General features: G+C 66.2%; 41 protein-coding genes (2 of these 41 cut by a window edge). 15 read left to right on the top strand and 26 right to left on the bottom strand.

The annotated features are described in order from the left end of the window. The 3 genes from tssC to BLU54_RS04675 all read right to left on the bottom strand — a co-directional run. On the bottom strand, window positions 1-160 hold the 5' end (the start) of the coding sequence (tssC, locus tag BLU54_RS04685; protein WP_170845020.1) for a type VI secretion system contractile sheath large subunit. 1,334 nt of this gene lie to the left of the window's left edge; 160 of the gene's 1,494 nt are visible here — the first part of the coding sequence; the start codon lies at window positions 158-160; its stop codon lies beyond the left edge, outside the window. A gap of 94 nt (window positions 161-254) precedes the next feature. After that, window positions 255-749 (bottom strand): type VI secretion system contractile sheath small subunit, encoded by a 495-nt coding sequence (gene tssB / locus BLU54_RS04680; protein WP_091905336.1) that lies wholly within the window; start codon window positions 747-749, stop codon window positions 255-257. A 401-nt stretch (window positions 750-1,150) separates the two neighbouring features. Continuing rightward, window positions 1,151-1,639 carry an Hcp family type VI secretion system effector gene (locus BLU54_RS04675; RefSeq protein ID WP_091905333.1) on the bottom strand — a complete coding sequence of 163 codons (489 nt, stop codon included), beginning with the start codon at window positions 1,637-1,639 and terminating at the stop codon, window positions 1,151-1,153. A gap of 479 nt (window positions 1,640-2,118) precedes the next feature. Between BLU54_RS04675 and BLU54_RS04670 the strand changes: the two genes are divergently transcribed. From BLU54_RS04670 to tssA, 3 genes are read left to right on the top strand one after another with little or no spacing between them, the layout of a single operon-like run. Continuing rightward, window positions 2,119-4,485 carry an ATP-binding protein gene (locus BLU54_RS04670; protein WP_091905330.1) on the top strand — a complete coding sequence of 789 codons (2,367 nt, stop codon included), beginning with the start codon at window positions 2,119-2,121 and terminating at the stop codon, window positions 4,483-4,485. A gap of 6 nt (window positions 4,486-4,491) precedes the next feature. Then, window positions 4,492-5,226 (top strand): response regulator transcription factor, encoded by a 735-nt coding sequence (locus BLU54_RS04665; protein ID WP_091905327.1) that lies wholly within the window; start codon window positions 4,492-4,494, stop codon window positions 5,224-5,226. A gap of 44 nt (window positions 5,227-5,270) precedes the next feature. Further along, the gene (gene tssA, locus BLU54_RS04660) at window positions 5,271-6,866 is read left to right on the top strand and encodes a type VI secretion system protein TssA (RefSeq protein ID WP_091905324.1); all 1,596 of its coding nucleotides are present in this window, start codon (window positions 5,271-5,273) and stop codon (window positions 6,864-6,866) included. 213 nt (window positions 6,867-7,079) lie between these two features. On the opposite strand, the gene BLU54_RS04655 is transcribed toward tssA, so the two are convergent. Beyond that, a complete protein-coding gene (locus BLU54_RS04655) occupies window positions 7,080-7,682 on the bottom strand; it encodes a short chain dehydrogenase (protein ID WP_091905321.1) in 603 nt (200 codons plus the stop codon). 101 nt (window positions 7,683-7,783) lie between these two features. On the opposite strand from BLU54_RS04655, the gene BLU54_RS04650 reads away from it, so the two are divergent. Continuing rightward, window positions 7,784-8,731: a LysR family transcriptional regulator gene (locus BLU54_RS04650; RefSeq protein WP_091905318.1), complete on the top strand. Its 948-nt coding sequence runs from the start codon at window positions 7,784-7,786 to the stop codon at window positions 8,729-8,731. 126 nt (window positions 8,732-8,857) lie between these two features. On the opposite strand, the gene BLU54_RS04645 is transcribed toward BLU54_RS04650, so the two are convergent. From BLU54_RS04645 to BLU54_RS04630, 4 genes are read right to left on the bottom strand one after another with little or no spacing between them, the layout of a single operon-like run. Further along, window positions 8,858-12,937, bottom strand: a complete 4,080-nt coding sequence (locus tag BLU54_RS04645; RefSeq protein WP_091905314.1) for a type VI secretion protein IcmF/TssM N-terminal domain-containing protein — start codon at window positions 12,935-12,937, stop codon at window positions 8,858-8,860. Then, window positions 12,934-14,022 (bottom strand): DotU family type IV/VI secretion system protein, encoded by a 1,089-nt coding sequence (locus BLU54_RS23605; RefSeq protein WP_091905311.1) that lies wholly within the window; start codon window positions 14,020-14,022, stop codon window positions 12,934-12,936. Before BLU54_RS23605 ends, BLU54_RS04645 begins: the two co-directional genes overlap by 4 nt. 1 nt (window position 14,023) lies before the next feature. After that, window positions 14,024-15,412: a type VI secretion system baseplate subunit TssK gene (tssK, locus tag BLU54_RS04635; RefSeq protein WP_091905308.1), complete on the bottom strand. Its 1,389-nt coding sequence runs from the start codon at window positions 15,410-15,412 to the stop codon at window positions 14,024-14,026. A 10-nt stretch (window positions 15,413-15,422) separates the two neighbouring features. Next, window positions 15,423-16,166 (bottom strand): type VI secretion lipoprotein TssJ, encoded by a 744-nt coding sequence (locus BLU54_RS04630; protein WP_170845019.1) that lies wholly within the window; start codon window positions 16,164-16,166, stop codon window positions 15,423-15,425. Window positions 16,167-16,389: 223 nt separating this feature from the next. On the opposite strand from BLU54_RS04630, the gene BLU54_RS04625 reads away from it, so the two are divergent. Then, the gene (locus tag BLU54_RS04625; RefSeq protein ID WP_091905302.1) at window positions 16,390-17,043 is read left to right on the top strand and encodes a hypothetical protein; all 654 of its coding nucleotides are present in this window, start codon (window positions 16,390-16,392) and stop codon (window positions 17,041-17,043) included. Between the two features lie 671 nt (window positions 17,044-17,714). On the opposite strand, the gene BLU54_RS04620 is transcribed toward BLU54_RS04625, so the two are convergent. Next, entirely contained in the window at window positions 17,715-18,203 is a 489-nt protein-coding gene (locus BLU54_RS04620; RefSeq protein WP_091905299.1) for an Hcp family type VI secretion system effector, read from the bottom strand. Between the two features lie 616 nt (window positions 18,204-18,819). Between BLU54_RS04620 and BLU54_RS04615 the strand changes: the two genes are divergently transcribed. Next, window positions 18,820-20,160 (top strand): serine hydrolase domain-containing protein, encoded by a 1,341-nt coding sequence (locus BLU54_RS04615; protein WP_091905296.1) that lies wholly within the window; start codon window positions 18,820-18,822, stop codon window positions 20,158-20,160. A 114-nt stretch (window positions 20,161-20,274) separates the two neighbouring features. Here BLU54_RS04615 and BLU54_RS04610 read toward each other — a convergent pair whose 3' ends face one another. The 7 genes from BLU54_RS04610 to BLU54_RS04575 form a co-directional block, all read right to left on the bottom strand. Beyond that, window positions 20,275-21,135: a sulfurtransferase gene (locus BLU54_RS04610; protein ID WP_235837790.1), complete on the bottom strand. Its 861-nt coding sequence runs from the start codon at window positions 21,133-21,135 to the stop codon at window positions 20,275-20,277. A gap of 796 nt (window positions 21,136-21,931) precedes the next feature. Continuing rightward, entirely contained in the window at window positions 21,932-23,818 is a 1,887-nt protein-coding gene (locus tag BLU54_RS04605; protein WP_091905290.1) for a TRAP transporter large permease, read from the bottom strand. Window positions 23,819-23,912: 94 nt separating this feature from the next. Continuing rightward, entirely contained in the window at window positions 23,913-24,923 is a 1,011-nt protein-coding gene (locus BLU54_RS04600) for a TRAP transporter substrate-binding protein (protein WP_091905286.1), read from the bottom strand. A 30-nt stretch (window positions 24,924-24,953) separates the two neighbouring features. Next, on the bottom strand, window positions 24,954-25,751 hold the full coding sequence (locus tag BLU54_RS04595; protein ID WP_091905283.1) for an SDR family NAD(P)-dependent oxidoreductase: 798 nt from the start codon (window positions 25,749-25,751) through the stop codon (window positions 24,954-24,956). A gap of 94 nt (window positions 25,752-25,845) precedes the next feature. Beyond that, a complete protein-coding gene (locus BLU54_RS04590; RefSeq protein WP_091905280.1) occupies window positions 25,846-26,640 on the bottom strand; it encodes a phytanoyl-CoA dioxygenase family protein in 795 nt (264 codons plus the stop codon). Between the two features lie 66 nt (window positions 26,641-26,706). Next, window positions 26,707-27,414 carry a GntR family transcriptional regulator gene (locus tag BLU54_RS04585; protein WP_091905276.1) on the bottom strand — a complete coding sequence of 236 codons (708 nt, stop codon included), beginning with the start codon at window positions 27,412-27,414 and terminating at the stop codon, window positions 26,707-26,709. Between the two features lie 681 nt (window positions 27,415-28,095). Continuing rightward, window positions 28,096-28,461: a winged helix-turn-helix transcriptional regulator gene (locus tag BLU54_RS04575; protein WP_328586101.1), complete on the bottom strand. Its 366-nt coding sequence runs from the start codon at window positions 28,459-28,461 to the stop codon at window positions 28,096-28,098. Between the two features lie 105 nt (window positions 28,462-28,566). Between BLU54_RS04575 and BLU54_RS04570 the strand changes: the two genes are divergently transcribed. The 3 genes from BLU54_RS04570 to bla all read left to right on the top strand — a co-directional run bounded on the left by BLU54_RS04570 (window position 28,567) and on the right by bla (window position 31,198). Further along, window positions 28,567-29,616, top strand: a complete 1,050-nt coding sequence (locus tag BLU54_RS04570) for a zinc-binding alcohol dehydrogenase family protein (protein WP_091905265.1) — start codon at window positions 28,567-28,569, stop codon at window positions 29,614-29,616. Further along, complete coding sequence (locus tag BLU54_RS04565; RefSeq protein ID WP_091905261.1) at window positions 29,613-30,062, top strand: GlcG/HbpS family heme-binding protein; 450 nt, start codon at window positions 29,613-29,615, stop codon at window positions 30,060-30,062. Before BLU54_RS04570 ends, BLU54_RS04565 begins: the two co-directional genes overlap by 4 nt. Window positions 30,063-30,301: 239 nt before the next feature. Beyond that, window positions 30,302-31,198 carry a class A beta-lactamase gene (gene bla / locus BLU54_RS04560; RefSeq protein ID WP_091905258.1) on the top strand — a complete coding sequence of 299 codons (897 nt, stop codon included), beginning with the start codon at window positions 30,302-30,304 and terminating at the stop codon, window positions 31,196-31,198. A 95-nt stretch (window positions 31,199-31,293) separates the two neighbouring features. Here the strand turns inward: bla and BLU54_RS04555 are convergent, their stop codons facing one another. Next, on the bottom strand, window positions 31,294-32,118 hold the full coding sequence (locus tag BLU54_RS04555; RefSeq protein ID WP_091905256.1) for a helix-turn-helix transcriptional regulator: 825 nt from the start codon (window positions 32,116-32,118) through the stop codon (window positions 31,294-31,296). Window positions 32,119-32,212: 94 nt separating this feature from the next. Between BLU54_RS04555 and BLU54_RS04550 the strand changes: the two genes are divergently transcribed. Then, window positions 32,213-33,349, top strand: coding sequence for an MFS transporter (locus BLU54_RS04550; RefSeq protein ID WP_091906001.1), 1,137 nt, complete (start codon window positions 32,213-32,215; stop codon window positions 33,347-33,349). A 981-nt stretch (window positions 33,350-34,330) separates the two neighbouring features. After that, complete coding sequence (locus tag BLU54_RS04540) at window positions 34,331-34,588, top strand: YkgJ family cysteine cluster protein (RefSeq protein WP_091905999.1); 258 nt, start codon at window positions 34,331-34,333, stop codon at window positions 34,586-34,588. Between the two features lie 92 nt (window positions 34,589-34,680). Here the strand turns inward: BLU54_RS04540 and BLU54_RS04535 are convergent, their stop codons facing one another. Next, window positions 34,681-35,526, bottom strand: coding sequence for a LysR family transcriptional regulator (locus tag BLU54_RS04535; protein ID WP_407919393.1), 846 nt, complete (start codon window positions 35,524-35,526; stop codon window positions 34,681-34,683). 156 nt (window positions 35,527-35,682) lie between these two features. On the opposite strand from BLU54_RS04535, the gene BLU54_RS04530 reads away from it, so the two are divergent. Continuing rightward, a complete protein-coding gene (locus BLU54_RS04530; protein ID WP_091905245.1) occupies window positions 35,683-36,156 on the top strand; it encodes a VOC family protein in 474 nt (157 codons plus the stop codon). Between the two features lie 370 nt (window positions 36,157-36,526). Then, entirely contained in the window at window positions 36,527-38,386 is a 1,860-nt protein-coding gene (locus tag BLU54_RS04525; RefSeq protein WP_091905242.1) for an ATP-binding protein, read from the top strand. A gap of 43 nt (window positions 38,387-38,429) precedes the next feature. Here the strand turns inward: BLU54_RS04525 and BLU54_RS04520 are convergent, their stop codons facing one another. The 7 genes from BLU54_RS04520 to BLU54_RS04490 all read right to left on the bottom strand — a co-directional run bounded on the left by BLU54_RS04520 (window position 38,430) and on the right by BLU54_RS04490 (window position 47,171). Continuing rightward, window positions 38,430-40,607: a TonB-dependent copper receptor gene (locus BLU54_RS04520; RefSeq protein ID WP_091905997.1), complete on the bottom strand. Its 2,178-nt coding sequence runs from the start codon at window positions 40,605-40,607 to the stop codon at window positions 38,430-38,432. A 315-nt stretch (window positions 40,608-40,922) separates the two neighbouring features. Then, entirely contained in the window at window positions 40,923-41,312 is a 390-nt protein-coding gene (locus BLU54_RS24510; RefSeq protein WP_091905239.1) for a DUF2946 domain-containing protein, read from the bottom strand. A gap of 461 nt (window positions 41,313-41,773) precedes the next feature. After that, a complete protein-coding gene (locus BLU54_RS04510) occupies window positions 41,774-42,757 on the bottom strand; it encodes a CysB family HTH-type transcriptional regulator (RefSeq protein ID WP_091905236.1) in 984 nt (327 codons plus the stop codon). A gap of 342 nt (window positions 42,758-43,099) precedes the next feature. After that, a complete protein-coding gene (locus BLU54_RS04505) occupies window positions 43,100-44,167 on the bottom strand; it encodes a sulfate/molybdate ABC transporter ATP-binding protein (RefSeq protein ID WP_091905233.1) in 1,068 nt (355 codons plus the stop codon). Beyond that, window positions 44,157-45,185: a sulfate ABC transporter permease subunit CysW gene (gene cysW / locus BLU54_RS04500; RefSeq protein WP_091905231.1), complete on the bottom strand. Its 1,029-nt coding sequence runs from the start codon at window positions 45,183-45,185 to the stop codon at window positions 44,157-44,159. The genes BLU54_RS04505 and cysW overlap by 11 nt, the downstream gene beginning before the upstream one ends. Continuing rightward, window positions 45,182-46,090 (bottom strand): sulfate ABC transporter permease subunit CysT, encoded by a 909-nt coding sequence (gene cysT / locus BLU54_RS04495; RefSeq protein WP_091905229.1) that lies wholly within the window; start codon window positions 46,088-46,090, stop codon window positions 45,182-45,184. The genes cysW and cysT overlap by 4 nt, the downstream gene beginning before the upstream one ends. A gap of 46 nt (window positions 46,091-46,136) precedes the next feature. After that, the gene (locus BLU54_RS04490) at window positions 46,137-47,171 is read right to left on the bottom strand and encodes a sulfate ABC transporter substrate-binding protein (RefSeq protein WP_091905226.1); all 1,035 of its coding nucleotides are present in this window, start codon (window positions 47,169-47,171) and stop codon (window positions 46,137-46,139) included. Between the two features lie 956 nt (window positions 47,172-48,127). On the opposite strand from BLU54_RS04490, the gene BLU54_RS04485 reads away from it, so the two are divergent. Beyond that, window positions 48,128-51,829, top strand: a complete 3,702-nt coding sequence (locus BLU54_RS04485) for a hypothetical protein (protein ID WP_139169491.1) — start codon at window positions 48,128-48,130, stop codon at window positions 51,827-51,829. A 698-nt stretch (window positions 51,830-52,527) separates the two neighbouring features. Beyond that, window positions 52,528-56,271: a hypothetical protein gene (locus tag BLU54_RS04475; RefSeq protein WP_139169488.1), complete on the top strand. Its 3,744-nt coding sequence runs from the start codon at window positions 52,528-52,530 to the stop codon at window positions 56,269-56,271. A gap of 139 nt (window positions 56,272-56,410) precedes the next feature. On the opposite strand, the gene BLU54_RS04470 is transcribed toward BLU54_RS04475, so the two are convergent. Further along, window positions 56,411-57,671, bottom strand: the 3' portion of a protein-coding gene (locus tag BLU54_RS04470; RefSeq protein WP_139169487.1) for a hypothetical protein. It continues 242 nt past the right edge of the window; 1,261 of the gene's 1,503 nt are visible here — the last part of the coding sequence; its start codon lies beyond the right edge, outside the window; its stop codon occupies window positions 56,411-56,413.

Genomic DNA, 57,671 nt, shown 5'->3' with positions numbered 1-57,671 from the left:
GCGCGACGAAGGCCTGGATGCCTTGACGCGTGATCGAATACGCTTCGTCGCCCGGCTTGATGCGCGCTGATTCAACGAGCTGGTCCAGCAGCGACGCTTCGCCTGCTGCCGGCTGACCGGCCGCTTCGGCAGCGCCAGTCTGTTGTTGTTCGTCACTCACCTGAATCTCCTTGCCATCATGAATGTGATGCAATGCGGTCGTGCTCGGGCCCAGGCGGCGCGCCCGGTGAGGCGCGCCGCCTGGGCCACGACGCTCAGTCTTCCTGGGTGCCGAGTTCGCTCAGCAGGCGCGCACGCACGCCCTCGTCCTGGATCAGTTCTTGCAGCCGCTTGCGGAAATCCGGCAGGTTGCCGATCGGGCTCTTGAGTGCCTTGAGCGCGTCGCGCAGCTCGAGCATCTGGCGCAGCTCCGGAATGCGCTCGGCGAGCGCGTCGGGCGTGAAGTCGTTGATGTGATCGAATTTGAGATCGAGGCTGAGCGTCTCGTCCGGCCCGGCCTTGTCGTCGAGCTTGTTCGGGACCGACAGGCTCAAGCCAAGTTTCTGACCCTTCAATACTTCGTTGAAGTTGTCCTTGTCGACATTGATCGGCTTCAGATCTTCGACCGGCGTGTCGTCGTCGCGCAGCGTGAAGTCGCCAAGCACCAGCAATTTGAGCGGCAGTTCGACTTCGGCCTGGGCATCGCCGGTCGCGGGCCGGTAGACGATATTGACACGTTCCTTCGGTGCAACCGAACCATCGTTTGCCATCACTTTCTCCAGATTCGAAGCGTCGCCGCGGCTGTGCGGACGTCGTGTGTAGACCGCTTTTCCCGAAAATCACGGGCGAGTGGCTGGCTGGCTCGTGCAGTGAGGCGCCAGCCAGTTGAGCCAATGGTTCGCGGCATGAGTCAGTGCGACCGGACCGAATGATCGATCCGATCGAAGGAAAATGCCTACCGCGATCGCGGTAGACGTTTCAACCCGCCCGTTTCTAGCACTTCCCCCGACGGGCTGGGTACAGTCTGCTTGGAATTTTGCGACGCCCATTATAAACAGACCTGTACGGCTTTCCCAACTGGATTTGTTCGGAGTAGGAATTGCCGAATCGCCGACTCGGACGCGGCTCGGCCGGGCCGCCGCAGGCGCGGCCGGCGGCCGACCGGGAGGCATCAAGCCTTCGGCGCGAGCCACGAATCCTCGGCTTCGATGCCGTCCGGCTCGTACGTCCAGGTGATCTTCTCGTACGTGAAGGCGAGGTCTTCCATGTGGCCCATCTGCCGGTTGTTCGGATCCAGGCAGTTCGGCGTCCACGACTTCATGTTGGTCAGGATCGCGTTCTCCAGCTTGGCCGTGTAGTACTTCTCTTCGGTGCCCTTCGGCGAGATGCGATAGAACTCGAGCGTCACGTCCTTGAGCTGTTCGCCCGAGGTCAGCGCCTGGTACAGCTTCGGGCTCGACTTGTCGATCTCCTTCGTGACCACCATCGCGCCGTGCACGCGCTTGCCGGTCGGCAGGCCGGTCTGCGGGCTCTTCGGGATTTCGATCGTGTGATTGACAGCCTGGACGTGAATCTTGCCATCGTGGCCCTGGACCTTGGTCGAGCCTTCGATCTTTCCCTGATTTTGACCTTCGACGGTCAGGTAGCATGGCATCGGCATGATGAACTCCTATCTTGTAATTTGGCGTCGTGCCATCGCCTGGCGCCGACTGGATCGGCGCGTCGGGACGAAGCGCCGTTTGTTTCGTTGCGTCGCAGCGGGTTGCTGCAGCGCATGAGTGAAGATTAGGCCCGCTCGGTTACGGCTACATTTCGCCGCGGCTCGCCTGTGTTGCATCTGTAACGAGGCCGTACCGGGTTTTCCCTGCTGACGCGCCCGCGACGGTCCGTCCGCCTGCTTTACGCCTGCTGCGCGCCCGTCCTGTTTATGTCGTCCCGATGACCGCACGCGCAGGTTCGGATCTACCGTGCGAAAGCGCCTACCTTGAACGCGGTAGGCCGCCACCCGCCTTCCAGCCAGGCGAGACGACGCGATGAAAATCAAGTCGTTGTGCCATTTAAACGGGCGCATTACACTCCACGGCATTTAGAGAAACGTTCCGCGGCGCGCCGCCGGAACGACCGGCGTGGGGGCCGCAGTTGAAGAGTGACGCCCGACTCGATTCGACCACCGAGCAGGCGCGGGGACTTGCCGGTGCCGTGCGCGATTCATTGACCGCCGGCTGGCGACGCGCGTTGGTGCTCGGCGCGGTCTATGCGCTGCTGGCCACGCCGCTCGATTCGCTCGGCAGCAGCGAGTCGCTGGCCGCGGTCGTCTGGCCTGCGCCCGCTGTCGCGATCGCATGGCTGTGGCGCGTCCGGCGCGACGAATGGCCCGCGTCGCTGTTGATGATCTTCGCCGTGATGGTGGTGGTGGGGCGCCTGGACGATCTGCCGGCCTGGGTCGACGCCTCCTTCGCTGTGGTCAATGCAGTGGCGGTCGGCGGCAGTCTGGCGCTGGGTCACCGCTTCGTCGGCGCGGATGGTCGCTTCGATACCGCAGCCAAGTTCACCCGCTTCGTATTGCTCCTGCCGGGTCTCGTCGTATTGCTGACGGCCGCGATCGGCGCGGAACTCGCGCATGTCGAGCGCGGTCTGGACTGGCTATCCGAGTGGCGCACGATCATCGGCAGCAATGGCCTGCCCGTGCTGGTGCTCGTACCCGGCATTCTCGAATGGACCCGGCCGCGCGACGCGGACGGTCGCGCCGCGCCGTGGTGGGCTGTGCTTGTACCGGCGATCTGTGGCGGCTTCGTGATGGTGGAAGCGTTCCGGATCCGGCTGAGCAGCGAACTCGAGCATGGCTTGCTCGCGCTGCTGCTGATCTGGGCGGCCGTCGCCGGCTCGATCCGGGCGGCCACGCTCGCCGCGTTTACGCTCGCGGCCACCGGCGTGGCGCTGACCGTGACCGGCAACGGTTCTTATCACCAGGCGGGTGTGGCCGGGGTGCGCCAGTTGCAGATCGACCTCGCGGTGCTCTCGACGCTGGTGTTGTTCGTGGCGATCGCGATTGCCGAGCGTCGCAACTACGAGCTCCGGCTGGAGCGGGCCCGCAAACTCGAATCGCTCGGTCTGCTGGCCAGCGGCGTTGCGCACGACTTCAACAACGTGCTCGCTGCCGTTGGCGGCCACGCCGAGCATGCGGAGGAACTGCTGCCGCCGGATTCACCCGCGCAGCGGCCGCTGAAGCACGTGCAGGCGGCGGTAAGAAACGGCCGCGCGATGACCGAACAGATGTTGTTGTCGGTGGGACGCGGTGCCCCTCGGCGCGAGGATCAGTTGAATGTGGCGGTGGTGCTGGAGGAGGCGGTTGCGCTCACCGACAGTGTCCGGCGCGAAGGGAAGCCGGTCGCACTGGAAATCCAACCCCGTCTGGAAGATTGGCACCTTTGCGGCGATCACGCCCAGCTCGTTCGCGCCGTGCTCAATCTGCTGCGTAACGCGAGCCAGTCGGCGCGCACGCGCGTGGTGGTGAGCGCCGGGCTGCATCAGGCGCGTAAGCGAGTGGCGTTGCGAAAGCCGTCGGTGGGCGTGGTGCCGCCCGTTCCCTATTTCGAAATAGCGGTAAGCGACGACGGTCCGGGCATTTCGGCAGAGACGGCGGCACGCATCTTCGAACCATTCTTTTCGACCAAGCTCGGCAAGAGTGGGCACGGGCTGGGCTTATCCATTACCGCTGGCATCGTCGTCGATCACCACGGTGGCATCGTCTGTTCGAACGGCGCGCTGGGCGGTGCGTCGTTCCGGCTGCTCTTGCCCGCGCGGCGGGGCGCCGCGCGCCAGGCCGACAACGTGCAATCCGCCGCCGGCATTGCACCGCGCGCCGGCGCGGAGATCAGGCGCCAGGGCAGCGAGGTGCGCGGGTCGGTGCATGCCGACGATGCAACGGCTGCCGGCGGTCCTTCCATCAGGGACTCAGCGGCGCGTGGTCCGGGCGACCCCGGCAGCAGCGCGGCCAGGGGCGTCCTCTCGCACGCGCTCGGACACGCAGACGACCAGGCCACCGTGACGGCGGCCGCGCCGATCGCTCCGGCGAGCTCGACGTTGTTGGGTGACGGCGAAACAGTGCTGTTGGTCGAGGACGACGACGCGTTGCGTGCGCTCCTCGAGGATTGGCTGGCCGAGCAGGGCTTCGAGCCACTGTCCTTCGCTTCCGGCGACGATGCCTTTGCGGCGCTGCGTGACGCGCCCGCCGCGGTCGCCGCGCTGGTGACCGATCTCGAAATGCATGGCATGTCTGGACATGCACTTGCTGTGGCGGCGCGAACGCTGGTGCCCGAGCTGCCCGTGCTGCTGATCAGTGGTGCGGCGCGCGGCGCACACGTGGCCGCAAGCGCGGGCGTTCCGTTTCTGGCCAAGCCCTTCGATGCCGATCAGTTCACCGAGGCGCTGGGCGCGCTGCTCGGTCGCGGCGATCGCAGTCACGCGGTCGTGACGCATTCCCTTCTTCCGCAGTCCTCTCTCTGATCCGATATGCAGAGTCCTCCACGCATCCTGATCGTCGACGATGACCACTCGCTGCGCGTGCTGCTCATCGAATACCTGTCCGGGCACGGCATGAAGACCGGCAGCGCGGCGACCGCGGCCGAGGCCGTCGAGGCGCTGGCCAGCGAGACGTATGATCTCGTCCTGCTCGACCTTGGCCTGCCCGATGGCGATGGCCTCGAACTGGCGCGGCGCTGGCGCGCGGAAGGGGAAATGCCGATCATCTGCCTGACCGGCAGGACCGAGGAGGCCGACCGCGTGATGGGCCTTGAACTGGGTGCCGACGACTACGTAACCAAGCCGTTTTCGCCGCGCGAGGTGCTCGCGCGTGTGCGTTCCGTGTTGCGTCGGATGGCGCTGACGCACAAGCCGGACACTGGGCCGTTGCGTCAGGACAAGCTGCCCCGTGCCTACCGCTTCGGTGGCTGGACGTTGAATCTCAATACGCGACGATTGACATCCAGCGATGACCGCAAGGTGCCGCTGACGAATTCCGAGTTCAATGTGCTCGTGGTGCTTCTCGCCGCGCACCAGCGCGTGGTGTCGCGCGAGCACATGATCGAACGCACTCGCGCGTTCGACGATGTCTACGACCGGGCAATCGACGTCCAGATCCTTCGCTTGCGGCGCAAGATCGAAGACGACGCCCGCGCCCCCAGGCTCCTGTGCACCGAACGCGGCGCGGGCTACTTCCTCAACGCCGATATCGAAGAGGTCTGGTAGTCGGCGCCAGCGGTGGATCACCTCCGCCAAGAATTTCCCCATCGATGAGCTTCCAATACGACATCCTCGGTTCCTCGCCGATCCCTGGCGCCGCGCCGGCGGGCGAGGACGTGCGTGACGATCCCGATTTCGAGCGCTTGCAAGGCGAAATCGACAAGCTGAGCAACCCGAGCGCCGCGGCTGGCGCAGACTGGGACATCGTTCAGCGCGCCGCCGCGGTCCTGCTGGCCGAACGCGGCAAGGATCTGCTTGTCGCCTGCTATCTTGCCGGCGCATTGATGCGCCAGTCGGGACTCGACGGACTGGCAACCGGGTTGAAGGTGGTGGCAGACCTGCTGACGACCTACTGGCCGACATTGTTCCCGCCGGTCGCACGGTTGCGCGCGCGTCGCAACGCGCTCGCGTGGTTGCTCGAACGTGCGCAGCAATATGTCGCCGATCGGGTCGACCGCGACGTGCAACAGGCGCCGGAACTGATCGACGCGCTCAATGCCCACTTGGGCGCGATCGAGGCCCTGCTGGGCGAACAGGATCCTGATGCGCCGAGCGTGCGCCCGCTGTTGAGCCAGATCCGCACGCTGCCGGTGAGAGAGCCCGAGCCGGCCGCGGTCGCGGTGCAAATGGTGGCCACGCCGGCGAACGGGGCGTTGGCGGCCCCGGCCGCCGCAAGTGCCGCCACGCCGGCGGCGCGCGCGGGTGGGGCCACGCCGGCGGCCGGACCGCAGCTCGCGCCGCTGTCTCAAAGCGTCATCGTTTCCGAGGCGGATGCCGACCGCGCATTCGAGCAGATCGGCGAACGGCTGGTTGCGCTGGCGGGTTGGCGACGCGGTGCCGATCCCGCCGACGCGCAGGCGTACCGCCTCAATCGCCTGGCCGCCTGGGGTGCGATCGATACCGCGCCGCGGGCCGAACGCGGTCAGACGCGCATTCCTGGACCGATCGCCGAACTCGCGATCGCGCTGGACCGGCTGCAGTCCGGTGACGCGTTCGTGGAGACCGTGCAATTCGCGGAGGCGAACTTGCCGGCGTTTCCGTTCTGGCTCGATCTGAATCGCGCCAGCGCATTGGCACTCGGCAAGCTCGGCGAGCCGTTCGCGCCTGCGCTCGCGGAGGTCGTGCAGGCGACCAGCCATCTTTTGCGACGTGCGCCCGACCTGCCCGGTTTGTCGTTCGCCGACGGCAAGCCATTCGCGGACGGCGCAACGCTTGAGTGGCTGGCGAGCCTGCGCGCCGAGTCGACCGGCGCGGGCGGCGCCAGTACGTCCGACGCATTGGCAGTCGCGCTCGCCGATGCGAAAGCCCTGGCCGCCGACGGCGATCTGGAGGCGGCGGCGCTTGCCTTGCAAGGTGCAATCGCGGGGGCGCCTCCCGAGCAGCGCCTTCGAGCGATGATGCATCTATGCGAACTGCTGCTCGCGCATCGCCCCGGCGTGATGGTGCTGCCATTCTCGAACGTGCTCGTCGCCGAGATCGACCGGCACGGCCTTGAACGGTGGTCGCCGCGGCTTGCACTCGAAGCGCTGTCGATCGCACATTCGGTCGCCTTGCAGGCTGAGCAACGCGAGGACGCCGCACGCCTGCTCGAACGCATTGCACGCCTTGACGCGGCCGCGGCGATCAGACTGATGACCGCCGCCTGAGAGAGGCCGCCGGGGAGGGGGGCAGAAGGCCGTGTGGGCGGACGATTGCGACGGCGAAACCGAAGCCTCGCGCCGTTGCAACGTGCCGCGTTGACGACGATCATCGCACACCGGACCGGACCGGACCGGACCGGACCGGACGGGGGGAGACTCGCCCGATCCGGTGCACGCCGAGGCGGTTGCGCAGCGCCGTGCGCGGATGCCGGGACGGCCTCACTGCCAGACGCGATAGACCCGTCCGGTTTGCGCGCCTTCGATGCTGCGCACATACGCCAGCGCGACGCGGGCCGCCGCCACCGATTCGAAACCCGGGAAGAACGGACCATAGACGTCCTTCGATTCGGTCAGCAGGGTCGGGCTGACGGCGTTGATGCGCAGACCGCGCGGCAGTTCGATTGCGGCGGCGCGTACGAAACCTTCGATCGATGCATTGACCGCCGTGGCGTTCGCGCCTTGCAGGATTGGCTCGTCCGCGACAATGCCGCTGGTGAGCGTGATGGAACCGCCGTCTCGCAATGCGTGCTGGCCGAGCAATGCGAGTCGCACCTGACCGAGCAGCTTGTTCTGCAGGCCGACGTTGAAGTCCGCCGGCTGCATCGTCGCGACTGCGCCGAAAAAGAGATTGCCTGTGGTCGAGACGATCGCATCCAAGGGGCCAACTGCGTCGAACAGGGCGCGCACGCTGTCGTCGTCAGTGATATCGACGCGAAAATCGCCTTGCTGGCGGCTCGCGCTCAGCACTTCGTGCCGTTCGGACAGAGCGCTCGCCACCGCACTTCCCACGGCGCCGCTTGCGCCGATCACGAGAATCTTCATTGCAACACCTTCCAATAAATGGGATGGGTGGATTGTTGCTCCGGCCCGCAATGAGATAAATGGGCGTATGGTTCGGTTATTCGAAACCAGCACTTAGGAATGTGGACAAGCTACGTGCGATGGAGGTGTTCGTGGCGGCCGTCGACGCGGGCAGCTTCGCCTCGGCGGCAACTGCCTTGAATGTATCGGCGGTGATGGTCGGCAAGTACATCCAGGCACTGGAAACGCTACTAGGTGCGCGACTGCTGGAGCGGACGACGCGGCGGCAACGATTGACGGAAATTGGTGCCGTCTACGTGGAGCGTTGCCGGGACGTGCTCGCGAGTGTGCAGACCGCCGACGGCGTTGCCGAAGCGTTGCGTGCCCAGCCGCAGGGTACGCTGAGGGTGACGGCGCCGGTGTCTTTCGGCGCGCATCGGCTGACGCCCGTGATCGGTGACTATCTCGCCGCCCATCCGCAAGTCAGGATCGACTTGAACCTGAACGATCGCATCGTCGACCTTGCCGAGGAGGGCTTCGACTGCGGCATTCGCATGAGCCGGACACTCGACGGGCGGTTGGTCGCGCGTGCGCTGGCCACTTCACGGATGTACGCGGTGGCCAGTCCCGCGTGGGTCGCGCGTCACGGCATGCCGGCTCATCCGTCGGAACTCGAGGCCTTTCCGCTGCTGAATTTCGCGCTGTGGGGGCCGAGCCATGTCTGGCGGTTCACGCGTGACGACGAGACCGTCGACGTCCCGGTGCGCGGGCAGTTCGGCACGAACAACGGGCAGGCACTGCTGAGCGCCGCGATGGCGGGCATTGGCGTGATCATGCAGGCCGACGCGTTGCTGGGTCCGGCGATCGCGGCCGGTCATGTGGTCCCGTTACTGCCCGACTGGCAACTGCCGACGCGTCCGGTGCACATCGTCCGTCTGGCGGAAACTGGACCCAGTGCCAAGGTGCGCAGCTTCGTCGACTACGTCGTGAGCCGATTGGGTCAGCCGTCGCCAGAAGCGTCTCGCCCTTCCGCCGGCGCCGGCATTGACCGGCGACGCCTGCCGCGGTGAGTGCGGTCGCCGTTGGCGACGGCGAGCACGCGACTGCCGGACGACACTCCGCCGACCGCGACCGCGACCGCGACCGCGAGCCGTCCGCGACTGCGAGCCGTCCGCTACGCAGCGGTAGTCCGCCGCCTACGAGCTCGACGGCGCCGCGCTCGGCGACGTGTTCGGTACCGTCGGCATCGGCGGGAGCGGCGGCATGTCCGGCGCGCTTGGCGGTGCGAACGCGGGGAGGGGTTGCGGCGGCGCCGCTGCCGTCACCAGCGGGCCTCGCGTGTCGAGCAGCGAGTCGAACATTTGTTTCAGCGACGGCGGCGCGGTCCCCGGCTGCGCATTCCAGCACATGCCGATACGCTGCGGCAGCGCGACGCGTACCGGCCGCTCTGGGGCGCCGTTCGCGCTGGCCATCTTGATCAGCATGAGCTGCTGTGTCTGCGCGGCCTGCGCGTTGACTGCCGCCTGACGCGCCTGCACCTGCCTTGCTTCCTCGTCCTGCAACTGCGCAACCTGCTGCGCTCCATCGACGATGGCATCGGCGCCATCGAAGTCATAGCGCACGGTGATCTGCGTGATGTTGCGTGCTGCCAGCGCGGGCCGTGAACTCGGGAAGTCGTCGGCGGTGAACAGGTGGTGTCCGTCCCGGAAATCGCGCAGGAAGTTGACCATGCCCATGTCGCCGCGATAACGCTTGCTCAAGGTAACTCCCTCGATGCGAATCACCAACGACACTTCGCCGCACTGGCCCGGTGCCCAGTTCAGGTGATCGCTGACGGGGAAGTTGAAGTTGCTCAACGTGCGTGCGCCGCTCGCGCATTGAATCGTCAATACGGTGGCGAATGGACGTACGCGCGCACCTGGATTGACGTCGGTGGGCTGGCCCGTGATCCCCAGCGGGTAGGCCTTGGCCTGCGCGGCAGCGATCTTCTGCTTGACATCGGTCAATGCCTGTTCCGCGCTCGCCTGTTGCTGCTTGGCGAGGTCCTGCGCCGCCTGTGCCTGCAGTTGTTCTTGCTCGGTCCGCGCCTTCGCGCGCTGCATCTCCAGCAATTGCGCGACGCGCTTGCCGATGGCGGAATTCAGCGTTGGCAAGAAGCCTTCGGTGAACGGCACGCTGTAGCCGGCGGTTTCCACCACTGCGATGGTGTCCGCCGAGCGGCGCAGGAACGGCTTGGCTGGACCGTCGACGAAACCCCAGACCGAGCCTTGCGGGCCGTACAGCTGATCGATGATCTGGTTCAGGCTCGTCGCCGATTGCAGCGGCCAATAGACCTTGCCCTCCCACTCGGTCTGCAGCGCACATGACGTTTGCTGTTCGCTGTAAGCCAGCACGAAGTGCAGCGGTCCGCCGACCAGTCGCCACACCGCCTGTTCGGCCGCCTGCGGCGATTCGAACGTGGTGCGGAAGCGGGCGAGGGCGCGCGCGGCATTCTGCACGGCCGAGGTCTTGATTGCCGGATCGATGCCGAAGCCGTGGAAGGCTGCCGACACTTCGTAGGCTTTGCCTTCTCCTTCGGTGACGGTTGCGGCAATCTGGCTGACCGTGGCGAGGTAGTCGCGCAGCGCGCCGGCCGCTTGCGCATTGACGCGCAATTCCTGCGCGCCGGCGCTCGGGCTGCTGGCGATGGTCTGCTTGAGGGCCTGGCCGCCGAAGGCATTGATCGTCTGCACCAGCTCGCCGGTCTTGCCGGCCAGCAAGGCGCCGGTCGCTTCCCGGCGCAGCTTGCCGACGCGCCGCGCCGTCTTCAGCCAGTCCGGCAATTGCGCGTCTGGCAGTTGCGCGAAGTCGTCGTTGAGGCGGTCGAGCGCGCGCAGATAAGGGCTGGATGCCTGGCCGATACCCGCCAGCTTGGCTTGCCATGCATCGCGCCCGGACAGCAGGCGCTCGCCCTCCGGAACCGCCTGGACGAAGTTCTGCCAGATCTGGAAGCGCTCGGTGACGTAGTTCTGCCAGAACGTGTTCGCTTCGCGGTCCAGACGTGCGTCGTCGTCGAGCGCTTCGTGTGCCTCATCGATGTAGCGCTGGATGTCGCGCAAGCCGTCGCGCGTGTAGGCGGCCGGCACCATGATTTTCGAGAGGCGGAGCTGTTCGGCGTCGGCGTCGCGGGCGACCTGGGCGCCGATCCGCTTTGCGTCTGGCATGCCGCTGCGGGCTTCCGCGCGCGCCGCCGCGCGGGCAGCGGCCGGATCGGACGCACCGAGCACGAGGTCTCGATCGGCTTGCGCGATCACGCTCGCATGGGCTTGCGCCGCCGCCGCGTCGAGCCAGAAATCGGCGAGCCGCACCGGCTGCAACTGCGGATCGACGTGCACCAGATGCGTCAGCCAGTGCATGTTGTCGCGATACATGGCGTCGGTCAGCGTGACTTGCTGGCGATTGACCTGATCGATCAGCGCGGCGGCATTCACCGGCGACCACGCGTAGTAGGACAGACGCAGTTGATTGATCTGATCGAAGAGTGCCGGCGAATACGGCGCGTTGTCCGCATACAGCGGCTGTGGCATCGCCGCCAGCTCATCGCGATCCGCGCCGGCCAGCTTGCGTCGCAGCAGGTTGGTGGTGCGGATCTCCGCGAGGATATACAGCGGCAACGCGCCTTCTGGATCGTTGACCAGCGCGCGCTTCAGGTCGCTGTCGAGATCCTGTTCGACCGCCGGGCGGATGTAGGTCCGGTACTGATCGACGAAGCGGCGCCGTAGCCGCTCTTCCAGGTCGAGCACGTCGGAGGCGGCCATCCAGTGCATGCGCCAGTTGTCGTTGCGGCGGTCGATCTCGCGCAACGCCTCGTTGCTGAGGCTCAAGGTTGCGGCGTCGTCCGCCAGCCGGCCCGTGAATTGTTGCCGGAACGGATAGTGATTCTGGATGTAGTTGAGCGTCTTGACGTTCTGGATGAACGACGCGGTCATCAGGATGCCGATCGCGATCGAGATCAACAGCCACGCCAGCAGGCCCAGGTGCTGCGTCGCCGCGAACCATCGGTTGACGAGCGCCGCCGGCTTCGACAGATTGCGGTCGCCCGGCAGGATGCGGCCGAACAGATCGTGCAGGAACAAGCCGGTGTTGGACGGCGGATGCGCCGGCACCGGCGCGACCGTCTCCGGCATGATGACCGACCGGGCGCCACCCTCCTGCAGGCCACTGGAAAAGAAGATGCCGCGGACGAACGGCGATTCGAGATAAGGGCTCTCGCCCAGACAGGCGTCGACGAAGCCGGTCAAGCCGCGCTGTAGCCGTTCCAGTTCGTTCGGAAACAGCAGCAGTTCCAGGGCCGCGTCCGGATGCTGTCCGACCAACGCGATGCGCAGCGCGCGCAGGCGCGAGACGATGCTCTGGAACGCCGCAGTCATGAAGGTGGCACGCGGCTGCGCATGCTCGTTGTCGCTTGCGAGGTAGCCGATCGCCTGGTCGAGCACCTCCGGCGGCAGCAATGCGCTCCACTTCTCGAAACCATACAGCCGGTCGCACTTGGTCACCAGCAGGTAAACCGGGAAGCGCTTGCCGAACAGACGGATCAGCTGCTCGATGCGCGCGCGGATCACGCGCGCCTCTTCGTCCAGTTCGTCGCGATTCGGGGCCAGCAGGCGGTCGGCGCTGATCGCCAGCACCAGGCCGTTGATGCCTTCGCGGCCGCGATAGCGTGACAGCAGATCCAGCACCACGTCCCATTCGCGACGATCGACATCGTCATTGTCCGAATCGACATAGCGGCCCGCGCAATCCAGTACGACGGACTTGTCGAAGTACCACCAGTCGCAGTTTTCGGTGCTGGCAATCCGGGCGCTGGCACGGGTGTCGCGATCCTGGATCGACGTTGCCAGCCGCGAGCGGGTCAGCGCCGTCGTCTTGCCGGCGCCGGGCCGCCCGATCACGAGGTACCACGGCAGCGCATAGAGCGGGTTGCCGAGCCGCTTCAGGCTCGAACCGCGCAGCAGCATCACCGCATGACGGAATTTGCGCCGCAGTTCCGAGACGGGCGATGCGCGTCGCGCCGCTTCGCGTTCCGAGCGGCGCTGTCGAGCGATGACACTGCGCGAGCGCAGCGCGAGCAATACCCGCCGAACGAATTTGACCAGGAAAAACAGGCCGAGGGCGCCGAAGAACAGCGCGGCGGACGCCCACAGCGGCCACTCCAGATAGAGCGTCACTCCCCAACTGACCAGCGCAAGCAGCACCAGCGCGACCAGCCAGAGCAAGACCGTACGGAAGGCTTTCATTTGATCAACGGGAGGATGGCGTCGATCAACTGCGCGATGATCAGACGATAGGTTCCGTACAGCAGGGCCAACACCACGAGCGGGATGCCGATCGCCAGTGCAGTCTGACGCGTGATCGCGAAGCGCGGTCGGAGGCGGCGCTCGGCGGTTTCGGGCCGATAGCGGTCGGGGTCGCGCGTGTCGGCGCTCGCATAAGCTTGCGGGAACAGCAATGCGCTACTCGCGGTCGGCACGCCGGCGTCGTCCAGTACCCGTTGCAGGGTCGCGCGTCGCGTCTCATCGAGCGCGCGTGTCGAGCGCTCGTAGGCGAAGCGCCCCTTGAAGCCGAGCGACAGACACAGTGCGTACACCTCGCGCACATCCGCCTGATCGTCGCGAAGCTGTTCCAGACGGGCGAAGAAAGCCAGACCGGCGGTCGTGCTGTTGAAGTATTTCCGCTGCAGCAGATAACGCGGCCATTGGGCAGCGCCGGGCCAGGTCGATGAGATCAGGATTTCGTCCGCCCACGCCAGCACTGCGAACAGTCCTTCGTCGAAGGTTGCGGGCGAGATGTCCTCCCGCGCCGCCGCATAACGTGCGGTGTCGATCAGCGCGTCGAGTCGGTCGGCCAGCGTACGCGCGGGCGACGCCATGGCGGCAGAGCCGGATGCCGTGGCCGACTGGGCAGCGCGCGCGCTCGTGCCCGGCGCCGCAGATGCAGCGGTGAAGGCGGGGGCGGTCGGCGCGGACCATGGCGCGGCGCCCGGTTCCTGGACCGATGCCGGAGTGGATGCATCTTTCCCGCCGCCTGGCAGCGGACGGGCCGGCTCGCCCGGCCAGTCGACCGCGCCGACCGGCACCGGCGCGAACGGCGAAGCCGCCGCGGCCGCACCCGCACCCGCACTCGCACCCGGCGGCGGCGCGGCGCCGGCGGACGCCGTCCCGCCGGTGCGAGAGGCGGGCACTGCCTGAGCCGGCTCCAGGCCGGACTGGGCTGGGCCGCCGGGCGACGGGCGGTCGCCGACGGGCTGCCGCCCGCCAACGGGCGCTGCGATCGTCTGCTGAACGAGCGCGACGATCGGAATCAGTGTATCGATCAGCTGCACGTCATCTCCGCAGGATTACGATTTCGGCGCGCAGGTCTTCCGGCGCGTCCAGCCACTGCAGCGCGATGTCGCCCTCGCGCTCGACCGCTTCCCATTGTTCGCTGATCTGTTCGATGCGGAAATAATGAGAATGCGCGCGGCGCGGCAGGCCCTGCGGTGCGACTGGCATGTGTATCAGTTCCAGGCCCGGCAGCGCGTGCCGCAACAGCGTGTCGATTTCAGATGTCGCCGCGAGCCGCGCCGCATGCACCACCGAGTCGCTGACCCAGCGCGGTTCCTCCTGCGTGCGCACGACCAGATAGAAGCGGTTGCGCTGGCCGAACAGGCTGCGCGGCAACTGGCCGGTGAGCAGGCCATCGTGCGGTTCGAGCACCACCAGGAACTCCGGACCGACGGTGATCTCGTTCAGCAGCTGTCCGACCAGAACGCGCGCCTGTTCGAAGCAGCGTTCGAGATCGTCGTGATCGTAGGCGGGCATGCCGCCGCCGCCCGCATCCGCCTCGCCGAGCATGTTGTAGCGCTCGGAGAACGAACTCAGTTCGCCCACCAGTTGGCGGAGGACGCCATACGCGAGCCACGGATGCGCCTGCTCCGCTTCGAGTAGATGGAAGAGCTGAGGTGAGAAGCGGTTGAGGGAGCGCAGCGCCAGCAGGAAGATCATGTAGGACGCGTCGAACTCGGCCTTCTGCATCTCGCGCGGGCTCTTGTACTCCTGCAACTGCCGCGCGCGGCCCGCCAGCTCGTCCCGAATCTCACGGAGCAGAACGCGCAGCGCGTCTGAACCCGACAGCGCGTAGCTGGGCGGAACGAAGCGTTCCGACAATGCGATCGCATCCCCGTCGCGAATCAACCGCGCAATCGGAATCAATTCGTAGTTGTCGAGGTTCGGCAGCTCCGGTTCGAAGAACAAACGCACCACGTAGAGCAGCGTCTGCAAGGGCGCGCTCGGCCCATCCGAATACAGGTCGTTGACTTCCGGCGCGCCCATCACGGTTGCGAACCGGGTCGGAACCGTTGCCGCCTCGGACAGCTCGCCAACCTCGGTGACGTTGCGTTCCTGCTCGCTCAGCTTGCGCAGGCCCAGATACACCGTCAGCGGGCGATCACCCTGAACCCAGGCGGCGTCGAAGGTGCGCGGCGCGATGACCGCGTTGTCCGGAAATTCGACGTAGTGATGATCCCGGAACAGCAGGCGAGCCCGCTTGACCTCGATCACGCGGTTCGCAATCGCCGCGCGCGACAGTTCGATTGCGCCCACGCCCCAGAAATGCGGGATGCCGGCGTCGAACAGCGGCGTCTGGCTGAAGCGGTGATGGGCGTCGGCGAACTGGAAATGCTGCGGCTGCAGGAACATGCCCTGATGCCAGTAGACTGCCTTCTTTTCTGCCACGGTCGCGCCTTCAGTTCGGGAGTGGGATCGCCGCGGCACCCGGCTGGCTGCCGTTGGCCGGCGTCAGCAGGATTTCGCGACCGCCGCCGTCAAGCGGCACGATCTGCTGTTTGGCACGGGCCTGCGCTTCGGCCTTGACGAGTTCGGGGGGCTGAGGATTGAGCCGCACTGCCTGCTCGATGGCGAGGCGACCGAGGTCGACGCGCAGCGCAAGTGTCTGGGGCTGGGCAGCATAGTCGTGGCCGAGCAGGCTGTTGTTGCTGATCGCCAGCGGAATCTCAAATAGCCGGGCCGACGTCTTCGGGTCCATCGTGTAATAGCCGGCGATCAGGCCGACGACCTTGGCTTTGGCGACACGATCGATCGACAGGATGGTGTGGCCGCCAGGCTGCACGACGTAGCGGACCGTCTGCAGCATCGGACCGCCGGGCGTGGTCTGGCTCAACGCCGTGGCGAGCGTCCCTGCGTCGCCGGCGACCTTGCGGAACGCGTCCGCGTCGCCTGCCTGCAGCACGCCAAGCAGCAGCGTATGGGCCTCACCGTCGTATTCATTGAGCAGGTCGTCGGCATTGACCTCGATCAGAATCGCGTCGCTGGCCGCGCTCCACTCGACCTGTGCGACCGCATCCTTGGCACTGGTGCCGCCGAACAACGAACAGCCGCCCAGCGCCACGGCCGCGAGCGCGAACGCGGCCATGGCCGTCGCGCGCCGGCCGACACCCGCACGCCGCTCGCGCATCGATTCGGATGCCACACGAGCGCCTTGCTCTGCTACGCTTGTTTCCCCGCTCCCCGACGGCCCGTCCTCCATGAGAGGCAGACCCGTTTTGCTTATGTCATTCATCATTGTTCGTCGTGTCTCTCACTGCGAGGCCGCGCCCCGCCGTGCTGGTGTTCACGGGAGTCGCTGGCGCCGCGCAGGGCTGTGCGCACTGCTGAGCGTCGCGCCTCATCTCGTTTCCGCGGCCCCGGCGGACGTGCCCGCCGCGGCCGAGGCGGGCACCACCGTTGACGTCGTGTCGGTCACGTCGCTGACGGTCACGACGCGCGAACAACGTCCTGAATGTCGTCCGACGCTCGTGAGCGAACGGCAGTATCTGTTCGACCAGGCCAACGCCCGGTCCTGGCCGTTGCGGCACCTGAAGGGCGTAACCGGTGCGCCCATGGGTGCCGCTGCCGGCGCCTACCTCGCCGCCCATCTGCTTTCCGCCCGGATCTGGATGCTGCCGGCGGCACTCGTTGGCGGCGCCGCTGGCTGGTTGGTCGGCCCGTTTGGCGTCGCGCTTGGCATCGGCGGCGGCATTCTGGGGCATGCACTGACCCACAAGCTGCCGGTCACGATTGGCGGCAGTGTAGCAGGAGCAGGGCTCGGAATGGCACTGTGGCAAGTGCTGTTTCCGCCGCCCAAGTCGCCGCTGCCGCCGTCGGTGACGGAGATTCCGCTCGAACACTTCCTGACCACCCAGGAGTGTGGCGACGCCAGCCATGCCCAGGTGCAGCCGGGTACGCTGTATCGCGTCGATTATTACTACAACGGCGCGCTGTTCTTCGCGGACCTGCCCTACGATCCGGGCAACCGCCTGCGCGTCGACGGCGACGGCAAACCAGTGACCACGGGCAAGCAGAATTGAACCGGTGAGGGCGGCAGCGGGCGCGCGGTAGCCCGCGCGTTCTTGCACACGCGGCGACCCCGATGCGGCACACGGCGTCGAGCGTCGCCCCGGTATGACACGGGCAGGTGCGCAAGGCGCGAAGAGCGTGCGCAGCATGCCGATAAAAGAGGGGTGAGTGCAAAGCGTGGATGGAGCGGACAGAACACCCGGTGTTCTGTCCCGAATCGCCGAATGACAGCTCGGCGGCAAGCAGGTGGCGCCTATGACGACTGCAGTGGCGTCTGCGGTCGCAAAATAATGCGGTCCAGCCTGGACAAGCGAACGGCGGGGGCAGTCTAGCACGCAGAAAGGCGTGTGCCATCGCTTGAACAAGGCATGCGTTGCGCGGGCGCGAATCGGCCAGAAAATGGGGATTGACCGCATGCACGGCGTGCCGTAGCGGCGGGAGAAAGGGCGGCGTCGCGCGCCGCCCCTTGCGAGACAGCCTTCGATGCGCCGACGGTCGCCGGCGCATCGAAGGCAATGGAAGCATGGACGCCGCGAAGCCAACGGTGCGCATTCCGCCCGGTCCCGCGGCGGGCAGGGGACCAGGCCGCGAGATCGGGCCGCGCGATCGGGCCGCGATCGGGCCGCGCGATCGCGCCGCGAGACCGGGCACCGCGTGCCGGCGTCGATGCCGGCGGCCGACTTCAGGCCTTCGGCGCGAGCCAGGAGTCCTCGGACTCGATGCCGTCCGGCTCGTACGTCCAGGTGATCTTCTCGTACGTGAAGGCGAGGTCTTCCATGTGGCCCATCTGCTTGTTGCTCAGTTCCAGACAGTTCGGGGTCCACGATTTCATGCTGGTCAGCACAGCGTTTTCGAGCTTTGCGGTGTAGTACTTTTCCTCGGTGCCCTTCGGCGAGATGCGATAGAACTCGAGTGTGACGTTCTTCATCTGCTCGCCCGAGGTCAGCGCCTGATACAGCTTCGGGCTCGACTTGTCGATTTCCTTCGTCACGGTCATCGCGCCGTGCACGCGCTTGCCGGTCGGCAGGCCGGTTTGCGGGCTCTTCGGAATCTCGATCGTATGATCGACCGCTTGAACGTGGATCTTCCCTTCGTGGCCCTGGACCTTGGTCGAGCCTTCGATCTTTCCTTGATTTTGACCTTCGAGGGTCAGGTAGCACGGCATCGGCATGATTCTGTCTCCGTTGATGACTGTCAGGTGTTGTACTTCGTCTCTAAATCGCATCGCGGCATTGCCCGTCGAGCGAGACGCGCTGCCGTGGGATCCGGGTGGTGTGCCGTTGCGGCAGCGCGTGATTGAAGATTAGGGCGCGCGCGTTACCGGTTGATTGCGCGATGCAGTGCGCATGTTTCAGCTGAAATCGTGCATAGCCGATGGGCGACGGTCGCGGGGCGCATGCCGGCGAGCGTGTTGCCAGGGCAGTGACTGCGGTGGTCCAGTCGGTCGGGACGCGTCTCGACCGACTGCCGATGTGCCGCTTGCAGGATGTAGTGCCCGGGCGTGGCGACGGGGCCGGCGCAGCACGGACACGGCGGAAGGGCTGGCGTATGACGCGACGCGCAGGGATTTCGAGACGGCAACTGGACCGTAACTCGACCGCAACGGGACCGCATCCGGACCGCAACAGCCTCGCCCAGGCGAGACCGTGCTTTATCTCCAAAGCCTTTCCTATCGTCAGTCGTCCTCTGCTAGACTTGCGCTCGCCCCGTAACGCCCTCAGTCAGCCAGGCGGGATTCGCGTGGCCGCGCGTGCACGTTTCGCACGACTTTCCTTCTCGAGTTCGCGATGCCCCGTCTCCCCGCCGGCACGAATGCCGGCCGCCTGTCGCGCGTCCTGTCCCGCGTCCTGTCCCGCGTCCTGTCCCGGACCTGCGCATTGACCCTTGCTTGCTGTCTTGCCGGCGCTGGTCTTGCCGCTTGCGGCGGCAATACCACGACCCTTGACGGTGCGACGCCCGCGTCGGGTGCATCGGACGCGTCGCCAGCGTCCGGCGCGACGCCGGCGAATCCAGCGTCCGGCGCCTCGCCGGCAGCGCCTGCTTCGGACAGCGGTGGTGGCGCCGTCGACCCGCTCAAGACCACGGTCGATGGCATTGTGCAGCCGTTTGCCACGGCGCAGGAGCTGCCGAGCATCATCGTTGCAGTGAGTCGCGGCGGTACGCGGCACTACTTCACGTACGGCCAGGATGTCAGCGCGCCGATCTCGGCCGACACGCTCGTGGAAATCGGCTCGATCACGAAGACCTTCACGACTGCGCTGTTCGCGGAGGCACTCAGCGATGGCACGATGACGCGGAGCGCGACCACGCAGGCCTACTTTCCCGAGGCGGCGTTGAGCCGCTGCGCCGCCGAGGTGAACCTGATCGAGATGGCTGACTTCCGCAGCGGCCTCGCCAGTGACCCGATCTCCGTCAGTTTCAGCGACCCGACGCCGTCTGACATCGACCATTGGCCGGTCTCGAAATTCGTCGCCTGGTTCGCCGGCTACAAGAGCAAGGTACCGCCGAACGAGAGCTGCGGCTTGCCGGCGACGTACCACTACTCGAATGCGAGCGTCGGCCTGCTTGGTCTGGCCATCGCGCGTGGTTATGGGCAGGAGTGGGACGCCTTAGTGGCCGAACGCATCACCACCGCGCTCGGCATGAGCGACACCGTGCCGTTCGTGAGCGATGCGCAGCGTCCGCGCTTCGCGACCGGACATAGCGACAAGGGTGCCGCAGTGCCGCATTGGCCGCGCTTCGCGTGGTTTGCGGCCGGTACGCTGAAGTCGACGCCGGCCGACATGCTTCGCTACGGCGAGGCGGCGCTGGGCCACCTCAGCGTCGATGGTCGTCCGGTGCCGGCGGCACTGCGCGACGCTTTCGCGGTCGCGCAGACACCGCTCTACAGGCCGATCGGGGATAGCTTCCATCAGGCGATGGCCTGGGTCACCCAGCCGGTCGATACGTCGGCTCCGGACGGCGCCTTGCTGGCTTACAAGGACGGCGGCACCAACGGTTTCAACTCGGTGATCATCACGGACAGCAGCCACGATACCGCGGTGTTCGTCGTCACGAACCAGGTCAACACTGGCATCCAACGCATCGGTCTGGAGGTTGCGCGCGCGCTCGCCGCCAGCAGTAACTGAGCGGCGCCGCGCCGCGTGTTCAATGCGCCGCGCGTACGACGCGCCGTTGTAACGGGTGCGGGTGCAGGCGGCGTGTGCTCGACGCCGGTTGCGGGTTTATCGCCTCCGCCAGCGTCAGTGGCTGCCCGTCGCGATCGGCGCGCCCGGCCGGGAACTCCATTCGCTCCAGGAGCCCGGGTAGAGCGCCGCCCCGGGGATGCCAGCCACTTCCATTGCCAGCAGATTGTGGCAGGCAGTGACGCCAGACCCGCACTGCGCGATCAGGGCCGAGCCGTCGGTGTGACCGGCCACGGCGGAAAATTCGGCCCGCAGCCTCTCGGGCGATTTGAACCGGCCGTCGGCGCCGAGGTTATCGCGGAAGAAGCGGTTGCGCGCGTTCGGAATGTGTCCGCCCACGGCGTCCAGCGTTTCGTTTTCGCCGCGGAAGCGGTCGGCCGCGCGTGCATCGAGCACGACGCGCGTGGGGCGCGCGACATTCGCCAATACGGTGTCGTAATCGACCGTGGCGACCAGCGGCGCGCGCACCGGGAAGTCCGCCCGCGCCGGCGTGCGTCCGTCGCCTTGCTCGGTTGGCTGCCCCGCTGCCTGCCATGCCGCGAGCCCACCGTCGAGCACCGCGACGCGGTCATGGCCGAGCCAACGCGCGAGCCACCAAAGGCGTGCGGCGAACATGCCGCCCGCGCCGTCATAGCACACCAGTTGCGTATCGGTATTGGCACCGAGTCCCGACAGCGCTTCGGCGAGCGATGCGGGCGCCGGCAGCGGATGCCGGCCGTTGCGGCCCGTCTTCTGGCCGCTGAGCGTCCGTTCCAGGTCGACGTACACGGCACCGGGAATATGCGCGTGCCGATAACTGGCCGAGCCGGCCGCGGGATTCGTCAGATCGTAACTGCAGTCGCAAACCAGCACGTTGGCAGCGGTATCCGCCAGCAGGGTGGCGAGTTGCTCGGCGGAGATCAGGGTGTTGAAGGACATCGGCGATTCCGTTCGCGTCGCGCCGAGCGGTCCGTTCGGCATCGCGGCGCCTACCGGTACTGTGGTGCTCCGGTGCTCCGGCGTGGCGCTGCCTCCGACCTCAACTCGTCGCGGCGTTTCATTGCATGGAAGAAGTGCTAGAGCGATCGGCGCGCCAGCCGGCGCGTACCGGTGCATGATCAGGCGCATTACTGGCGTGTGTCCGCAGCGTTCTCAGGCGCGCGTCGATTGCTGACTGGATGATAGCCGAGAAGGGCGCGGTCGCGCATCGCAACGCTGGTGCGCCACGGGCGCGGGCAAGTGTCGAGGAAGAACGGAGGCGGTCCGGCGCTCTGCTGGCTCCGAAGATGCGGCCGCCGAGGGCGCTGGCGGAACTGGAACGATCGGTGGCGTCGGCCCGCGGGTATCCGGGTTGAGCTGCCGCGGATACACCGGTTGGGATCGGTCGCGCGACGGCGGACGCATGGTTGCGATGTGAGGGCGACGTTGGCGTCGCCGCGTTGGTAGACGCGACAGTAGACGGGACAGTAGACGGGACAGTAGACGGGACGGTAGAGGCGACGGTCGAGGCAACGAGCGATGAAATGCCATCTCCGCAACGCCCCACGAAGCCGATTGCCGCCAGTGGTGACGGGACGCGATCGCGTGCGATCTCGAAAAGTTCGCTGCCTCGCGAGAGGCTACACGCGAGGGCCGCGTGCGGTGGCATGCTGGATAGTTTCGCGCGGCCGGCGTTATTGCGGCGGCCCGGCCACGCTGTCGTAGCGTGGCCGGTGTTACCAGCCGCGCGGGCCGGTCAGTGCAGGAAGCCGGTCGAGAACCAGGGCACGGCCGCCACCAGCACCACGCCGGCGACGAGCGCGACCAGATACCCGAACAGCGGGCGGATACCCTCGGCGGGATCGACCCGGGCAACGGCGCAGGCGGAGTAATAGCCGACACCGAACGGCGGCGCGAACAGGCCGATGCCCATCGACAGGATCACCACCATCGCGTAATGGATTTCGTGGATGCCGACTAATTTCGCGATGGGGAACAACAACGGACCGAACAGCACGATGGCCGGAATGCCTTCCAGCACGCTGCCCAGCACGATCATGCCCACCACGGTCGCCGCCATGAACGACCACTTGCCGCCGGGCAGCGCGGCCGCGTAGCGCGCCAGCGCATCCGAGAAGCCGGACTGCGTGAGCGCCCAGGCCATGCCCGTGGCGGCGCCAATGATGATCAGGATCGCACCCGACAGGGACGCAGTTTCGACCAGCATCGGGCCCAGCCGGCGCCAGTCGAACTGACGGTAGATCAGCAGGCCCACCACCACCGCGTAGACGATGCCGATGGTGGACGCCTCGGTTGCCGTCGCGATGCCTTCGACGACCACGAAACGAATCAGGAACGGTAGCAGCAGCGCCGGCAGCGCGGCAATCAGTGCCCGTGTCAGTTCGCGCGCGGGCAGCCGCGTGGCGCTGGCAACCGTTGCGCCTCGGTGCCGATACCAGACGACCACGCACAGCAGCGCGCCAACCACCAGCGCCGGGACGATGCCGCTGGTAAACAGCGCGGTGATCGACAAGCCGGTGACCGAACCGATCGTGATCAGCACCAGGCTTGGCGGAATCGTTTCGGTCTGCGCGCCCGCGGCCGACAGCAGCGCGACGAGCTCTCCCGGCTTCGAGCCGCGCGCCCGCATCTCCGGGAACAACGCTGGCGCGATCGCGGCCATGTCCGCGGCCTTCGATCCCGAGATGCCGGAGACGAGATACATGGCGCCGAGCAGTACATACGACAGACCGCCGCGTGTGTGTCCCAGAAGCGCCGCGAGGAAACCGACCAGGCGCCGCGCCATGCCGGTCATTTCGATCAATAGCCCGAGGAACACGAACAGCGGCACGGAGAGCAGCATCAGATGCGACATGCCTTCACCGATGCGACCAACGAGGATCTCTCCCGGCGTCATCGTGGCCAGCGCCAGGTAGCTGGTGGTGGCGAGGCCGAACGCGAATGCAATCGGAACGCCCGCGAACACGCACGCGCCCAGCATCACGACGAAGAACAGCACCAGGTTCACGTTGCCTAGATCCGCGAGCAGCGGCTTGCACGCGACCAGGGCCACGCCGATCACGGCGACGCTGGCAACGGCCGACAGCATCAGCGCCGGGCGCGCCGCATTGAGCATCCGCATCGCCGCGGTGAGCAGCAGCAGCACCGCCCCGACAGGCAAGGCTGCCGAGCGCCAGCTCGACGATATCTCGAGTGCCGGCATCGACATGATCTGATCGTCGACCGCCAGCGTATATGCGGGGTGAAGGATGAGGGCGACGAAGATCGCCACCGCGGCGACCGCGACCGCGTCGAGGTAGGCCCGCACCGAGGCCGGACAGCGCGCCACAAGCGCGGTCATGCGCATGTGCTCGCCACGCCGCAATGCGACCACGGCACCGAGCACCGAGAGCCAGAGGAACAATACCGACGCGAGTTCGTCGGACCAGGTGAGGGGTTGATGCAGCACATAGCGCGCGACGACGCCGGCCAGCAACAACAGGGTTTCGATCAGGACCAGCAGGGCGGCGCACGCTTCGATGAGTCGGCCGACAAGGATGTCGGCGTGGCGCAGGAAGGCGCGAGTGGTGCCGGGGCGGGGCGGCGCTAGGTCGGCGGACGTCAGGCTGTCTGAGGCGCGCATAACACTCTCCGAATTGCCGGCCGCATGCAGCTGCGCCCGGCGATGAGCGGGAAGACTCGGCGGATCGGGCAGGCGCAGCGCCCGCCCGGCGCAATCAGGCCAGCTTGCCCGTGTACGCTTCGAGTTGCGCCCAGGCTTCGGCGCCGAATTTGTCCTGCCACGTCTTGTAGAAGCCGGTCTTGCTCAGTGCGCTGCGGAAGCTGTCGTGGCTCGGCGTGTTGAACGCCAGGCCCTTGCCGCTCAGCTCGGACTTCAGCGACTCGGCGAGTTTCTCGCTGTCCGCGCGCTGCGCCATCGCCGCCTGGTTGAGCAGATCGAGCACGCTGGCCCGCTGTGCCGGATTCAATGCGTCCACCGAGCGGCGGTTGGCGAGCATCCAGTAGCCGTCCCAGACGTGACCGGTGAGCGCGCAATGTTTCTGCACCTCGTACAGCTTTCCCGACGCGACGATCGGCAGCGGATTTTCCTGGCCGTCGACCACGCGGGTCTGCAAGGCGCTGTACAGCTCGTTGAAGTTGATCGGCGTCGGCGCGGCGCCCAGCGACTTGAACAGCGACAGCAACAGCGGGCTGACCGGCACCCGCAGCTTCACATTGCGCAGGTCGGCCGCCGAGTTGACCGGCGCATAGGACGTGATCTGGCGAAAGCCGTTGTCCCACACCTTGTCGTTGACGAACAAGCCGGCCTTGCTGATATGTCCGCGAATGTAGGCGCCCAGCTTGCCGTCCATCGCTTTCCAGACCGATGGGTAGTCGGGGAATGCGAAGCCAACGCTGTTCAGCGAAGCCATTGGCACCATATTGGCCAGCACCACGCCGGGCAGGGTCAGAAAATCGATGCCGCCACTGCGCAATTGGCTGAGCATCTCGGTGTCAGAGCCCAGCTGTCCATTCGGAAACACCTTGAAATTGACCTTGCCGCCGGTCTTCGAGCGGATCGATTCGGCGGCTTCCTGCAGCCGTATGTAGATCGGGTGGCTAAGCGGCACGTTGGTGCCGATCTTGTAATTGAAGGTGCCGTCCGCGGCGAACGCGCGTGAGGTGGCCAGGCTGCTGGCGGCTAGCGCCGCGCCTCCTTCGAGAAACCGGCGACGGGTGATGGACATGGCGGGGGTCTCCTTGATGTTTTTTTGAGGTCAGGCACAACGCGCGGTCAGGCCACCGTCGACGACGAGGCTGGTGCCGGTGATGTAGCGTGCTTCGTCCGAGGCGAGGAACAACGCCGCATACGCGGTATCCCAGCCGTCGCCCATTCGGCCGGTAGGCGTGAGCGCGTCGCGTTGCGCGATCATGCGTTCGACGTCGCCGCCGTAGGTCTCCTTCAACGGCTCGCGAATCAGTGGCGTGTTCATGAAGCCTGGCAGAACGCAATTGGCGCGTATGCCCTCGGACGCATATTGCACGGCCATGTTCTGCGTCATCGCCAGCATGGCGGCCTTGGCGGCGCTGTAGGCAATGTACGGAAAGCCGATCCAGCGGATTGCGGCGATCGAGGCAATGTTCACGATGGCGCCGGCGCGCTGCTTCAGCATGTGCGGCACCACGTGCTTGGCGGTGAGAAATACGCTGGTCTGATTGACGGCGATCACGCGTTGCCACGCTTCTTCGGTGGTTTCGACCGGGCCGCCGACCTCGACGATCCCCACGTTGTTGTGCAGTACGTCGATACGCCCGAAGTGCTCAAGACATGCTTCGGCCATGCGCTGGACGTCAGCGGAGTCGGCGACGTTGGCTACCGCGGCGACGCATTCGCCGCCTTCGGATCGGATCACCTCCTGTGTTTCGAGCGCGGCGTCGCGCCGATAGTCGACCGCCAGCACGCGCGCACCCTCACGCGCGTAGAGCGCCGCCGCTGCCTTGCCGTTGCCCCAGCCCGGGCCCGAAGACCCGGCGCCGGTGACGATTACCACCTTGTCCTTCATGCGATTTGCCATTGCCACTCCCGTTCGCGTAGGCGACGCCGCGCCGCGCGTGCGACATCGCCTCGTCTCCTGCCATCTAATCAGTAAACCTAATTGTCAGCGACGATCAGGCAGCGGCATGGTCCGCAACCTGGCGCTCCAGGCGGCTGCCGTCGTGTTTCTGGACAGGCGTGAAGTCGCGATGAGCGATGAAGTCGGGCCGCGTCGGCGCGACGATCGCATTCGACAGCGCGGACAGCGTCAGGTACACGATGCGACGCGGGTACGGCGTGATGTTGCCTGCCGAGCCGTGCACGATGTTGGCGTGGAACATCAGCACGCCGCCTGCCTTGCCCGTCGGTGTCACGATGCCGTTTTTCTCGACCAGATCGGTGACGGTCCGATTATCCAGCGTCCAAAGCGGATAGGACGTGGTCTGCAGATCATGTGAGGACTCCAATGCACCCGACTTGTGGCTGCGCGGCACGATCATCAGCGGCCCGTTGATCGGCATCACATCGTCGAGGAACACCGCGATATTCATCGCGCGCGGCTCGGGCATGCCATCGTCCTTGTGCCAGGTCGGGAAGTCTTGATGCCATTGCCACACTTCGCCGGTGAACGCGGCTTTCGCGTTGATCTTGAATTGATGCAGATACACGTCCTCGCCAAACAGTTGCTCGACCGGATCGACCAGACGTGCGTCGGACGCGAGGTCGGCGCACACCTCGCTGTACTGCTGGCACGCGAACGCTGTTCGCGGCGTGCCGTCGCGCTCGCGCCAGATTTCCGGGCGCTGCTCTCTAAAGATTTCGTTGGACGCCTGCCGAATCGCTTCGACCTGCTCGCGCGGGAAGCATTCCGGGAGGAAGAGGTAGCCGAGTTCGTCGAACTGAGCGAGCTGCTGTTCATCGAGGCGCATCGTATGTCTCCGTGGGGCGTGACAGGGCCTGACCGTTGCCGGTCATCTCTGCCTGTTGGGAAAGAACTAGGCCGTCTTGGCCTGTAGACGGGTCAGCCGCGCGAACATGTCTTCGCCGGCCCGCCGCATGTGTTTGCTGGCAATCCCGACGGCTTCGTCGACACGGCCCGCGAAAATCGTTTCGGCCATTGCATCGTGCTCGTCCCAGGCGCGTGGCGGTACCGCCGGATCGTCGAGCACGGTCAACATCGAGCGCATCAAATGCGGCCACCGCGCGCTCATCATCTGCTCGATCACGGGGTTTCCCGACAACCGATACAGCGCCTTGTGAAAACCGAAGTCGGCGCGAACCAACACCGCGAGCGGTGCGTCCGCTTCGCTGGCTTCGCGACCGGCTCGCAGCGCGGCAGTCACCACGGCGATCTCGTCCGCGGTCGTCTCGCCTCGCGCGATCCGCTCGCTCGCCAGCCGCGTCGCCGTGACTTCGAGCGCCTCGCGGGCCTGGTACAGCTGCAGCATGTACAAGGGGTCGATGCGGGTGATCTCGACGCCTTGGGTCGGTGCGTCCTGAATCAATCCTTCGTGCTTCAGCAATTGCAGCGCATGGCTGATCGGCTGCCGCGACACGTTGAAACGCTGAGCCAGTGCCGACTGCCGTACGCGCTCGCCTGGCTTGAGTTCACCCAGCGCGATCGCGGTCGACAGACGGTCGTACACCTGATCGATATACAGCGAGCTGTCGCCAATCGGCGCGGTTTGAATTCGGAATTCCATATTCGCAGAGTAGAGGTTGAGGCTATGCAGCGTCAAATGCTTCCTTGTAGGGACTTTCCCCGGTCGGGGTAGTACCAGGAGCTTTCGCGATGGCGCAACGAACCGAGGCGTCGGCCGCTAGAAACAGCGTAACCCGCGCGTCGGTTCAGCGGCTTCGACGGCGCGATCCGACGCGACGCATCGTCCTCGCATGGTCTGCGCGGAGCACCGCAACCGTCGTGACCGCAATGGTGGACGAGCAGGTGCCGACAGGTGAGAGTGGCGAGAGTGGCGAGAATGGCGAGAATGGCGAGCTCGGCGAAGAGCAGGTGGCCGCCCCAGACGGTGCGCGTGGCGACGCCGATCCGCGTCGATGTGAGCGCCGCTGCAACGGTGATCCGCGCTGATGGCGCTGACCGGCGCCGATCGTTGCATTTGGTTTGTCTGGCGGGAGCCGTCAGTGCGGGGACCAATCGTGGCGTTCGCTTGTGGACCGGGTCGCAATGGTCGACGAGCGCAGTGACCATTCCGCAGCAATGGAGGCAGATCCGCGCGAGCGGGCTGGCGCCCGGGCGAAACGTGGGCGCGGTAGCACGCCCTGCCTGCCCGCTGCGCACAAAGACGGCATCGGTTCGCCGCCTGCAGCGCGCGCGGAACTTTCAGCGCTCGATAGCGTATGGACTCGTGATGCGGCGTTCGGGACTAAGTGGCGGCAGCGGTGGCTGGCGCCAACGGCTTGCCGAAGCGGCCGATATTCAGGTCGCCCCATTCTTTCAACGAAAGCAGGATGGGTTCGATGCTCCGGCCAAGAGGCGAAAGGCTGTACTCAACCTTCGGTGGGACCTGCGGATAAACCTTTCGCTCGATCAAGTGGTCTTCCTCCAGCTCGCGCAACTGGTTGGTCAGCATGCGGGGCGTGACCGAGGGCACGACGCGTCGAATCTCGTTGAAGCGCATTGTGCCGGCGAGCAGATGGAAGAGAATCACGCACTTCCATTTACCGTCGATCAGACTGATCGCGGCTTCCACCGAGCAGCCCGGGCTACAGTCGAAGCGCGAGTGACGAATCTTGGCCATGACGGTATCCTTTTTGATACTACGTGCGAATTTTGTGCGTATGTGCGAAATCGACCGCTGACCTATGCTCCGTGACATCGCAACCGGAGTCAAGCCATGAAGGCAGTTGGATATCAAAAAGCAGGGCCATTGAATCGGGTGGATGCGTTGGTCGACACGACGCTGCCGAAACCTTCTCCAACAGGACACGATGTGCTCATCGCGGTCGAGGCCGTGTCGGTCAATCCGGTCGACTACAAGATCCGCCGCAACGTGTCGCCGGCGGACGGAGATTGGAAGGTGCTGGGCTGGGACGCTGCCGGCACGGTCGTGGCGATCGGCGACGAGGTCACTCGCCTCAAGGTTGGCGACCGCGTCTGGCATGCCGGTTCGCTGCTCAGACAGGGCAGTAACAGCGAGTTTCAACTGGTCGACGAACGGATCGTCGGCAAGCGTCCCGCCACGCTGTCGGTGGCCGAAGCCGCGGCGTTGCCGCTCACTGCGATAACCGCCTGGGAACTGCTGTTCGACCGTCTCGACGTTCGGCGTCCGGTTCGCGGTGCTGCCAACGCCATCGTGATCGTCGGTGGTGCCGGCGGGGTTGGCTCGATTGCGATCCAGCTGGTCCGCGCGCTGACCGACCTGACCGTCATCGCCACCGCTTCCCGTGCCGAAACGCGCGACTGGGTGCGGTCGCTGGGCGCTCACCATGTGATCGACCACAGCCGACCGCTGGCCGAACAGGTCAGCGCGCTTGGCATCGGTGCGCCGGCTTTCGTTTTCTCGGCGGTCGAAACCGAGCGCCACGTCGACGAAATCGTCGAACTGATTGCGCCGCAAGGGCGCTTTGGCTTGATCGACGATCCGCAAGCGTTGGTCGTCAATCCATTCAAGCGGAAATCGGTGTCCGTGCATTGGGAGTTCATGTTCACCCGTTCGATGTACGAGACGGCGGACATGACCGCGCAAGGCAACCTGTTGGACGAAGTGGCGAAACTGGTGGATGCGGGACGGATTCGCAGCACGCTGACCGAGACGCTGCGGCCCATCGATGCCGCCAATCTGAGAAAGGCACACGCCCTGCTGGAAAGCGGCCGCGCACGCGGCAAGATTGTGGTCGAGGGCTTTGATGCCGGAGCGGTCCGACAAGGCGAGCGTGCACAATGAGCAACAACACCATCGCCATGCCCAGCATCGGCATTGCCGCGGCAGAGCGCCTGCTCGACGCCGCGTTCCACGCCGCCAGTGCGCTGGGCATCGAGACCGCGGTCGCGGTGACCGACGCCACGGGCAACCTCCGCGCGTTCCGGCGGGGCGACGGCGCGCCGTTTCTGACCGTTGACGTCGCGATCAACAAGGCATGGACCGCGGCTTCCTATGGCTATCCAACCCATGTCTGGAACGACTACGTGGCCAATCCGAAGGTCGCGCCGCTCGCCAACCTGCCGCGCATGATGCCCGTCGGCGGTGGCTATGCGGTCGTCGAGGCTGGTCACGTCATTGGTGGGATCGGTGTCTCCGGCGGCGACTATCAACAGGACCAGCTGGTGTGCGAGGCCGCGTTGCGGGAGACAGGTTTCGCAGTGGCTGCAGAAACGGCGGCGCGGACGTAGTGCCCATCTGCCGCGCGTCGGCTGCGCTTCGGGCGTGCCGACGGTGCGCGGCAGGCGTGGCGGCCTCGCAGGGGCAGCTTGCCACGGGGTAAGGGACGCGGCGCCGCGCGGCTCAGCGATGCACGCTACGTTGTCGCAGCGCCCGCGTTATGCTTCTGCCGCTGTGCGCAGGGTGCGCAGCCACGCGCTCGGCGACATGCGCCGCGTCCCGCATCTTGCTGTCATCCCGAGGACTTGCCATGCCTGCTCGACGCCGCTTCATGCTCGCCGCTGGAGCCGGCGCCATGCTCGCTGTGCAACGCGCCGCCGCGGTGTCGGCGAATGCGACGCCCGCCAGCGTGAGCTCCGTCGCTGCGGAGTTCGCGCGCATCGAAGCGGCAACAGGCGGCCGGCTCGGGGTGGCGGTCGAAGATACGGCGTCCGGGCGGCGTCTCGCCTATCGCGGCGGCGAGCGCTTCCCAATGTGTTCGACCGCCAAGTTGCTGGTATGCGGCGCCGTGCTGCAGCGCGTCGATGCGGGCCGCGACACGCTCGACCGTCTCGTGTCGTTCGCGCCTTCGGCGCTCGTCACCTATTCGCCGGCCACGCAACCGCATGCGGGCACGGATGGCATGACGTTGGAGGCGCTCTGCGTGGCGGCCATGACGCTCAGCGACAACACGGCGGCGAACCTGCTGATCGCGAGCGTGGGCGGCCCGCGCGGGGTGACGGCGTTGGCGCGCTCGCTTGGCGATACGGTTACGCGCCTCGATCGGAACGAGACGACGTTGAACGAGGCAAAACCGGGCGATCCACGTGACACGACCTCGCCGATCGCAATGTCGAGCAACGTGAAGGCGCTGCTGTACGGCACTGCGCTCTCCGCGCCCAGCCGGCAGCGGCTGCTGGGATGGATGAATGGCAATATCACTGGCGGGGCCAAACTCCGCGCGGGCGTGCCCGGCAACTGGCAGGTGGCCGACAAGACCGGCTCGGGTGGGCACGGCACGTCGAACGACGTGGCAGTGCTCATACCACCCGGGACCGCGCCATGGCCGATCGCGGTCTATCTGACCGGGGCCGTCGGCATCGATGAAAGCGCGCGCAGCGCAGCGATTGCCGCCGTGGCACGCGCCGTCGTGCGCGCGTGGACGTAATACGTGTTCCGACCCCGCCCGGCGCGGCGATCGACGGCGCCAGCAGAGCGGACCCGCATACGGTCGGCCGGCCCGTCGCGTCTCGCCATTTGCAGTCATCGGACGATGTCGCCCGACACGGTTCGCCGGGCTGCGTCGAATGCGGCGTGCCCGTCCAGGTAGCGGCGCGGCGTGACGCCGGTCATCGAGCGAAAGAACGTGATGAACGCACTGTCGCCGGCGAAGCCGAGTGTCTCCGCTACCGTGCCCTGCCTGGCGCCGCTGGCCAGCAGTTGTACGGCGCGCATCAGGCGCCACTGTCGTCGCCACTGCTGATAGGACATACCCGTTTCGCGCTGAAAGATACGTCCAATGGTTCGAACGCTAGCGCCGACGCGCTGCGCCAGTTGCTCAAGGGTCGGTGGCAGCGTTTCGAGATCGGCGGTCAGCGAGGCCAACCGCCGGTCGTTGGGGAGTGGCAGCAGCATCGGCTCGCGGCCCGCGTCGCTGATTTCTATCAACGCGAGCGCCGCCATCAAAGCCGGCTTGCCGGTATGCCAGTCTGTCGAGATCGGGGCTGCGGCCATGAGATCGAGCAGGCTGCTCAGCAGCGCGCTGACCGGCAGAATCCGCGGCTCGCGCGGCATGCCCGGGAAGTCCGACGGCTCGAACCACACTGAGCGATATTCGACGCTGTGGACGATGCGCGTGCGATGCGGCACGCCAGCGGGAATCCACGCAGCGCGGGTAGGGGGAAGCATGCAATAGCTTTGCTGCGTACCCAATAGCAGTGCAACGCAGCCGCGCGCCGCGAACAGTATCTGGGCCATCCGGTGCCGGTGGCTGGTGGAATCGTGCTCGGACAACTGCCCCGCGACGCCGATCACCGGCGCGCCGAGCGGATCCGGGTCAAAGAAGGCAGGCGTGGCAAGTCGCGGCATCGTTTGACCGATTCTCAATATTTTCTGGCTTCCTTTATATAACGCGCCGGCCCGGCCTGTCACTACCATCGTGTGCTTTCCCGGAGCCACGATGATGGAAGCACGCCCGCCGCCGCTTGCCTTGCTGACTGCCCTGCTGGTGTTTCCGCAGATTGTCGAGACGGTCTACAGTCCCGCGCTGGTCGACATCGGCCACGCCTTCAGTGTTTCGCCGCAGGTCGCAGCGCAGACGCTGTCCTGTTATTTCGCGTCGTTCGCCGCCGGCGTGTTGAGCTGGGGTTGGCTGAGCGACCGATGGGGTCGCCGCCCCGCGCTGCTGGCAGGTTTGGCCGTCTATGCGGCAGGATCGCTGGCAGCACTGTTTGCGCACGACTTCGCCGTCCTGTTGTTTGCACGGATCGTGTCGGCCTTCGGCGCCGCCGCTGGTTCCGTCGTCACGCAGACCATGTTGCGCGATCGATTGCGCGGCGGGGCCCTTGCTCAAGCGTTCGCGCAGATCGGCGTGGCGCTCGCGCTCAGTCCGGCAATCGGCTTGCTGAGCGGCTCGGCGCTGGTTCAGCGTTTCGGTTATCGCGGCGTGTTCGTCGCACTGCTTGCGCTTGCCGGATTATTGCTGATCGGCTGCGCTTACCTGCTTCGCGAGACGCGGGCTGACAACGTGCGTACGCCGGCGTTCTCGCGGACGATCGCGCGAATGGCGCGAGACCCCCAGATCGCCCTGGCGGCCTTGCTCATCGCGGCGCAAAACGTTGGCTTGTTCAGCTTCTACGCGCTCGCGCCGTCGCTTTTTCACCGTGCGGGGCTGCCCGCTGGCTCGTTGGTGTGGGGGGGCGTGGCGCTTGCAGTCGGTTCGCTCACTGGCGGGCGCGGCGGCGCCGCGCTCCGGCGTCGCGGCGCGGGCGAGCCCGTATTGCTCGGCCTGGGCCTGGCGGCAGGCGCAACGGGTGCCGCGTTGAGCCTGCCGCTTAGCCGGACGATCTGGTGCGTGCCCGCGATGAGTTTGGTTTCGCTGGGTTTCGCCCTGGTTGTGCCGGTCGTCCTTGGTCGAGCGCTTGCCGGCTATAGCGACCAGCGCGGCAGTGCTGGCGCGATCCTGGGACTCGCGTACTACACGCTGATCGCCATCGGGCTTGCGCTGGCTGGTTGGGGGCAGAACCTGGGCCTCACGCTGGCCGTATGCGCGGCAGGCTCGGCGCTTTGTGGGTGGCGTTACTGCCGTCATCTCGCTTGACGGCCTTTTCGACACGCGACGTCACCGGCACGGCAACGGCGCGACAGCGGCACGGCAGCGGCACGACAGCGGCACGACAGCGGCCGACGCAGGAAAACCTGGGTGGCCAGCGCGTCGGAGCGATGGCGCTTCAAGGGCTGGACGGCCCAGGCAACGGCGCACCTTCTCGCGCGCGATGATGGCGCACGGGCGCGGCGGGCGACGTGCGCTCGGATGTGCCGGTGCCGTTACTGTCGAGCGCAACCGGCTGATCGTCTTGTTCGCGTGCGTTGCGCGCGAGGCCAGCTGGGTCGCACTCGTCGACGATGCAGTGCGAAGCGTCGGACGGGCATCGCTGGCGCGCTGTCGAGGTGCGCCGTCCGGCGCCGCGGTTGCGCCGTCGATGACGCCGCCGGCACGCGACGGCGCCGGATCGAAGATTTGCTGTAGGCTTCGCTGCGTCCAGGCCGCGACGCGGACCAATGCCGCTGGGAAACGCGACGGGTACGACAGTCGCGCGATGGCGTCGCTCGACCATGAGTGCCGGGCATGCGGCGGGTCCGGCTGCAGCGCGCGCATGTCTCGATATTGGCGATCGGTGAGTCGCTGCAGGTCGTCGGGCAGGGGCAGCGGGCCAAAGCGGGCGAACAGTTCGGCGTTGGCGCGCTGCACCAGACGCAGCGCAATTTGCATGCGTAAGGCATACTCGCACGGCGAGCCGCGGCGTGCGGCGCGGTGGTCTGGTGCCGCTGGCGCGCCGCGCGCACCAGCGTCCCTCCGCCGGATAATCGAACGGCCAAGCATCGCTGTTTCTCCTGGTTGGCAAAAAAGCATGCTGGCCTGCGCGGCGTCGCGGCGCTGCAATGTTTCGCTCCGCAGGCAACGCGGCGGTCAGCGCGGATTCCGGCCGGACTGCAGCGGGACTGCAGCGGGACTGCGGCGGGACGCTCCGCCCGTGCACCCGAGCCCGTGCATAATGCGCTCCCGAACTGGAACCTCGCGATGGAATGCCGAGATGGCTGCGGCGCTTGCTGCATCGCCCCTTCAATCACTTCTCCGATTCCCGGCATGCCCGATGGCAAGCCGGCCGGCGTGCGCTGCGTTCAGTTGGACGACACGATGGGCTGCCTGATTTTCGGTCGGCCGGAACGCCCGGCGTTCTGCGCCGGCTTGCAGCCCTCGGCCGAGATGTGCGGAACGCAGCGCGAGCATGCGATCCGGTGGCTGGACACCCTGGAACGTCTTACTGCGCCTGCCTGAAGCGTCCGACACGTCGAAGGAGCCGTCGAACGGCGCGTTGACCTCGCACCCGCTGGCCAACCCGCCCGCGCACCCCCCGCGCGGATGCCGCATCAAAGACAGTCGGCGAACTGCGCGACGATCGCGGACTGACCGGCGGCGCGTCGCTGTACCAGCACGATTTCGCGATGAAATGCGTGCTCGCCGAGCGGCAGCACCGCCACCTCGCCCGGCAAGTGCAGCGACGCCGCGTGTGGCAGCAGTGCGACGCCGATGCCTCGCGCGACGAGCCCAACGATCGCCTGCAGTTCATCGAGTTCGACCACCTCGTCGACATCGATCCGCGTTTTTTTGAGGAAACGTTCGACCAGCCGACCCCCGAATGAGCCACGGTCGTAGCGTACGAACGGTGCGACGCGCAGCGCGTCGCGCCACGCACGGCCTGCCATCGACGCCGGCGCCAGCAGGACGAAGGGTTCGCGCAGCAGTGTCCGCGCTTGAAGTTCGGCGGGCAGGGTGAAGGGCGGTTTGACCAGCACCGCAGCGTCAAGCTCGCCGCCGTCAACCTGGGCGAGCAGGTTCAGCGACACTCCCGGCGTGATCCGCACCCGCCAGCCCGGCGCCGCGGCGCGGAAGCGTTCGATCGCGCTGACCAGCACCGACGCCTGCGCGGAAGCGATGGCACCGATGCGTAACAGGCCGAAATCCTCGATGGCACCAGCGCGATCGGCCAAGGTCGCGAACGCCGCGAGCACCGCCTCGGCGGCCGGCACGGCCTGGCGGCCGGCCTCGCTGAGCGTCGCTGCCCGGCCTGTTCGATGGAACAAGGAGACGCCCAGTTCTTCTTCCAGACGTTGGATCTGCGCGCTGACCGCGGATTGTGTCAGACCCACCTGTGTGCCGGCGCGCGCGAACGTGCCGTGCCGCACCACCGCGAGGAAGGTACGCAGTTCACGCATCATGATCGATCGAATTTCGTGATGACAAGGGCAAAAATATATCGTTTTGCGATCGATTCGGCTATTTGTAGACTGTTCGGTGTCAGCGCTGGGGCGGGCAACCGCGCGGTGCCCGCTTCCGGCGAAATCCTAACGAGAACCCCCACCGAGAACCTCATGTCACCCGACGCTTCGACTGCGCACACGACGGCCGGCCATGGCCCCGATCAGTTGCCCTTGTGCCCCTTCCATCTCGCTTTTCCCGTGCACAGCATCGCCGCCGCACGCGAATTCTATGGCGACCTGCTGGGCTGTCCGGAAGGCCGCAGCGCGCCCGACTGGGTGGATTTCAACTTCTACGGTCATCAGATCGTCGCGCATTACGCGCCGGAGGAGGCGGGTCATCGCCAGACCAGCGCCGTGGATGGCGATGCCGTGCCCGTGCGCCACTTCGGTGTGGTGCTGTCGATGGTGCAATGGCAGTCGGCGGCGGACAGGCTGCGCGGCGCGGGCGTGAAGTTCGTTATCGAGCCGCACGTGCGTTTCAAGGGCGAAGTGGGCGAACAGGCGACGATGTTTTTCCTCGATCCGTCCGGCAATGCGCTCGAATTGAAGGCGTTCGCGAATATCTCATCGCTCTTTGCAAAATAGCCACTCATCGGGGCGGCCCGGAGCGGGCGACGGCCACGGGCCCGGCCGCAGGCCGCTTGCGGGGCCGGACGACGGGCAGCGATGGGTAGTTTGTGGTAATCGCGCGATCCTCGCGCGAAAGGAGCCATCCAGGCAGGGCAGGCGGCCGCACCGCTCCTGATCGATCGGCTGGCACGGTGAGACGCTTCGTGAGCGTCGCATCGGGCGGTCTGGCGGGCGCTGGCGTCGTACGAGCGGGGCGCGGTCGAAGTAAAATCTCCGGGCGGCACGCCTTGTGCGGCTCAGCCACGCCGCCTTCTGCCCGGATCAAGTCTTGAAACTGATAACCCTTCCCTTCGTCGGCGCCGCCTTCCGTTTTTTGGGACGCCCGATGCCGCGGCCGTTCCGTTACCTGATCGCGGTTCTGGCGGTTGCAGCCGGCACCGCGTGCCGAATCAACCTGCCGCTCGAAGGGCTCCCCTACCTGTTCTACATTCCGTTCGTGATGCTGGCCGGCTTCTGGGCTGGCGTCGGACCGGGCATTCTGGCGGCGGTGCTCAGCATGCTGACCGCCGAATATCTGTTTGTCGGTTCGCGTTTCAGTTTCGATGGCGACCTTACGCAGTGGCGCAACAATATATCGTTCGCGATCGTCAGTTCGTTGATGGCGGTCGTATGTGCGAAGTTGCGAGGTACGCTCAGTCGCCTGAACGAGCTCAACGAGGATCTCGAAAAGCAGATCGAACTGCGGATCCGCGAACGGGACCAGGTCTGGCAACTCTCGCCGGACATGGCCTGCACTTTCGACCATGCCGGTCGGCTGCGCGCGCTGAGCCCGGCATGGCAACGCACGCTCGGTCTGCCGCCGCAGTCGCTGACAGGGCGCGTCGTGACCGAGTTGATGCACCCGGACGACAGGGCGTCGTGGACGCGCGCGCTTGCCGGCCTGCGCGAGCCAGCGACGGTCGAGGCACGCTTGCAGGGCCAAAGCGGCGAGTACCACTGGCTGTCGTGGCACATTGCCCTGCAGGACGAGCTGTACTACGGCGCCGTGCGTGACATCACCGAATTCAAGGCGCAGCAACTCGTGCTCGAAAAGACCGAGGAACAGTTGCGGCAGAGCCAGAAGATGGAGGCAATCGGCCAACTGACGGGCGGTCTGGCGCATGACTTCAACAACCTCCTCGCCGGCATCATGGGCAGCCACGACCTGATGGCGCTGCGCCTGAAGCAGGGCCGTACCGAGGGACTGGAACGCTATCTGACCATGGCTCGCAGTTCGGTGGAGCGCGCTGCCGCCTTGACGCACCGCTTGATGGCGTACGCGCGCCGCCAGACGCTCGACCCGCGGCCGGTCGACGCCAATGCGCTGGTGCAGGGCATGGAAGAACTGATCCGCCGCACCATCGGGCCGCACATCCGGTTGGAGACGCAACTCGACCCGGCACTGTGGATGACGAGCTGCGATCCGCATCAGCTCGACAACGCACTGCTCAACTTGAGCATCAACGCGCGCGACGCGATGCCCGACGGTGGCACGCTGTCGATCCGAACGGCCAACGTGTCACTTGGCGACGACGACTACGCCGAGCTCGATCTCGCGCCGGGCGATTATCTTCGCATTGCGGTACGCGACGACGGAACCGGCATGACGCCCGACGTTGCGCGTCGCGCCTTCGATCCCTTCTTCACCACCAAGCCGCTGGGTATGGGAACGGGCCTGGGCTTGTCGATGATCTACGGCTTCACTCAGCAGTCGGCCGGGCAGACGCGGATCCGTTCTGCGCTGGGCGAGGGGACGACGGTAGAGATGTACCTGCCGCGCTTTCAGGGCACGTCGGCCGCCGCGCCCGAGTCGACCGCGGCGGCCGTGGCGCCACGCCAGGCTCGCGGCACCATTCTGGTGGTCGATGACGAGGAAACGGTCAGGGCGGTCGTGGTGGAGGCGCTGCGTGAAGTCGGCTACACGACGGTCGAGGCCGGCGACGCGGCGGGCGGGCTGGCGATCCTCCGTTCGGCGCAGACACTGGACGCGCTGGTCAGCGATGTCGGCCTGCCCGGCGGCATGAACGGACGGCAGCTTGCCGACGCGGCGCGCGAACAACGCCCGGGCATGAAGGCGCTGTTGATCACCGGCTACGCTCAGGACGCGGTGATCCGCGATGGTCAGTTGCCGGCCGATCTGCGGGTCTTGACGAAGCCGTTCACGATGGATGCGCTGCGCGACCAGGTCGATGCGTTGATGCATTGATTGCAATGGCGACGCGACGCCGAAGTGGCCGCGCCGCGTCCGATCAGAATTGCATCGTGAGCCTGGCCCATCCTGTGCGTCCAGGCTCGTTCACCGGGACGCTCGCGCCGTAGCCGAAGCCGGCGTTCCCGGCCAGATTGAGATGCTCGCTGTAGGTGCGATTGAACAGGTTGTCGACGCCAAGCGTCAACTTGACGTGCTTGCTGAACGCGTAGGTCGCGTTCAGCGCCAGCGTGCCGAAGCCGCTGCTCGCGCCGAAGTCCTTGCCCACGACATTCCCCTCGTTGAGCGCCACCCTGTGTTGCGCGGCTACCAGCCGCCACAACACGCCGGCCGACCAAGCGCCACTGTCGTAGTTCGCACTCAACCGCAATTCGAGCGGTGGCATCTGCGGCAGCGGGCCGCCGTCGCTGCGGTTATTGCCCGCCGCGTAGGCCAAGGTCGAACCGACCCGCCAGCTCGGCGCCAACCGGTAGCTGACGCCGAGTTCGGCGCCCATGATCGCGGCGTCGACGTTGCGTGCCGTCGATGTGTCGCCCATCATCCCACCCGGTGCGTAACTGAACAGAATGAAATTCTGAACGTAGCCCGCGTAGGCGGACACCCATGCGTCCAACGCGGCGGTGCGGTACTGTGCGCCAATGTCGAGCTGCGTCGTTTTTTCGGGGCGGAGCCCGTCGAACGCGTTGCTCGAGCCGGAGGGGCCCATATTCGGCGCAAACAGTTCCCAATAATCCGGGAAGCGCTCGACGTGTCCGAGGCCGGCGTAGACGGTGGCCGGTAGCGCATCGAGATCGCGTTCGTAGCGCACGAACCCGCTGGGCAGCACCGCGGTGCGGCGTTCGCCTGCGCTTGGATTGGGCATCGGCATCATGCCGACATTGGTGCGCCAGTCCTTGGCCGATGCCAGGTCGAGACGCGCGCCCGCCACCACGCGTTGCATTGCATCGGCGTGCCATGTGCCTTCGGCGAACCAGCCCAGATTACCCAGCGTCGCATCCTTCGACCATGCCGCATCCTGATAAGGGCTGACATCGGTGCCGCTTCGCGAGCGATGTCGGCTGCGCTGCCAATCCATACCGCCGGTCAGGTCGAAGCGAGTTCCCCACTGCCACGTCGCAGCGAGGCGGCCGCCCACTGTCGTCCGATTCACGTCTGCCGCCATCGGATTGGGCATCATGCTGGTCGGGTCCGGCGCGCGCAGGGTGAAGTTGTCCATCACATGATCGGCGTCGTTGTAGTACAGCTGTGCCTCGATCTTGCGCAACGTTTCGCCCAGGTTGCGTTTCTCGAAACGTCCGCTCAGACTCTCGCGCCGGAAACGCGTGCCGTCCATGCTGCGTCCCGCATAGCGGGCGTTGCCATCGCCGGTGCCGGCGGTCAATTCGAATACGGTATCCGCATCCGGCGTGAAGCCGAGTGTCAGATCGGTGTTCCATTTGTCCCAGCGCGACGGAACGGTGTTGCCGTCACCGTCGCGGTAGTCCTGCGAGTGTGCATGGTTGGCGGTCACGCGGGCGTAGAAGCGTTCGTCGCCGAAGGTGAGGTCGGCTGACTGGTCGTTGCGACCGTAGCCGCCGGCAAGCACTGCGCCGTCGAAGCGTACACCGGCCTTGTCGAAGCGCGGCGTGTCGCGCTCGAAGCGGATCGTGCCTGCCGACGCGCCGGGTCCCCACAACACGCTCTGCGGTCCTTTGATGACGATCAGGCGGTCGAAGTTTTCCGGTGAAATGTAGGACGTCGGCGCGTCCATCCGCGCGGGACAGGCGCCCGGCATCGGCGAACCGTTGCTCAGGATGTTGAGCCTGGAGCCGAACATGCCGCGCAATACCGGATCGCCGTTCGAGCCGCCATTGCGGATCGCGCTGAAACCCGGGATCGTCTTCAGATAGTCCGCGCCGTCACTCGCCGGAATCGGTTGGCGTGGCACTTTCGGATCGGTGATGACAGTCAGCGGCGAAGCCGGCGCAACGGCCGTCACGACAACCGTTTCGAGGGGCGCAAGCTCCGTTTCTCCGCGTGGCAGCGCCGACGGTTGGACGGCGGCGGCAGCGCACGGGAAGGCAAGACCGATTGACGGCAGCAAGCTGGAAAAGCGCCAGCGACGGCCCTCATCGGCGGGACGGTCGGCGCGGACGCCGGTTGCTCGGACCGAAGGCGGAATCGCCTGTCGCAACGCAGCGCAGAGCGGAGAACGCTCGACGCGAGAGGCAGGGAGCATGTTGGGCATGGCAAGGCAAAATGGGAGTGGCGACGCCGCAAAGGGGCACGCAAGGCACGTAAGGCACGTGAGGTGCAAGAGTCGCGCGATGCGCGAAGTCCTGGGCGCGCGTCGGGGGCATGGCGCTCAGTCTGGCTGCCGCGTCACGTCGCTGTGCTGGACCCGCACATGGGCCGGCGTGATGGACGCGAGTCGTCCCCGCACGCGGTGGCATGGACGGCCGGGTCCGAACACGGACGTGATCAGGCGTGACAGCGCGTCAGACGAACGCGCAAATGAACGCGCAAATGAACGCGCAAATGAACGCGCAAACGGTCAGGCGAGGACGGGCGGCGCGCGCGGCGCGTTCGCATAATGCGGCGCGTGGGAGCCGTACGCGGACGGCCGGCGTGGCGCAGATGTGGCCGCATGCGCGACCCGGGGCAAGACCGCTTGCGGAGGCGAAGACGGCAGGAAAGGCAGATGGTGTGCGAGCGTGCAGTAGCCGCAGTAGACATCGCCGTGATGAGACTGTTGGGAAGGGACGTCGGATGGTGCCGCAGCCACCGACTGATGGGTATCGCCGCGCGGCGCACAAATCTCGAAGGAGATGTGCTGTTGTCGTAACGCAAGCCATTGAGATATCGCGGGCGCCAGTGTGCCGAAGCATAGCGCCCACAGAAGCAGGCGACCGACCAACAGGGTGGATCGACGCGATCGGGTCATCGGTGTCGAGCTTGCACGCGAGCCGTGTCGTCGACGCTCAAGCGACCCGGGAGCGAGATCGCAGCAGCGGTTTGCGCGGCAGACGTTCCGTCATCCGACAACGCCCCGCTCGACGGCGGCAGGTTTGCGCACGGCGCTTGGATCCGCATGAGGTTGAATCGATAGGATGACGAAATGCACAGACCACGCGCCGAAGGCGTTGTGCCGCTGGCAAGAGGCCAGGGCGGCGACTCCAAAGACCCGACGAGGACCGGACGAGGACCGGACGAGGACCGGACGAAGATCCGACGACGCGCCGGCGTGGACAGAGCGCCATTCATTCCGTTCCGTCAGGTGTCGATGTGCGTCGCGCTGATGCTGCGCCATTCTAGCGGCGAAGCACATCGTGTCAACGGTTTGGCGGCCGGGCGCGACAATGCGTCCCTGCGCGGTGGTCGCAGGCGGGGCACTGCTTCTTGCAATCAGGCACGCGACGCGGGTTCGAGCGCGGCGTCGCGCTCGCGCGTGGTCGCGACACCGGCGTCGTCGCCAGCGAGACGCTGGCGGACCACATCGGCGTTCAATTGCGGTGCGAGCATTTCGATGAAGCGGTACACGTAGCTGCGCAGGTACACGCCGCGACGCACCCCGATTCGCGAGGTGCTTTCCGCGAACGGCTGACCAATGTCGAGCCGGACCAGTTCAGTGTCGCGCGCGGCATCGAAGGCCATTTCACTGACGATGCCGATGCCCATGTCGAGGCCGACATAGGTCTTGATGACGTCCGCGTCGATGGCGGTGAATGTCATGTCCGGCGCCAATCCGGCTTGGGCGAACGCCGCGTCGATGTGCGGGCGGCCAGTAAAGCCCTGGTCGTAGGTGATGATCGGATACTGCGCAATGTCCGCCAGTGTCAGGTCGCTGCGCTGGGCAAGCGCGTGATTGCGCGGCGCCACCACCACGTGCCGCCACGTGTAGTACGGAAACGCAACGAGCCCTGGATGGCGGTCGAGCGACTCCGTCGCGATGCCGACGTCGGCCTCGCCTTGCGCGACCATCTCGGTGATCTGCGCCGGGCTGCCCTGATGCAGGGCCAGGTGGACGTTCGGAAAGAGTGCGCGAAAGCCGGGAATGATCTTCGGCAATACGTAGCGGGCCTGCGTATGCGTGGTGGCGACGACCAGCGAACCACTGTCCGCAGCCGCGAAATGTCGCGCGGTACGCCGCAGATTCTCGACGTCCAGCAGGATACGCTCGATCAGCGTCAAAACGTGCCGGCCCGGTTCGGTGATGTCGACCAGCCGCTTGCCGCGGCGGACGAATATCTCGACGCCGAGTTCGTCCTCAAGATCCTTGATGTGTTTGCTGACGCCCGACTGCGAAGTGTAGAGGACGTTGGCGACCTCGGTGAGATTCAGTTTGCGGCGCGCCGCTTCGCGTGTCAGCCTTAATTGTTGGAAGTTCATTTGTGCTGCCTGTACGAATGAAAGATCGGGCGATGCCAATACGCTGGACGAAATGACCGGGCGGGTCCGGCACACTTCGGCGACGCGAGGCTGAGTTGCCGCAACCTTCATCTTAAAAAGTGACGCGCGCGGAGAGAAGGAACCTTTTGTTTTAAGCTAATAGCGCCAGGGCACTGTCACGTACGCGCTGTCTTGCCAGGCGCGCTCCGTCGCCAGTCATCCGGATTCCTATCGGGTCGGGCGTACACGCCTGCGCTGCGCGTGCGTGGCTGCACCGGGTGCGGTGACGGCAGCGCGGCGTCCAGGCGTGACGAGCGGGAGGCGGGGCGCGTACCTCTGCTCTCAGGCGTTTGCGTCGACGTAAAGCTGCGTATGGGTCGGACGCAGCACGACAGGGTCGCCTTCGCGAAGCTGCATGTCGGCAAACGTGCGCGCGGGCAGTCGCGCCTCGATCTCCGGCACGCTGCGCATCCGCGTGCGCAGCAGCAGTTTGGCCTCGGCACCGGCGAAGCGCGCCTGCGCGAGCGTGGCGTCGATGCCGCTCGCGGTACCCGGTGCGCTGATGTCGAAGTCGGTTGGCCGCACGTAGGCGGAGGCCGGCAGGCCATTGCCGTGGCGTTGCACCGCGACCGGGAGAAGGATGCCGTCGACCCGCAGGCCGCCCGCCTCGGTGGTGCCCCGAAAACAATTCGCTTCGCCGAGGAATTCGTGAACGAACGGCGTGGCCGGTTGCGCCCATACCCGTTGCGGCGCGTCGTCCTGTTCGACGCGTCCCCGATTCAAGATCACGACGCGATCGGCGACGTCGAGCGCCTCTTCCTGATCGTGTGTCACGAAGATGCTGGTGACATGCAGTTCGTCATGAAGGCGTCGCAGCCACCGCCGCAGCGACTTGCGAACCTGTGCGTCGAGCGCGCCGAACGGCTCGTCCAGCAGCAGCACATTGGGTTCGACCGCCAGCGCACGAGCCAACGCGGCGCGCTGACGCTGGCCGCCTGAAAGCTGCGCGGGGTAGCGCTGCGCTAGATCGGAAAGTTGCACCAGTTCGAGCAATTGGCCGACCTTCGCCTTGATCTGGTCGCTGGACGGCCGTTCGCCGCGCCGCTTGACGCGCATGCCGAAAGCGACGTTGTCGAACAGCGTCATGTGGGCGAAGAGCGCGTAGTGCTGGAACACGAAACCGACCTTGCGATCGCGCACGTGGTCGTCGGTGACATCGCGACCGTCGAAGCGCACGGTTCCTGCGTCGGGACGTTCGAGGCCTGCGATGATGCGCAACAACGTGGTCTTGCCGCAGCCAGACGGGCCCAGCAGGGCAATCAGCTCGCCGGAGTCGACCCGCAGACGGACATCGTCGAGCGCCTGGAAATGCCCGAAGCGCTTGCTGATTTGTTCGATTTCAATGCTCATGCGGCACCTGGACCGGCTGGGTAGGGGCGAAGGCGGAGGTAGAAACGTAGGCGTTCGGTGCGTCGGCGGTCAATATGTCGCTGTCACTGGGATCGGTGCCGGCGGGCCGGTCCGTCCGGTCTGTCCGGTCCGTCCGGTCCGTCCGGTTCAAGCGGTTCGCCCGGTCAGCGCGCGCGCGCCGGCGTGCGCCGCGGCCAACATGCCATTCGACCCAGCTCTTGATCGCCAGCGTGAACAGCGCAAGCAAGGCCAGCACCGAAGCCAACGCGAAGCCGGCCTGTATCTGGAACTGGTTATAGAGGATTTCGACTTGCAACGGGATCGTGTTCGTCTCGCCACGCAGGTGTCCCGAGACGACAGACACCGCACCGAATTCGCCCATCGCGCGGGCGTTGGTCAGGATCGCGCCGTACAGCAGCCCCCACCGGATATTGGGCAGCGTCACGTGCCAGAACGTTTGCCAGCCGCCCGCGCCCAGCGTCATCGCGGCCTGCTCCTGGTCGCTGCCTTGCGCCTGCATCAGCGGAATCAGCTCGCGCGCGATCATCGGCAAGGTCACGAACGCCGTGGCGAGCACGATGCCCGGCACGGCAAAGATGATCTTGATGCCATGGTCGAGTAGCCATGGCCCGAACCAGCCCTGCTGACCGAACAGGAGCACATAGGCGAGGCCGGCAACCACGGGCGACACGGCAAAGGGCAGATCGATGAGGGTCACGACGATCGATTTGCCGGGGAAATCATGCTTGGCAACCGCCCAGGCCGCGCAGACGCCGAATACCAGGTTCAGCGGCACGGCGAGCGCCGCGCTGAGCAGGGTGAGCCGGATCGCGGCCCACGCGTCTTCGTCCTGGAAGGCGGCGAAATAGGCGTCGACACCCTTGCGGAACGCTTCGGCGAAGACCACTGCCAGCGGCAGGACCAGGAAGACCAGCGCCACCACAACGGCCGCGCCGATCAGAAGGCGTCGTGGCCAGGCGGCCTCGCCGGTACGCGGGGCTATGCGGCGCCCAGTCATGATGCGGCTCCGACATCGGGCTGCTGGGCGGCGCGTGAGTCATTGCGCAGCCGACGTTGCCACGCCTGCAGTCCGTTGATCGCGAGCAGCAGCACGAACGATGCGACCAGCAGCACGGACGCGACCGCGGCCGCGCCGGCGTAATCGAACTGTTCGAGCTTGATGAGGATCAGCAGCGGCGTGATTTCCGAGATCATCGGCATGTTGCCCGCGATGAACACCACCGAACCGTACTCGCCGATGCCACGGGCAAAGGCCAATGCAAAGCCGGTCAGCAAGGCAGGCAGCAGCGCCGGCAGGGTCACGCGGAAAAAGGTCTGCGCGGCGCTTGCGCCGAGACTGGCGGCGGCTTCCTCCAGCTCCGGATCGCGTTCCTCCAACACCGGTTGCACCGTGCGCACGACAAAAGGCAGCCCGATGAAGATGAGCGCGACGACGATGCCGGCGCGTGTGTAGGCCAGCGAGATGCCGAGCGGGGCGAGCGCCTGCCCGATCCAGCCGTCCTTGCCGAGCAAGGCGGTCAATGCAATGCCCGCCACCGCCGTCGGGAGGGCGAACGGCAGGTCGATCAGCGCGTCGAGCAGGCGCCGGCCCGGGAAGCGGTAGCGCACCAGGACCCACGCAAGCAGCAGGCCGAAGCCGATATTGACGACGGCCGCCAACAGCGCGGCGCCGAAGGTGACCCGATAGGACGCCAGCACACGCGGCGACGTCGCGGCTTCGACAAAGGCAGCCCAGTCCAGGCCAAGTGCGCGGCCAAACAGCGCCGATAATGGCAGCAGGACCATCAGCGCCAAGTAGAGCACCATGACGCCGAAGGTCATGCCGAAGCCGGGTAGCAGACGACGCTGCGCGCGCGGTGGCGCGGGAGTCGGCGCCGGCGGAGTGGGAACGGAAATGCGCATGCCGGCAGTATCTCGGGGGGCGTTGGCCGCGGACGCGGCCAACGCCTTATTTCTTCAGATAGATTTGATCGAAGGTACCGCCGTCGGCGAAGTGCGCCTTGTCCGCTTTCGGCCAACCGCCGAACGCGCCGTCGATCGTGACGAGATCCAATTTCGGGAACTGGCTCGCGTACTTGGCCTTCGCCTTCTCGCCAGTGGGACGGTAGTAGTTGCGGCCAATCAGGTCCTGCGCCTCGTCCGAGTACAGGTATTGGAGATAGGCCTCGGCGACGGTGCGCGTGCCCTTGCGATCGACGTTCTTGTCGACGACGGCTACGGTCGGTTCGGTCAGGATACTGACGCTGGGGGTGATCAGTTCGAACTTGCCGTCGCCGAACTCGTGCAACGCGAGGAAGGCGTCGTTCTCCCACGACACCAGCACGTCGCCAACGCCGCGCTGCGCGAAGGTGATCGTCGAGCCACGCGCGCCGGAATCCAGAACCGGCACGTTGCGGTAGATCTTGCCGACGAAATCCTTCGCGCCGGCGTCGCCGCCGTATTTCCGGCGGCCGTATTCCCAGGCGGCGAGGTAGTTCCAGCGCGCGCCAGCGGAGGTCTTCGGGTTCGGCGTGATGACGGAGACGCCCGGCTTGGCCAGATCGTCCCAATCTTTGATGCCCTTGGGATTGCCCTTCTTGACCAGGAAGATGATCGTCGAGGTGTACGGCGCCGAGTTATGGGGCAAGCGCTTCTGCCAATCGGGTTTGATCAGGCCGCCGTGCGTGACCAACGCGTCCACGTCTGGCGCCAGTCCAAGCGTGACGACGTCAGCATCGACGCCGTCGATGACGCTGCGGGCCTGCTTGCCCGAACCGCCGTGGGAATTGCGCACGGCCACGGTCTGCCCGGTCTTGGCCTTCCAGTAGGCGGCGAACAGCTTGTTATATTGTTCGTAGAGTTCACGCGTCGGATCGTACGACACGTTGAGCAGGTTGATTGTCTTGTCCTGCGCCAAAGCGCCGCGCGGCGCCAGGCCCAACGCTGCGAGCGCAGCCGCGCTCACGGCCGTGCGCTGCAGAAATGCCCGCTTGCCAAAGTCCATTCTTGCAATCCCCGTGGATGTCGTGGCGTCGTGCGGCGTTCGCGGCCCAAACCCCGCGCAGGGCGACCCGCTCAAACGGCAGGAGGCGCGCGCAATGTGCGTCTCGACAGCACCAGCAAGGACCCAATACGGCACGACAAGCGGTTGATGTTACGAGAGGAGCGCAACCGGGCTAAGCGATCTTTTCGAATAAGCTTAGCTGGCGCCGTGCAAAGCCGGCATTGGCAGCGTTGGCGGCGTTGGCGCGCCGTAAGCCCGTGACGCATAGCCGGGAAAGGCCAAAGCCGTTCCGTGGCAGTCGCCGGGCGTTGCCGAACGGCGCTTGCGCATTACAGTCGAGGCACCGCCCCACCGCCGTTTGCGGACGCGCTTCGCGGGCCGCGAAGCGCCATGGGCGATCGTCGCCATGGACTCCGCAGATGCCTTCCGGAAACCTCAAAAACTTGTCGAACCAGCGCCGCGCGCAGGGCGACTTCGAGCGGCTGCGCGGCCAGACGAGCCGCACGGACCATACACCGGCTGCGCGTCAGCGTCAGCCACGCCGACGCGACGAGGTCGGCAGGCGCGCCAGGACAGTCCGGCGCGCGGACGTGGCGAAGGCCATCTTCTATAGCGTGCTCCTCTGTACCAGCAGTGCGCCAGTGCGTCGGCTGCCCGGGCCCGTCGGCGCCGTGCGTCGCCCCGGCGGACCGGCGCCCTACGCGTTGCAAAACGCGGCCACGTCGCCCGCCGCTCCCTCGCCGACCGCGTCGAGCCACGCCGCGCATGCCATTGCACCGCGCCACGCGTTGCCGCTTGGCTACCCTCCGGTTGCAAACGAGCGGTCGGCGAGTTGCAAGCCGAGCGGGCGCGCGCCGAGGCCCGAGGTAGAAACACCGGCTGGGCGGCCCCGCATGCGCCGTCAAGCCGACGGCGATCCGCCGTCTCCGTTGCAATGCCACGGGGTAACGAAGGACATGCTCAGCATCGATGTCGGCGATGCGGCGTTCGCCGACATGAACGCCTTCGCTGAACTGCGGGCGCAGTTTTGCGACATCGCGGGTGGCTGGACGCAATGCACCGAGCACCTGCTGGCGCTGGGCACGCTGCTGAAGACAGCCCACACCATGGCGCGCGAGGAGGTCGTCGCGCGTTTCAACGCATCGTCGGTTCTGACCGAAATCGCGCAGCCGTTCCTGACCCGACTGCAAGTCGCCGCGGGTCACACACCGACCTGGCCGACCCCCGCCACCGCCCTGCGTGAAACGCTGGCGGACCAGGTCATCATGCACGCTTGGGACCGCTACATCAGGCACACATTCATTCACGGCGCGTCGGATGCCGCAACGTACGCCAGACCGATGGCCGCCCTGACGGCTGTCGCGAAGTGGGCCGGTTGCGAGCCGGTCGGCTGCGATCTCGTGCTACCGGACGAGGACGCCAGAGGGCGTGTGATCTTCGTCACCACGCTGCTGCTGGCGATCGCCCGCACCGACAGTCTGTACGGGCCCACGCTGACGCGCGTCGTTGACGGGCAGTCCGTCCGGCCCGCGCTGGCGCCACTGAAGATTGCCTCGCTGACGTTCTCGCCATCGCTGGCGGCTGCGCTGGACGACGAGTTGAAGGAAACCGCGTTGGTCGTCAATCCGCTGCCGCAGTTGCCTGGCAACGATACGATCCGTTTCGACGGCCTGTGTTTTCGCGGTGCCGCCGATCTGTCCTTTGGCCGGAATGGCAGCTTGTTGCTCGGGGCGGCGCCGTACCGCATGCCGGGAGCCTGTCCGCCGGAATGGCGTCGGCCCGGGTCGATCGATCGCACCCACCCGATCGGCACGCTCAAGCACTCGCTGTACAGCGTGCTGGCTTTCGTGAATGGCGCGCCGGTCGTCGCGCCGTCGGACGAAGACGAAGTCCTGCATCTGGCGCGTCGGCTCGCGCAGGCGATCCGCGCGTGGGAGCAGGAGCCGGTCCGTACGCGCGTGCATCCGGGCTGGCTCATGGCGTTGCATCTCGCGTATTCGAGCGGGATCGAACCGCTGTCGATGCCGCAACTGCGCGCGGCGTGGCGAACGCATCTCTTCCCGCACTATCGCGCGCTGTTGTCGCGTTTTCTGGCCACGCCCGGCGATCAGTCGATCTGGCTGCGCGAACACTTGAGCACGTTGCCGCCGCTGCGCGAGTCGCCGACGGACTATGGACTGGTGGCCTGGATCGAATTCCTGCGCCACGACCTGCCGATGCAAATCGACGGTTCGGCAGGGGTCGATACGGCGGAGACGACCCGACTCACCGCGTGGCGTTTGCCGTGGCCAGAAAAAGACATGAGCTTCTACCGGACGCCGGCCGAACACTTTCACATCATTGCAACCCACTTCGTCAACCGAATGCAGGCCTTGCTGGTCGCGCCGCACCTTTGGAAAATCGATGTGGCGCAGCTGGCAGCCGACTGGGGCGACGCCGATGCGTACAACGAGATGACGCAATGGCTAGGAGAGATCGGCCTCGAAACGTCCGACGAGCCGCCTCTTGCGTTGCCGATCGTGCACGGCGAAGGCGATGCGAAGATAGCCAGTCTGCGCACCGCCATGCAGCGTTTCCGCAGTAGATTGCTGAATCATCCGGCATTCCTGGCCAATGCCGCCGAAGTCCTGCGCGAGGCGCAACAACCCCATACGCCGATGTCGGTACGCGCACGCGCGCATTCGCTGACCCACGCGTCAGGGCCAAGACCGTCGACGATCCAACACGTCTTTTCGGTTGGCGGACTGCTCGGGCTGCTGCCGATCGTTGGCATCGCCGCAAGGACGGTTGAAGACGTAGCGCACGGCAACGTCATCAACAGCGTGATCGACGGTATCGAACTGTATCTGCAGGTGACCGATGTTTACGGCGCCGCGGCGAGCATACTTTTTTCGGACGAAGTCACCGCTGCGTTCGAGGAACGCGGCGCGCAGCTTGCGGAGGACGATCTGCGCGATGTCTACCTGCCCGAGGAGCGCCGCAACATTCGCATGATCCGTCGCGGCGCGGTGTTCCGTGAGATCGACGCGATGTCGGGTGCGGTGGTCGATAGCGGCGCGGTGATCGCATACGACGGACAGCGTCTGCAACGCATCGTGCTGCGCGAATTGCACGATGCGGTGCGGCTCCCAGCAGCGCAGCGCTTCACCGTACGTGCGGCCGACGCGTTCCTGCGTGGGCTGACGAAATACGCGGACCGCAGAGGGCAGTTCCGGGAGGCCTTCGATAAGCGGTTTGGCTTTGACGAACATGTTCCGGATTTACTGAAAGACGCGGCACGCGAGGCCTATGCTTTCTTCTACCGGCACAGTCAGACCTTCCGTCGCCTTTTGACCGGCACCGCCGACGATCGACGGCAGTGGACGATTCACGTCGGCGAGGGTTTGGTATTCCGCACCGTGTTTGCGGACGGCAACGCGCTAGGCCAGAACCGCATCGAACTCGGCATCGAAGCCGACGCGACAAGCACCACCTACATGGGCGTGACCGGCCCGCAGTCGACCCCGTACCGGCGCGCGCTGCTGCACGAATTGGTTCACGCGTTGACGGGGTTGCCGGACACAGCGTTCGACACCATCCTGAAACAACAGCGGATCGCAGTGCGCCGGCTGGGAAGTTTCCTCGATAGCCACTCAACACCGACGACGCCCGATTCGATCATGTCGGACGTGTTCAAGCGCCGACGGCGCGCGCTGCAGCGCATTTTGAAAGGGGCCAAGGGTGTGATCGACGAGGCCCGGATCGGGATGGCCGAGCAACGCGGGCCCGTCGTGTACCTGGTCGATCGAATCGGCCAGGAAAGCCTGGCGGGGTGGGAGGAGCGGGTCATGTATCTGGCGGACCCGGGCGGTGACGATGCCCGACTGAAAATCATGCAGACACACCGCCTCGATGCCACCGCGCGCATGCACGCGGAGAACGACCGGCTCGACCGACTTTGGCTGGACAGCACGGAAATCACCGAGGACCTGCCTTTTGGACGCGGCGTGACCGTGAGCCAGCGTGCCGTCATCCAGGAATGGCGCCGGTTCGCCGACAAGCTTGCGTCTCGCAACGACTATCCGGCCGTCCAGTCGATGGAACACTATCTGCACCCGTCGACTTTCACCGTGGAAGCGGACATTGAAGTCCAGCTGAGGAAGCTGATCCAGGACGCGACCCGACGCTCGCCGACGTTCAAGGCGCTCGTCGGCATGTGGCACGTCTTCTCAAGAGGCACCACGGTTTGGACGTTCACGCAGCGCGGGGGCGCGACGGCATCGAGCGCACCCGCGCGCGGCTTCATCGATGTGAGCGAGGGGCGCTTCATCGTGACAGGGCTGGGGGCGAAGCCGGCCAGCGTGCGGCGGCAAGCCATTGCCGGCATGGTCGTCTCGCTCCTCGACGCGATCGGCTTTCCCAAGCCCGTGGGAGTGGCGGGCGAGCGTCGATGGCTTGGCAACGTCCTGGAGCAGCGCGTGCTCGACGAGTTGGGCGACGCCGAGCCGATGCGGGTCAACGGCGCGCTGTTCACCAGTGGCGCGCTGTCCTCGGCGGTCGACGCGTCCATCAGCGTGTTGCGCCGCGCTGCGCTGCTGGAGGACCGGTATATCGAGACCCTCATCACGCCATGGGCCAATCCCGCTTCGAACAAGCGAAAGGATTCGGCCGGTGGCTGAGCACTGTCGCGCGGCACGCGACGCGCGTATCGCACCATCTACAGACCACCAGCCGTACCCTGACGTTGCGACGCAGCCGCATGCGCATGGCGGCGACGGCGCGCGTCCGATACACGATGTTCCCGGTTCATCAGCGAGGATTTTTCATGCCACTGGATTCGCTCGAGCATCTTGCCGCGCGACGCCGTGCGGTTGGCGCATTCGACCACCGGCGCGCGATCGATGACCGCGCGCCCGCGCGAGCGGCGCGCTCGCACGGCGGGGCGGCCGGCCCGGCGGTGCGGCGCAGCGACGTCGCTCGCGCGATTTTCTACGCCGTACTGCTGTGTACCAATACGCATGCCGCGCGTCGTTTGCCACGAGGCGGCGGCGCGATACCAGAGCGCTCGACACTGCCTGCACATGTCGACGGGCGGCCCGCAGACGACAGGGAGGCCGCGGCGATCGCTACAGACGCCCACCCTACGACGGGCGTTGCCTGGCGCGACACCGTTCGGGGCGCGTCGTCGGAAGTTCGCCAACGCGTGACCCGACTCCCCGCCGCTGAGACGCGGCCCTCTCGCACGCGCCGTGCGCTCGCCTTGCACGCTGAAGGCCCCGCCGGGGGCGTGGCGAGGCTGCCGCGTTCGGCGGACATGACAGAACGCCGGGGCACGGCCATGCCCAGCAGTACCGCGGTCGCTCCATTGTCGACGACGATGCCACAGGCCTCTCGTTGCCGCGGCGTGTCGTACAACGCTTCGCACGAGGCGGTCGAGGTCAGCGGTGACCGCGATCGCGATCTCCTGGCGGAACTGCGCGACTCGCACTGCGACGGCGCGGCGCTGCAGTGGCACGACTGTCAGCACGACATGCTCAAATTCGGTGCGCTGCTCGACGAGGCGCGCACGCTGCCTCGCGCGCAGCTGCGCGAACGGATCAGGACGTCGGACGGTGTGCAAGCCATTGCATTGCCATTCTTCACGCAGCAGCAACAGGCGGTCGGAATCATGCCGAAATGGCCGGCACGCGGCGATGCGTTGACCGATGCGTTCGCCGAGCGTTTTGCGATGCACTCGTGGTGCCGCTTGCTTCGGCACCATTTTCTGCAACAGCCCGACGCCGCAACCGCGCTGTCCAGTCCGTTGGCAGCGTTCGACGCGGTGTCGAATTGGGCCGGCTGCGAGCCCGCTTTCTGCGGCGTTGCCGCCGCTCGCCAAGCCGGCGTTTCCCCACAGGTGCCTTTTCTCGCTACCTTGCTGATCGCGCTGGCGCGTAACGACACGTTATATGCACCGCTCGCGTCTCGGCCGGGCGGACGAGCGCTGCGGCCGGGGCTGGTCCCCAGTGACGCGACCCACACGGTGTTCCAGCAGTATTTGAGCGACACGCTCTGGTACGCCGAGAAAGAGACGGCGCTGGCGGTCAACCCTGCGCCGCAGGTGCCCGATGCCCGGACGCTCCGCTTCGATGGTGTGTCGTTTCGCGGCGCCGACGGACTGTCCTACGCGCGCGACGCCGCCGTGCTGGACGGCGCCGCGCCCTATGCTTGTCAGCGCTTGCCCGGCGGCGCGGCGGCCGTTGACCGCTTGTTCCCGATCGGCACACTGAAGCACACGCTGCGCAGCGTACTCAATCTGCTTTCCGGCAGCGAGATCGATCTACCGCCGGGCGAAAACGAGGCTCTGTTTCTCGCCCATCGCCTCGTTCAAGCGATCGCCGCCTGGCGAGCGGAACTGGTCCACACCACCGTCCATCCGGGTTGGCTCGTCGCGCAGCACCTCGCCTACTCGAGCGGCATTGAACCGCTGTCCATGCCGCAGCTGCGCCGCTTGTGGCAGCACGAGCTGTATCCACGCTACGCGGCCAAACTCGATCGCTTCCTGCGCACGCCGGCCGATCAATCGCCTTGGCTGCGTACGCGCCTGAGTCTCCTGCCCCAACTGTGCGAGACGCCCGGCGATCAGGAGTTGATCAGCTGGATCCATTTTCTGCGGGACGATCTGCCGCGTCAGATCGGTCTCGTGGACGGCGATGGCAACGACGTGGAAACGCGACGGCTTTGGACCTGGCGGCTGCCGTGGCACGAGGATGGTCTGGTCTTCTACCGTACGCCAGCCGAACACTTCCACATCATCGCGGCGTATTTCGTCGAGCGCATGCAGTCACTGTTGGTCGAAGCAAATCTTTGGACCTTGGATGCCGCCGCCAGCGCGGCGGAAGAAGGCGACGTGCGCGCGTTCAACAATCTGACTTCGTGGCTCGGTACGTTGCGCGACGAACAGGAGGCGCCCGTCGCGTTGGCGCTTGCCCAGGTCCAGGTCGGCGGCGACCGTAAGGCAGCAGGGCTGCGTGCGGCGATGCAGCGTTTTAGGGATGCGTTGCTCGCGCATCCGGCGGTCCAGGCAAATGCGGCGGAGGCGCTGCGCGAGGCACAGGCATCCCGTTCACCGATCTCGATCCGGGCGCGCGCGCACGCGCTTGTCACGGCGACGCGAAAGCCGTCCGCGGCAACCACGCATCACGTCTTTACCGTTGCGACCCTGGTCGGCATGCTGCCTGTCGTCGGCACGGTCAGGGAATTGGCGCACGACATCAGCGGAGGTCACATTCTGAGCAGCTTGATCGACGGTGCCGAGCTGTATTTGCAAGTCGCCGACGTGTATGGCACCGCGGTGGACACGCTTTTTTCCGAGGAAGTCACCGGCTGTCTGCAGGGCGGCAGCGCACAGTTGGCGGAGGACGACCTGCGCAGCGTGCCGTTGCCGGACGAGGGACGCGCCGCCCAGGTGGTACGCAGGGGCGCGGTCTATCAGGAGTTGGAAGAGGGCACCGGCGCCGTGATCGACGACGCGGCGATCATCGGATACGAGCCGCTGGCCGGTACGTTTCGACAGGTCGTGCTGCGCGAGATCCGCGAAGCCACTCAGTTGCCGCCGCATCGTCGATACACGGTGCGGGTAGCGGAGCAGTTTCTCGTCAAGCTCGTCAAATATACCGACCGCCGCGGTGGTTTCGACGCCGCCTTCGGCGCCCGCTTCGCTTTCTCCGAGACCAGTCCGCCCGAGCTGACCGCGGCGGTGCTCGAAGCGTACGCATTCTTTGAAAGACACAGCCCGACTTTCCGCCGTCTGTTCGCCAGCGGTCGCGACGACGGCAAGAAGTGGACGATCCATGTGAGCCAGGGCAATCGCTTCCGGACTGTGTTCGGCGAACACAACAACAACCTCGGCGAAAACCGTATCGAGCTTGGCACCAACCTCGATGCCGAGCAGATCGTCTACACCAGCGTCTCCGGCGAAGCGTCGATGACCTACTGGCGCGCGGTCCTCCACGAGTTGGTCCACGCGATGACGGGTTTATGCGATACCGCGTTCGACGCCTTCTACGATCGCCAGGACAACGCCGTGCGGCGGATCAGGACCCACCTCGACACCCTCTCGCCGCCGATGCCAGGCGGTGCGATCCTGTCGCTCGTGCGCCGACGACGTCGGCGCGCGCTGCAGCGGACCTTGCTGGGCGCGCAAGGCATCCTCGACCAGGCCCATCTGGGCATGGCGGAGCAGCGCGGCCCGGTAGTCTATTTCGTGGACCGGATCCTGCAGGAATGCAAGACGGGCTGGCCCGAGCGGGTCATGTATCTGGCTGGGCCGCGCGCCGACACCAAGCGGCTCGGCGTCATGGCCGCGCAGCGCGTGGGCGCCGCCACACGAATGCACGAAGAGAACGATCGCCTCGATCGCTTGTGGCTCAACGGGCTCGAGGTGTCGGCGGACATGCTCTTCAGCGGCGAACAGTTGGTCAGGGAACGAGCCGCCGTGCGCGAGTGGCAGTCGTTCGTCGACAAGGTCGCCAAGCGCGGTGTGGCGCCGCCCGGGAACTGGCTCGACGTCTACCTGTTCGCACCCACTTACCAGTTACGGGCAGAGGCGGAGAACCAGATCAACCGTTTATTGCTGGATGCGTCGAATCGATCGCCCACCTTCAAGACGCTGATTCAAGCGTGGCGCGTGTTCAGCAGCGGCACCCGGTTCTGGACGTTCGCGATGCTGGGCAGCGATCGCCGGCTGGTGAATCCGGACGCGCGCTACATCGACGTCAGTGACGACCGCTTCATCATGACGGCGCTGGGGCCGCAGCGCGCCAGCCTGGCGCGACGGGTGATATCGGGAACCGTGGCGTTACTGCTGCACGATATCGGTTTCACGATGCCCGCCGATGCCCTGCGCGACCGGCGTTGGCTCGGCGTGCTGGTCGAGCAGCGGGTGCTCGACGAGCTGTCGCTTGATGAAATGCTGCGCGTGAACGGCGCGATGTACCCGGCTGAGACGTTGTCAGCCAACGAGGTCGGCGCGATCAGCGAGCTGCGCCGCGCGGCCTTGCTGGAGGACCATTATATCGAAACGTTGATTTCGCCCAGGACCCCCGCCCCGCGTCCGGCAGCCGCGGCGGCGGCCCGCTAGGGATCCGACGAAGCCGTCGATGCATATCGAAGGTGCGCACCGCAAGTGTCGCCGCCGCTGCCGTCGATGCTTTGCCGTCGGCTGGCCAGCATCGAAGCCGAGGCGCTGCCGGCTGACCGAGGGAGCAGCGTGTACCGCTTCAGCCGAGTTTGATCAGATCGCCACCCAGGTTGATGCCCGTTGCGGTAGCTTCGAATTTGGTCGTTGCAGGCCCGGTGATCCACACGCCGGATTGGTCAATGCCGAGTCCCTGCTTGATCGTGCCTCGTCGGAATGTGATGCCGGCATCCGCAGTGTTGAGGGTCAGGACGCTCTCCGCTTCACTTGACGACACCGTTGCAAAGACCGATTCGGCCTTGAGTTCGAGACTGCTGGTACCCGTCGCGGTGGCGCCTACATCGGCCTTGATGCTCGCCGGGCCGTCCATGACCCGCAACGATGGCCCGCTCAAGTTTGTCTTGGTGCCACGCTGCAAGTCGACGCTGGTATCGCCCAAAAAGGCGCCGAGTGTTGCGGATGCCTTGGTTAGGCTGAGCGCGGCTGTATTCGCCGCATTGAACTTCCCGGCCAATTCAGCGGGCCTACCGGAATGGAAAGCGACCGTGGCACCCTGGTCGCCTAGCGCAAGCGACGACAGTGCGGCAGTTACGTTGCCTCCGGCGATGCGGCGTAGGACGGCCGCTTGCGATGCGAGGGATAGCGTTGACGTATTGAGCCGAGGTGGGACTAACGTCGTGAAGTCGCCTTCGAGCGCCGCTTGGTCCTGATTCAATGTCAGCTTGGCAACTTGCGTCATCTTGCTGTACAGCGTGCTCAGCTCGCCGATCAGCTGCTGGATCAGCGTAAGCGACGCAACCGCCGTTGCACCGGCGAGACCGATGTCGACGAGGGTCTCGTATTCGGCCGGACGTTTCACGCCGAGCTCCGTCGGCTGGTTGTTGCCAGCGCTGACCACGCCGGCCGCCGCGACCGCGGCATTCATGCCGGCGAGGACGCCGATGGCGGCCTTCACCCCCAACAGCGTGGAGGCGGACGTTTGCCACACCTTGCGGTCGCTGTCGCTAACGCCTGCTTTCAGTTCAATCGATTTCTCAGCGCGCGTCGTCGTGCTTTCCTGGACGCTGGTGGACGGCGCACTGGCGAGACTCACCGTCGGCGATGTGGACCAGGTGACGGCCGGACCCAGGAAGGCGCCCGAGAAGCTGGGCCCCAGCGACAGATTCGTCGTAATGCCGACCGACAGGTTGTTCTGCCCCCCGAGGAACGCGCTGTTGCTGACACCGACCGTCATCTGATTGGCCATGCCGCCCGAGAACGACGTGCGCGTGCCGACCGTGTACGTTGCGTACTTTGGATGCGCGCTGGCATCGGCGCTGAAATCGGGCGACTTGCTGGAATCT

The organism is Chitinasiproducens palmae, assembly GCF_900095735.1.
Lineage (GTDB): Bacteria > Pseudomonadota > Gammaproteobacteria > Burkholderiales > Burkholderiaceae > Chitinasiproducens > Chitinasiproducens palmae.
This window is presented reverse-complemented; position numbering and strand designations above follow the sequence as displayed.

What these genes read in the sequence shown, in the direction of transcription:
- tssB (WP_091905336.1), bottom strand. Translation starts at nt 749, where the DNA reads ATGGCAAACGATGGTTCGGTTGCACCGAAGGAACGTGTCAATATCGTC.
- BLU54_RS04675 (WP_091905333.1), bottom strand. Translation starts at nt 1,639, where the DNA reads ATGCCGATGCCATGCTACCTGACCGTCGAAGGTCAAAATCAGGGAAAG.
- BLU54_RS04665 (WP_091905327.1), top strand. Translation starts at nt 4,492, where the DNA reads ATGCAGAGTCCTCCACGCATCCTGATCGTCGACGATGACCACTCGCTG.
- tssA (WP_091905324.1), top strand. Translation starts at nt 5,271, where the DNA reads ATGAGCTTCCAATACGACATCCTCGGTTCCTCGCCGATCCCTGGCGCC.
- BLU54_RS04655 (WP_091905321.1), bottom strand. Translation starts at nt 7,682, where the DNA reads ATGAAGATTCTCGTGATCGGCGCAAGCGGCGCCGTGGGAAGTGCGGTG.
- BLU54_RS04645 (WP_091905314.1), bottom strand. Translation starts at nt 12,937, where the DNA reads ATGAAAGCCTTCCGTACGGTCTTGCTCTGGCTGGTCGCGCTGGTGCTG.
- BLU54_RS04620 (WP_091905299.1), bottom strand. Translation starts at nt 18,203, where the DNA reads ATGCCGATGCCGTGCTACCTGACCCTCGAAGGTCAAAATCAAGGAAAG.
- BLU54_RS04615 (WP_091905296.1), top strand. Translation starts at nt 18,820, where the DNA reads ATGCCCCGTCTCCCCGCCGGCACGAATGCCGGCCGCCTGTCGCGCGTC.
- BLU54_RS04610 (WP_235837790.1), bottom strand. Translation starts at nt 21,135, where the DNA reads ATGTCCTTCAACACCCTGATCTCCGCCGAGCAACTCGCCACCCTGCTG.
- BLU54_RS04605 (WP_091905290.1), bottom strand. Translation starts at nt 23,818, where the DNA reads ATGCGCGCCTCAGACAGCCTGACGTCCGCCGACCTAGCGCCGCCCCGC.
- BLU54_RS04600 (WP_091905286.1), bottom strand. Translation starts at nt 24,923, where the DNA reads ATGTCCATCACCCGTCGCCGGTTTCTCGAAGGAGGCGCGGCGCTAGCC.
- BLU54_RS04595 (WP_091905283.1), bottom strand. Translation starts at nt 25,751, where the DNA reads ATGGCAAATCGCATGAAGGACAAGGTGGTAATCGTCACCGGCGCCGGG.
- BLU54_RS04590 (WP_091905280.1), bottom strand. Translation starts at nt 26,640, where the DNA reads ATGCGCCTCGATGAACAGCAGCTCGCTCAGTTCGACGAACTCGGCTAC.
- BLU54_RS04585 (WP_091905276.1), bottom strand. Translation starts at nt 27,414, where the DNA reads ATGGAATTCCGAATTCAAACCGCGCCGATTGGCGACAGCTCGCTGTAT.
- BLU54_RS04570 (WP_091905265.1), top strand. Translation starts at nt 28,567, where the DNA reads ATGAAGGCAGTTGGATATCAAAAAGCAGGGCCATTGAATCGGGTGGAT.
- BLU54_RS04565 (WP_091905261.1), top strand. Translation starts at nt 29,613, where the DNA reads ATGAGCAACAACACCATCGCCATGCCCAGCATCGGCATTGCCGCGGCA.
- bla (WP_091905258.1), top strand. Translation starts at nt 30,302, where the DNA reads ATGCCTGCTCGACGCCGCTTCATGCTCGCCGCTGGAGCCGGCGCCATG.
- BLU54_RS04555 (WP_091905256.1), bottom strand. Translation starts at nt 32,118, where the DNA reads ATGCCGCGACTTGCCACGCCTGCCTTCTTTGACCCGGATCCGCTCGGC.
- BLU54_RS04550 (WP_091906001.1), top strand. Translation starts at nt 32,213, where the DNA reads ATGGAAGCACGCCCGCCGCCGCTTGCCTTGCTGACTGCCCTGCTGGTG.
- BLU54_RS04540 (WP_091905999.1), top strand. Translation starts at nt 34,331, where the DNA reads ATGGAATGCCGAGATGGCTGCGGCGCTTGCTGCATCGCCCCTTCAATC.
- BLU54_RS04535 (WP_407919393.1), bottom strand. Translation starts at nt 35,526, where the DNA reads ATGCGTGAACTGCGTACCTTCCTCGCGGTGGTGCGGCACGGCACGTTC.
- BLU54_RS04530 (WP_091905245.1), top strand. Translation starts at nt 35,683, where the DNA reads ATGTCACCCGACGCTTCGACTGCGCACACGACGGCCGGCCATGGCCCC.
- BLU54_RS04525 (WP_091905242.1), top strand. Translation starts at nt 36,527, where the DNA reads ATGCCGCGGCCGTTCCGTTACCTGATCGCGGTTCTGGCGGTTGCAGCC.
- BLU54_RS04520 (WP_091905997.1), bottom strand. Translation starts at nt 40,607, where the DNA reads ATGCTCCCTGCCTCTCGCGTCGAGCGTTCTCCGCTCTGCGCTGCGTTG.
- BLU54_RS24510 (WP_091905239.1), bottom strand. Translation starts at nt 41,312, where the DNA reads ATGACCCGATCGCGTCGATCCACCCTGTTGGTCGGTCGCCTGCTTCTG.
- BLU54_RS04510 (WP_091905236.1), bottom strand. Translation starts at nt 42,757, where the DNA reads ATGAACTTCCAACAATTAAGGCTGACACGCGAAGCGGCGCGCCGCAAA.
- BLU54_RS04505 (WP_091905233.1), bottom strand. Translation starts at nt 44,167, where the DNA reads ATGAGCATTGAAATCGAACAAATCAGCAAGCGCTTCGGGCATTTCCAG.
- cysW (WP_091905231.1), bottom strand. Translation starts at nt 45,185, where the DNA reads ATGACTGGGCGCCGCATAGCCCCGCGTACCGGCGAGGCCGCCTGGCCA.
- cysT (WP_091905229.1), bottom strand. Translation starts at nt 46,090, where the DNA reads ATGCGCATTTCCGTTCCCACTCCGCCGGCGCCGACTCCCGCGCCACCG.
- BLU54_RS04490 (WP_091905226.1), bottom strand. Translation starts at nt 47,171, where the DNA reads ATGGACTTTGGCAAGCGGGCATTTCTGCAGCGCACGGCCGTGAGCGCG.
- BLU54_RS04485 (WP_139169491.1), top strand. Translation starts at nt 48,128, where the DNA reads ATGCTCAGCATCGATGTCGGCGATGCGGCGTTCGCCGACATGAACGCC.
- BLU54_RS04475 (WP_139169488.1), top strand. Translation starts at nt 52,528, where the DNA reads ATGCCACAGGCCTCTCGTTGCCGCGGCGTGTCGTACAACGCTTCGCAC.